Annotated in this window: 57 protein-coding genes and 1 riboswitch (2 of these 58 only partly in view); of the genes, 17 read left to right on the plus strand and 40 right to left on the minus strand. The window is 65.4% G+C overall.

What is annotated here, in order from left to right:
- From nusB to LOC59_RS08110, 14 genes are all read right to left on the minus strand, one after another.
- Nucleotides 1-133, minus strand: partial view of a transcription antitermination factor NusB gene (gene nusB, locus LOC59_RS08045; protein WP_227895730.1) — the beginning only. 278 nt of this gene lie to the left of the window's left edge; the window shows 133 of its 411 coding nt (coding positions 1-133); the start codon lies at nt 131-133; its stop codon lies off the left edge, out of view.
- Entirely contained in the window at nt 130-693 is a 564-nt protein-coding gene (efp, locus tag LOC59_RS08050; RefSeq protein ID WP_227895729.1) for an elongation factor P, read from the minus strand. The genes nusB and efp overlap by 4 nt, the downstream gene beginning before the upstream one ends.
- Nucleotides 694-763: 70 nt before the next feature.
- Nucleotides 764-1,885: a 3-dehydroquinate synthase gene (aroB, locus tag LOC59_RS08055; RefSeq protein ID WP_229971389.1), complete on the minus strand. Its 1,122-nt coding sequence runs from the start codon at nt 1,883-1,885 to the stop codon at nt 764-766.
- Entirely contained in the window at nt 1,885-2,403 is a 519-nt protein-coding gene (locus tag LOC59_RS08060; protein WP_229971391.1) for a shikimate kinase, read from the minus strand. The genes aroB and LOC59_RS08060 overlap by 1 nt, the downstream gene beginning before the upstream one ends.
- Nucleotides 2,396-3,607: a chorismate synthase gene (gene aroC / locus LOC59_RS08065; protein ID WP_227895726.1), complete on the minus strand. Its 1,212-nt coding sequence runs from the start codon at nt 3,605-3,607 to the stop codon at nt 2,396-2,398. The genes LOC59_RS08060 and aroC overlap by 8 nt, the downstream gene beginning before the upstream one ends.
- A 32-nt stretch (nt 3,608-3,639) precedes the next feature.
- Entirely contained in the window at nt 3,640-4,515 is an 876-nt protein-coding gene (locus tag LOC59_RS08070) for a shikimate dehydrogenase (RefSeq protein WP_227916689.1), read from the minus strand.
- Between the two features lies 1 nt (nt 4,516).
- Nucleotides 4,517-5,869: an endolytic transglycosylase MltG gene (gene mltG / locus LOC59_RS08075; protein WP_229971393.1), complete on the minus strand. Its 1,353-nt coding sequence runs from the start codon at nt 5,867-5,869 to the stop codon at nt 4,517-4,519.
- Nucleotides 5,866-6,435 (minus strand): Holliday junction resolvase RuvX, encoded by a 570-nt coding sequence (gene ruvX / locus LOC59_RS08080; protein WP_227895723.1) that lies wholly within the window; start codon nt 6,433-6,435, stop codon nt 5,866-5,868. Before ruvX ends, mltG begins: the two co-directional genes overlap by 4 nt.
- Before the next feature lie 9 nt (nt 6,436-6,444).
- Nucleotides 6,445-9,138, minus strand: coding sequence for an alanine--tRNA ligase (gene alaS / locus LOC59_RS08085; protein WP_229971395.1), 2,694 nt, complete (start codon nt 9,136-9,138; stop codon nt 6,445-6,447).
- 60 nt (nt 9,139-9,198) lie between these two features.
- Complete coding sequence (locus tag LOC59_RS08090) at nt 9,199-9,453, minus strand: hypothetical protein (RefSeq protein WP_227895721.1); 255 nt, start codon at nt 9,451-9,453, stop codon at nt 9,199-9,201.
- Between the two features lie 35 nt (nt 9,454-9,488).
- Nucleotides 9,489-9,863 (minus strand): DUF948 domain-containing protein, encoded by a 375-nt coding sequence (locus tag LOC59_RS08095; RefSeq protein WP_227895720.1) that lies wholly within the window; start codon nt 9,861-9,863, stop codon nt 9,489-9,491.
- Between the two features lie 197 nt (nt 9,864-10,060).
- Nucleotides 10,061-10,687, minus strand: a complete 627-nt coding sequence (rpsD, locus tag LOC59_RS08100; protein ID WP_152227785.1) for a 30S ribosomal protein S4 — start codon at nt 10,685-10,687, stop codon at nt 10,061-10,063.
- A 283-nt stretch (nt 10,688-10,970) separates the two neighbouring features.
- The gene (locus LOC59_RS08105) at nt 10,971-12,374 is read right to left on the minus strand and encodes a replication-associated recombination protein A (protein WP_229971396.1); all 1,404 of its coding nucleotides are present in this window, start codon (nt 12,372-12,374) and stop codon (nt 10,971-10,973) included.
- A gap of 81 nt (nt 12,375-12,455) precedes the next feature.
- Nucleotides 12,456-13,292 carry a PhzF family phenazine biosynthesis protein gene (locus LOC59_RS08110; RefSeq protein ID WP_227895718.1) on the minus strand — a complete coding sequence of 279 codons (837 nt, stop codon included), beginning with the start codon at nt 13,290-13,292 and terminating at the stop codon, nt 12,456-12,458.
- Between the two features lie 152 nt (nt 13,293-13,444).
- Here LOC59_RS08110 and LOC59_RS08115 point away from each other — a divergent pair, with 152 nt between their 5' ends.
- The 4 genes from LOC59_RS08115 to LOC59_RS08130 all read left to right on the plus strand — a co-directional run bounded on the left by LOC59_RS08115 (nt 13,445) and on the right by LOC59_RS08130 (nt 16,080).
- Entirely contained in the window at nt 13,445-13,753 is a 309-nt protein-coding gene (locus LOC59_RS08115) for a hypothetical protein (RefSeq protein ID WP_227916685.1), read from the plus strand.
- Nucleotides 13,750-14,097, plus strand: a complete 348-nt coding sequence (locus LOC59_RS08120) for an MFS transporter (protein WP_442860574.1) — start codon at nt 13,750-13,752, stop codon at nt 14,095-14,097. Before LOC59_RS08115 ends, LOC59_RS08120 begins: the two co-directional genes overlap by 4 nt.
- A 102-nt stretch (nt 14,098-14,199) precedes the next feature.
- Nucleotides 14,200-14,319, plus strand: a riboswitch (SAM riboswitch).
- Nucleotides 14,320-14,367: 48 nt separating this feature from the next.
- The gene (locus tag LOC59_RS08125; protein ID WP_229971400.1) at nt 14,368-14,874 is read left to right on the plus strand and encodes a flavin reductase family protein; all 507 of its coding nucleotides are present in this window, start codon (nt 14,368-14,370) and stop codon (nt 14,872-14,874) included.
- 87 nt (nt 14,875-14,961) lie between these two features.
- Entirely contained in the window at nt 14,962-16,080 is a 1,119-nt protein-coding gene (locus tag LOC59_RS08130; RefSeq protein WP_227916683.1) for an ATP-binding protein, read from the plus strand.
- Nucleotides 16,081-16,153: 73 nt separating this feature from the next.
- On the opposite strand, the gene aspS is transcribed toward LOC59_RS08130, so the two are convergent.
- Complete coding sequence (aspS, locus tag LOC59_RS08135) at nt 16,154-17,947, minus strand: aspartate--tRNA ligase (RefSeq protein WP_227916682.1); 1,794 nt, start codon at nt 17,945-17,947, stop codon at nt 16,154-16,156.
- A gap of 127 nt (nt 17,948-18,074) precedes the next feature.
- Here aspS and LOC59_RS08140 point away from each other — a divergent pair, with 127 nt between their 5' ends.
- On the plus strand, nt 18,075-19,346 hold the full coding sequence (locus tag LOC59_RS08140) for an APC family permease (protein ID WP_227916681.1): 1,272 nt from the start codon (nt 18,075-18,077) through the stop codon (nt 19,344-19,346).
- A gap of 51 nt (nt 19,347-19,397) precedes the next feature.
- Entirely contained in the window at nt 19,398-19,592 is a 195-nt protein-coding gene (locus tag LOC59_RS08145) for a hypothetical protein (RefSeq protein WP_227895711.1), read from the plus strand.
- Here the strand turns inward: LOC59_RS08145 and LOC59_RS08150 are convergent.
- From LOC59_RS08150 to LOC59_RS08165, 4 genes are all read right to left on the minus strand, one after another.
- Entirely contained in the window at nt 19,589-20,590 is a 1,002-nt protein-coding gene (locus LOC59_RS08150; RefSeq protein ID WP_227895710.1) for an adenosine deaminase, read from the minus strand. The genes LOC59_RS08145 and LOC59_RS08150 overlap by 4 nt on opposite strands.
- A 146-nt stretch (nt 20,591-20,736) precedes the next feature.
- Nucleotides 20,737-21,783 (minus strand): nitronate monooxygenase, encoded by a 1,047-nt coding sequence (locus LOC59_RS08155; protein ID WP_227916680.1) that lies wholly within the window; start codon nt 21,781-21,783, stop codon nt 20,737-20,739.
- 28 nt (nt 21,784-21,811) lie between these two features.
- On the minus strand, nt 21,812-22,018 hold the full coding sequence (locus LOC59_RS08160) for a helix-turn-helix transcriptional regulator (protein WP_227895708.1): 207 nt from the start codon (nt 22,016-22,018) through the stop codon (nt 21,812-21,814).
- Nucleotides 22,018-22,479: a hypothetical protein gene (locus tag LOC59_RS08165; RefSeq protein ID WP_227895707.1), complete on the minus strand. Its 462-nt coding sequence runs from the start codon at nt 22,477-22,479 to the stop codon at nt 22,018-22,020. Before LOC59_RS08165 ends, LOC59_RS08160 begins: the two co-directional genes overlap by 1 nt.
- Nucleotides 22,480-22,641: 162 nt before the next feature.
- Here LOC59_RS08165 and LOC59_RS08170 point away from each other — a divergent pair, with 162 nt between their 5' ends.
- The 3 genes from LOC59_RS08170 (at nt 22,642) to LOC59_RS08180 (ending at nt 24,430) form a co-directional block, all read left to right on the plus strand.
- Nucleotides 22,642-22,902: a hypothetical protein gene (locus LOC59_RS08170; protein WP_229971402.1), complete on the plus strand. Its 261-nt coding sequence runs from the start codon at nt 22,642-22,644 to the stop codon at nt 22,900-22,902.
- Between the two features lie 14 nt (nt 22,903-22,916).
- Nucleotides 22,917-23,603: a hypothetical protein gene (locus LOC59_RS08175; RefSeq protein WP_227895706.1), complete on the plus strand. Its 687-nt coding sequence runs from the start codon at nt 22,917-22,919 to the stop codon at nt 23,601-23,603.
- Nucleotides 23,604-23,683: 80 nt separating this feature from the next.
- Nucleotides 23,684-24,430 (plus strand): formylglycine-generating enzyme family protein, encoded by a 747-nt coding sequence (locus tag LOC59_RS08180; protein ID WP_227895705.1) that lies wholly within the window; start codon nt 23,684-23,686, stop codon nt 24,428-24,430.
- 144 nt (nt 24,431-24,574) lie between these two features.
- Here LOC59_RS08180 and LOC59_RS08185 read toward each other — a convergent pair whose 3' ends face one another.
- Entirely contained in the window at nt 24,575-24,805 is a 231-nt protein-coding gene (locus LOC59_RS08185; RefSeq protein WP_227895704.1) for a hypothetical protein, read from the minus strand.
- A gap of 1,490 nt (nt 24,806-26,295) precedes the next feature.
- Between LOC59_RS08185 and LOC59_RS08190 the strand changes: the two genes are divergently transcribed.
- Entirely contained in the window at nt 26,296-26,838 is a 543-nt protein-coding gene (locus LOC59_RS08190; protein WP_229971404.1) for a DinB family protein, read from the plus strand.
- Nucleotides 26,839-27,456: 618 nt separating this feature from the next.
- Here LOC59_RS08190 and LOC59_RS08195 read toward each other — a convergent pair.
- Nucleotides 27,457-27,831, minus strand: a complete 375-nt coding sequence (locus LOC59_RS08195; protein WP_227895702.1) for a hypothetical protein — start codon at nt 27,829-27,831, stop codon at nt 27,457-27,459.
- Nucleotides 27,832-28,052: 221 nt separating this feature from the next.
- On the opposite strand from LOC59_RS08195, the gene LOC59_RS08200 reads away from it, so the two are divergent.
- Nucleotides 28,053-28,913 carry an alpha/beta fold hydrolase gene (locus tag LOC59_RS08200; protein WP_227895701.1) on the plus strand — a complete coding sequence of 287 codons (861 nt, stop codon included), beginning with the start codon at nt 28,053-28,055 and terminating at the stop codon, nt 28,911-28,913.
- Between the two features lie 461 nt (nt 28,914-29,374).
- Here the strand turns inward: LOC59_RS08200 and LOC59_RS08205 are convergent, their stop codons facing one another.
- The 7 genes from LOC59_RS08205 to LOC59_RS08235 all read right to left on the minus strand — a co-directional run bounded on the left by LOC59_RS08205 (nt 29,375) and on the right by LOC59_RS08235 (nt 36,497).
- Nucleotides 29,375-30,514: an ABC transporter substrate-binding protein gene (locus LOC59_RS08205; RefSeq protein ID WP_227895700.1), complete on the minus strand. Its 1,140-nt coding sequence runs from the start codon at nt 30,512-30,514 to the stop codon at nt 29,375-29,377.
- A gap of 88 nt (nt 30,515-30,602) precedes the next feature.
- Nucleotides 30,603-31,457 carry an ABC transporter permease gene (locus LOC59_RS08210; protein ID WP_229971406.1) on the minus strand — a complete coding sequence of 285 codons (855 nt, stop codon included), beginning with the start codon at nt 31,455-31,457 and terminating at the stop codon, nt 30,603-30,605.
- Nucleotides 31,454-32,275 (minus strand): ABC transporter ATP-binding protein, encoded by an 822-nt coding sequence (locus LOC59_RS08215; RefSeq protein ID WP_229971408.1) that lies wholly within the window; start codon nt 32,273-32,275, stop codon nt 31,454-31,456. Before LOC59_RS08215 ends, LOC59_RS08210 begins: the two co-directional genes overlap by 4 nt.
- Nucleotides 32,272-33,162, minus strand: a complete 891-nt coding sequence (locus LOC59_RS08220; RefSeq protein WP_227895697.1) for an ABC transporter permease — start codon at nt 33,160-33,162, stop codon at nt 32,272-32,274. Before LOC59_RS08220 ends, LOC59_RS08215 begins: the two co-directional genes overlap by 4 nt.
- The gene (locus LOC59_RS08225) at nt 33,159-34,175 is read right to left on the minus strand and encodes a TIGR03842 family LLM class F420-dependent oxidoreductase (protein WP_227895696.1); all 1,017 of its coding nucleotides are present in this window, start codon (nt 34,173-34,175) and stop codon (nt 33,159-33,161) included. Before LOC59_RS08225 ends, LOC59_RS08220 begins: the two co-directional genes overlap by 4 nt.
- 8 nt (nt 34,176-34,183) lie before the next feature.
- Nucleotides 34,184-35,605, minus strand: a complete 1,422-nt coding sequence (gene hydA, locus LOC59_RS08230) for a dihydropyrimidinase (RefSeq protein WP_227916661.1) — start codon at nt 35,603-35,605, stop codon at nt 34,184-34,186.
- Between the two features lie 43 nt (nt 35,606-35,648).
- Complete coding sequence (locus LOC59_RS08235) at nt 35,649-36,497, minus strand: nitrilase-related carbon-nitrogen hydrolase (RefSeq protein WP_227895694.1); 849 nt, start codon at nt 36,495-36,497, stop codon at nt 35,649-35,651.
- 344 nt (nt 36,498-36,841) lie between these two features.
- On the opposite strand from LOC59_RS08235, the gene LOC59_RS08240 reads away from it, so the two are divergent.
- From LOC59_RS08240 to LOC59_RS08250, 3 genes are read left to right on the plus strand one after another with little or no spacing between them, the layout of a single operon-like run.
- A complete protein-coding gene (locus LOC59_RS08240; RefSeq protein ID WP_229971410.1) occupies nt 36,842-37,873 on the plus strand; it encodes a putative F420-0 ABC transporter substrate-binding protein in 1,032 nt (343 codons plus the stop codon).
- A complete protein-coding gene (locus LOC59_RS08245) occupies nt 37,866-38,924 on the plus strand; it encodes a putative F420-0 ABC transporter permease subunit (RefSeq protein WP_442860575.1) in 1,059 nt (352 codons plus the stop codon). Before LOC59_RS08240 ends, LOC59_RS08245 begins: the two co-directional genes overlap by 8 nt.
- Entirely contained in the window at nt 38,921-39,706 is a 786-nt protein-coding gene (locus LOC59_RS08250; RefSeq protein ID WP_229971413.1) for an ABC transporter ATP-binding protein, read from the plus strand. Before LOC59_RS08245 ends, LOC59_RS08250 begins: the two co-directional genes overlap by 4 nt.
- Here the strand turns inward: LOC59_RS08250 and LOC59_RS08255 are convergent.
- Genes LOC59_RS08255 through hisS form a run of 3 tightly spaced genes read right to left on the minus strand, consistent with a single transcriptional unit; the run spans nt 39,693 to nt 43,057 of the window.
- Nucleotides 39,693-40,649, minus strand: a complete 957-nt coding sequence (locus tag LOC59_RS08255) for a coenzyme F420-0:L-glutamate ligase (protein ID WP_227916657.1) — start codon at nt 40,647-40,649, stop codon at nt 39,693-39,695. The genes LOC59_RS08250 and LOC59_RS08255 overlap by 14 nt on opposite strands.
- Nucleotides 40,646-41,650 (minus strand): TIGR03557 family F420-dependent LLM class oxidoreductase, encoded by a 1,005-nt coding sequence (locus tag LOC59_RS08260; RefSeq protein ID WP_227916656.1) that lies wholly within the window; start codon nt 41,648-41,650, stop codon nt 40,646-40,648. The genes LOC59_RS08255 and LOC59_RS08260 overlap by 4 nt, the downstream gene beginning before the upstream one ends.
- Before the next feature lie 48 nt (nt 41,651-41,698).
- Nucleotides 41,699-43,057: a histidine--tRNA ligase gene (gene hisS, locus LOC59_RS08265; RefSeq protein ID WP_229971415.1), complete on the minus strand. Its 1,359-nt coding sequence runs from the start codon at nt 43,055-43,057 to the stop codon at nt 41,699-41,701.
- 206 nt (nt 43,058-43,263) lie between these two features.
- Here hisS and LOC59_RS08270 point away from each other — a divergent pair, with 206 nt between their 5' ends.
- From LOC59_RS08270 to LOC59_RS08280, 3 genes are all read left to right on the plus strand, one after another.
- A complete protein-coding gene (locus LOC59_RS08270) occupies nt 43,264-44,037 on the plus strand; it encodes a peptidylprolyl isomerase (RefSeq protein WP_229971417.1) in 774 nt (257 codons plus the stop codon).
- A 52-nt stretch (nt 44,038-44,089) separates the two neighbouring features.
- The gene (locus tag LOC59_RS08275) at nt 44,090-45,520 is read left to right on the plus strand and encodes a DUF349 domain-containing protein (protein WP_227895687.1); all 1,431 of its coding nucleotides are present in this window, start codon (nt 44,090-44,092) and stop codon (nt 45,518-45,520) included.
- 101 nt (nt 45,521-45,621) lie between these two features.
- Nucleotides 45,622-46,236: a hypothetical protein gene (locus tag LOC59_RS08280; protein WP_227895686.1), complete on the plus strand. Its 615-nt coding sequence runs from the start codon at nt 45,622-45,624 to the stop codon at nt 46,234-46,236.
- Here LOC59_RS08280 and LOC59_RS08285 read toward each other — a convergent pair.
- From LOC59_RS08285 to pdxT, 9 genes are all read right to left on the minus strand, one after another.
- Entirely contained in the window at nt 46,233-48,410 is a 2,178-nt protein-coding gene (locus tag LOC59_RS08285; protein ID WP_227916731.1) for a RelA/SpoT family protein, read from the minus strand. The genes LOC59_RS08280 and LOC59_RS08285 overlap by 4 nt on opposite strands.
- A 382-nt stretch (nt 48,411-48,792) precedes the next feature.
- A complete protein-coding gene (secF, locus tag LOC59_RS08290; protein WP_227895685.1) occupies nt 48,793-49,815 on the minus strand; it encodes a protein translocase subunit SecF in 1,023 nt (340 codons plus the stop codon).
- A complete protein-coding gene (secD, locus tag LOC59_RS08295) occupies nt 49,815-51,653 on the minus strand; it encodes a protein translocase subunit SecD (protein WP_227916652.1) in 1,839 nt (612 codons plus the stop codon). The genes secF and secD overlap by 1 nt, the downstream gene beginning before the upstream one ends.
- A gap of 87 nt (nt 51,654-51,740) precedes the next feature.
- Nucleotides 51,741-52,223 carry a preprotein translocase subunit YajC gene (locus LOC59_RS08300; protein ID WP_227895683.1) on the minus strand — a complete coding sequence of 161 codons (483 nt, stop codon included), beginning with the start codon at nt 52,221-52,223 and terminating at the stop codon, nt 51,741-51,743.
- A 196-nt stretch (nt 52,224-52,419) separates the two neighbouring features.
- Nucleotides 52,420-53,478, minus strand: a complete 1,059-nt coding sequence (gene ruvB / locus LOC59_RS08305) for a Holliday junction branch migration DNA helicase RuvB (RefSeq protein ID WP_331460424.1) — start codon at nt 53,476-53,478, stop codon at nt 52,420-52,422.
- A 1-nt stretch (nt 53,479) separates the two neighbouring features.
- On the minus strand, nt 53,480-54,109 hold the full coding sequence (gene ruvA, locus LOC59_RS08310; RefSeq protein ID WP_229971419.1) for a Holliday junction branch migration protein RuvA: 630 nt from the start codon (nt 54,107-54,109) through the stop codon (nt 53,480-53,482).
- Nucleotides 54,110-54,192: 83 nt separating this feature from the next.
- Nucleotides 54,193-54,801, minus strand: coding sequence for a crossover junction endodeoxyribonuclease RuvC (gene ruvC / locus LOC59_RS08315; RefSeq protein ID WP_227895681.1), 609 nt, complete (start codon nt 54,799-54,801; stop codon nt 54,193-54,195).
- 7 nt (nt 54,802-54,808) lie between these two features.
- Entirely contained in the window at nt 54,809-55,564 is a 756-nt protein-coding gene (locus tag LOC59_RS08320) for a YebC/PmpR family DNA-binding transcriptional regulator (protein WP_055240948.1), read from the minus strand.
- Nucleotides 55,565-55,567: 3 nt separating this feature from the next.
- Nucleotides 55,568-55,809, minus strand: the final stretch of a protein-coding gene (gene pdxT, locus LOC59_RS08325) for a pyridoxal 5'-phosphate synthase glutaminase subunit PdxT (RefSeq protein WP_227895680.1). 466 nt of this gene lie beyond the right edge of the window; the window shows 242 of its 708 coding nt (coding positions 467-708); its start codon lies beyond the right edge, outside the window — the gene reads right to left on this strand; it ends in the stop codon at nt 55,568-55,570.

A 55,809-nucleotide genomic window follows, 5' to 3' on the forward strand; every position in this document is an offset into this window, starting at 1 on the left:
TGGTGTAGGGATTGATGACCTGGTCCGTCTTTTCCCGGCGGGAACGGAGGGACTCAAGCGGAGACATGGATCGCTGTTCCGCTTCGAAGAGCACTTCCAGTGCCCTGGTTCTTGCTTTGGTGCGTGCACTCACTCGTTAACGCGTCCCAGGTAGTCGCCGGTGCGGGTGTCGACCTTGACCTTGGTTCCGGATTCCAGGAACAGCGGGACCTGGATCTCGTACCCGGTCTCAACGGTGGCGGGCTTGGTGCCGCCGGTCGAGCGGTCGCCCTGCAGGCCCGGCTCGGTGTACGTGATTTCGAGGACGACGGATGCCGGAAGCTCGATGTACAGCGGAGCACCGTCGTGGAGGGCGATGGTCACCATCATGGACTCGAGCATGAAGTTGGCGTAGTCGCCCACGATCGAGCCGGGGACGGTGAGCTGGTCGAAGTCGGACGTGTCCATGAACACGTAGTCTTCGCCGTCCTTGTACAGGTACTGGTAGTCGCGGCGGTCAACCGTGGCAGTCTCGATCTTGATGCCGGCGTTGAACGTCTTGTCGACGACCTTGCCAGAACGCACGTTGCGCATCTTGGTACGGACAAACGCACCACCCTTGCCCGGCTTTACGTGCTGGAACTCGATGATGCTCCACAGGTTGCCTTCAAGCTTCAGCACTGTGCCGTTCTTGATGTCGTTGGTCGTAGCCACAGTTTCTCTTTCGTCGTTTCGCGTATCTGCGTGTCTGGTCCGTCGACCATTCTACCTGTTCAGGAAATGCCTACAGGCTGAGCCGGATGCCGCTCTCCGGCTCGGAGGCGATCTCCTGGTACGCGGCGAACAGCAGCGAGGTGTCCGGCACTTCCAGGATGGACGGTTTGCCCGGCCCGTCGAGGACCACGAAACGCAGCAGGTCACCGCGGGACTTCTTGTCCCGGCGCATGCCGTCAAGCAGCGCGCTCCAGCGGTCCTTCCGGTACGTCACGGGCAGGCCCAGGGACGTGAGGATCTCCTTGTGCCGGTCGGCCGTGGCATCATCGAGCCGTCCGACCATCCGGCCAAGTTCCGCCGCGAAGACCATACCGACGGAAACAGCCGCGCCGTGGCGCCACTGGTAGCGCTCAGCCAGTTCGATCGAGTGGCCCAGGGTGTGGCCGTAGTTCAGGAACTCCCGGCGTCCGGCTTCGCGCAGGTCACCGGAGACGATGCCGGCCTTGACCCGCACCGCGCGCTCCACCAGTTCACGGACGACGTCGGAGCTTCCGTCCGCGACCGCGTCCAGGTTGGATTCGATCAGGTCCAGGATGGCCGGATCGGCAATGAAGCCGCACTTGACCACTTCGGCCATGCCGGAGAGCAGTTCGTTCTTCGGGAGGGTCCCCAGTGCATCGAGGTCCACCAGCACGCCGGCCGGAGGATGGAACGCGCCAACGAGGTTCTTGCCTTCGGCAGTGTTGATTCCGGTCTTCCCGCCAACGGCGGCATCAACCATGCCGAGCAGGCTGGTGGGGATATGCACTACCTTGATCCCGCGCAGCCAGGTGGCTGCCACGAAGCCGGCGACGTCGGTGACGGCGCCCCCGCCCACGGCCACAATCGCGTCGGAGCGGGTGAAATCGTTCTGCCCGAGCACCTGCCAGCAGAAGGAGGCAACCTGGATGTGCTTTCCCTCTTCGGCATCGGGAATTTCGGCGGTCAGGGCCGTAAGCCCTGCCTCTGCCAGTTCGTCCCGGACGGTGTCCCCCGTGGTGCGCAGGGCGCGGGGGTGAATGACCAGGACGCGGCGGACGCGCTCCCCCAGCATCCCCTGCAGCCGGCCCAGCAGGCCGTTGCCGATGACGACGTCGTAATTCTCTGCGGGCTTGTCGCCCGTCACCTGGATGACAGTGGGTTCTGCGGGCATTAGTGCTCTCCTTCGGCCAGGGCTGCGGTGATGCGTTCCACGACTTCCGCGACGGAAAGCCCCCTGCTGTCTATAACTATGTCTGCCAGCGATTCGTAGATGGGCCGGCGCACCTCTGCCAGCGCGGTCCAGCGTGCGGCCGGGTCCCCGGCCAGCAGCGGACGGTGCGCGGTACGGGAGATCCGGGGCAGGACTGTCGCCAGGTCAGTGTCCAGGAAGACAACGGTAGCCTGCGCCAGGAGTTTGGCAGTGCCGGAATCCAGCACTGCTCCCCCGCCCAGGGAAATCACGGACCAGACCGGGGAAGCCAGCGCACCGGCAACAGCGCGTGCCTCAGCCCGGCGGAAAAAGCTCTCGTCGTGCCGGGCGAAGATCTCGGGGATCGGTCCGTGTTCGGCGACGACCAGCTGGTCCGTGTCGACGTACGGCAGGCGGAGGCGGGCGGCGAGCTGGCGGCCGACCACGGATTTACCGGCCGCCATCAACCCGATCAGGACCAGATGCTGCTGCTCAGGCACCGCTGCCGGTACCGGTCGAGGCGAGCGAGGCCGGGATGTTCTCGAGGTAAGTGCGCAGGTTCCGGGCGGTTTCGGCCACGGAATCGCCGCCGAACTTTTCCGTCACGGCCTCAGCCAGGACCAGGGCAACCATGGCCTCGGCGACGACGCCGGCTGCGGGTACGGCGCAGACATCCGAACGCTGGTGGTGGGCGCGGGCCGGTTCGCCGGTGCTGACGTCCACGGTCTTCAGCGCCCGGGGCACGGTGGCAATCGGTTTCATTGCCGCACGCACGCGCAGCACCTCGCCGATGCTCATTCCGCCTTCGATGCCGCCTGCACGATTACCCGAACGAATGACCCGGCCCTCTTCATCCTGGAGGATTTCGTCATGGGCGGCAGATCCCCGGCGCGAAGCAGTCAGGAAACCGTCGCCGACTTCCACTCCCTTAATGGCCTGGATGCCCATCAGGGCACCTGCCAGGCGGGCGTCCAGCCGGCGGTCCCAGTGCACGTAGCTTCCCAGTCCCGGCGGAAGGCCGTAGGCGAGGACTTCGACGACTCCGCCCAGGGTCTCGCCTTCCTTATGCGCGGCGTCGACCTCCGCGACCATCGCTTCGGAGACGGCCGCGTCAAAGCAGCGCATCGGATCAGCGTCCAGCGCCGCGACGTCGGCAGGAAGCGGCAGGGTAGAACCCTCCGGCGAGTTCACTGCGGCAATGCCCACCGTGTGGCTCACCAGCTCAATGCCGAGTTCCTTCAGGAAAGCCGAGGCGACGGCACCCAGCGCTACCCGCGCGGCGGTTTCGCGGGCGCTGGCGCGTTCCAGCACGGGCCGGGCTTCGTCAAAACCATACTTCTGCATGCCGGTGAAATCAGCGTGCCCCGGACGCGGCCGGGTCAGCGGGGCGTTGCGCGCCTGGTCAGCGAGGACCTCGGGATCCACCGGATCGGAAGCCATGATCTGCTCCCACTTGGGCCACTCGGTGTTGCCCACCTCAATGGCGATCGGGCCGCCCTGGGTCAGTCCGTGGCGCACACCGCCCAGGATGCGCACCTGGTCCTGCTCGAACTTCATCCGGGCGCCGCGGCCATAGCCAAGACGGCGCCGTGCCAGCGCTTCCTGGATCGACGGGGTGCTTACTTCGACGCCCGCGGGGACGCCCTCAATAATTCCGACCAGTGCAGGCCCATGGGACTCACCGGCGGTCAACCAACGCAACATGGATTCAATACTGCCACGTTCGGCAGGGGGCTTCAGCGCGGAGGCAGCCCCACTGCGTCACACATCACGTTTATGACGGCGGCCTCGTCGCGAAAGGCCGGACCGGTGAACAGGCGCACCTGTTCCACCGCCTGGTAAAGCAGCATTTCCAAGCCGGGCACGATCTTCCCGCCTGCGGACTCCCAGGCGGAGGCGATCCGGCTGGGCCAGGGGTCGTACGCAGCGTCCAGCAGGACAGCTCCGCCGCACTGCGCACCGAGCGCCTGGAATTCGTCCGCCACTGCGTCCGCACCGCGGGGCGGCAGTGTGCAGATGACGACGTCGGCACCGGCACACGCCTGTGCCGCTTCGTCCCAGCCGTGCAGGTTGACGGTCACGCCAAGCCGGGATCCCACGTCCCGGACTGATGCGACGCCCGGGGCACTGCCCCGGTAGTTCCGGGCATAGACGTCCACAGCAGGGCTGTCCAGCTTGGCCAGCGCGGCGACTGCTGCACAGGCGGTTCCCCCGGCGCCCAGCACAACTGCGCGGGGCGCCTCCCGGGCACCGGCGTGCCGCAGCGCGTTAACCAGCCCGGCGACGTCGGTGTTCCACCCGGTGAGGACCGTTCCCTCTGGAGTGGCCTCGAACGTCACGGTGTTGAGGACGCCGAGCGTCTCGGCCAACGGATCGAGCCTGTCTACCGCAGCAGCCATAACAGCCTTGAGCGGCATGGTGACGGACAGGCCGTTCCAGCCCGGTTCCCGCCGGACAGCGTCAGCGAACTCTGCCGCCGCCGATTCTTCGACGTCGATAGCCTCGTACGAGCAGTCGAATCCGAGGTACTGGTATGCGGCCCGGTGAAGCTGGGGCGAGCGGGAGTGCCCGATCGGATGCCCCAGGACCGCTGCCCTTAGGCGGGTGGACAATTTACTCGCACCTTCCGGCTTTCTGGGTGCCGCACCATTCCTGGTACTCGGCAACGTACTTGGCGTGTTCGGCGAGGGTGGAGGAGAACTTCGTCTCGCCGGAGTCCAGGTTGACCGTCACCCAGTAGAAGTAGGGCACGTCCGCCGGATTGGCCGCCGCGTCAATGGCCTCGACGCTCGGTGAGCCGATGGGTCCGACCGGCAGCCCGGGGTTCGCGTAGGTGTTGTACGGATTGGAAGTGTCTGCCTTCTCATCCGGCGTGAGGTTGTAGCTCTTCCGGTTCAGGCCGTAAGTCACTGTGGCATCGGACTGGATCAGGCCGTTGGTTTCCGTGTTGTCGCCGCGCAGCCGGTTCTCGATGGCTCCGGCCACCGTGGCGTAATCCGCTTCGCCGGCTTCGGCCTGGATGATGCTGGCCTTGGTGAGCACGTCGTACTGCTCGGCAGGATCCGTGACGCCCGATTCTTCCAGCGCAGTGAATGCGTTGGCCACCATCTCCTCGATGATCTCCGCGGCGGTCATGTCGACCGGGAAGCGGTACTCCCCCGGGAAAAGGTAGCCTTCCAGGCTCACGGCCTCGGCGGGAAGTCCGAAGTCCTGCGGGGACGCGGCAAGTGCCTCGAACTCCGCCAGCGGGATGCCGGTGGATTCGGCCAGTCTGTCGAAGGTTTCGTTCAACCGCAGATCCCGGTCGATCGCCGCGTAATGGACAGCGGTGCCGCCGTCTCCAAGCAGGGCCGTGACTGCTCCGGAGGAGGACATCTGGTAGCGCATCTCGTACGTACCGGGCTGGATCTCGCGCCCGTCCGATCCCTGCTGGAAGGCCTCGACAAACTTTTCACTCGAGGCCACGATGTCCTCGCTGACCAGGTTGTTGCCAATAATCAGGGGGCCGTCGCCCGGATGGACCACGAAGGAAACCGTTCCTTCGCCTGGGCCCGGGTAGTCCTTGGTTTCGTTCATCCCCAGCAGGTCGCGCAGGAACACGGTCAGGCCGAACACCACACCGGCGAAGACAGCGAGCACAACCGCCATGACCAGTGTGCGGCGCCGCCGCCGGCGCTGTTTGTCTCGCGAAGGACGGCGGCTTCGGCGGCTGGCAGGCTCTTCGGCAAAGAAGTGCTGGACCGGCGCGGGCTCGTAGCCGGGATCGTGCTGGTCCTCCGGGTGATTCCCGTAGTCTTGTCCGCCGTCTTCCCAGCGTGCATCACTCTGGTGGGCGTCCTGGTGGTATCCGTCCGCAGTGCCGTAGTCCTGGCCGTCGGCAACATAGCCGTCGCCCTGTGTGCCGGCGCGCGGATCAGGTTCCGATTCGTGCCCGGAGGCACGGTGCCCGGGGTAGCTGTGACTCACGACGCAGAGTCGCTTTCGGGGCGGATGTCCTCGGAAATTGTTTGCTCCTCGTTCGGGGCCGGAGCATCAAGCTGCTCACTCCGGCCAGTGATGACGGGCACCCCCACATCGCGTCCTAGGGAACGCTGCATGTCAATGGCCTGCTGCAATATCCCAACAGCGGCCACTTGGTCTACCACTCTACGGTGATTCCTTGTCTCCAAGCCAGCTTCTCTCAGGGACCGGTGTGCGCTGACTGTGCTCAGCCGCTCGTCGATCAGCCGGACCGGGACGTCCAGGCCGGCACGCCCGAGTGCTTCAGCCAGGACCTTCGCATACTCCCGGGCCATCTGCGTCGATGCGGTTTCGGTCCCCCGCATGCTCTGCGGAAGTCCGACGAAAACCTGCACGGCCTCCTGCTCGGCTGCCTCACGGACAAGCACCCTGACGTCGCTGTTCTTCTTGGCATCACGTTTCAACGTGCGTACCGGAGTGGCCAGGACGCCGTCGGGATCGCACGAAGCGACCCCGACGCGCGCCAGGCCAACATCAACGCCGAGCTTTCTTCCGCGCGGATACGCTGACACGGTTTTCCGCTAGCTCCGGTTCGCCACCGCTGCGCGGATGGCAGTCAGTGCTTCGGACACCTTCGAAGCGTCGGTTCCGCCGCCCTGGGCGACGTCGTCCTTGCCGCCGCCGCCGCCGCCGAGAACGCCGGCAGCAGTCTTGACCAGGACGCCGGCCTTGACGCCGGCAGCGCGTGCTGCCTCGTTGGTGGCGACAATGACGACCGGGCGGCCGTTGGCTGCACCTGCGGCCGCGACCACTGCCGACTCGCTGCCAAGCCTGCTGCGCAGGTCCAGTGCGAGGGTGCGGAGGTCGTCCGCTCCGGAGACCGTTCCGGCGTCGTGCGCCAGCAGGCGGACTCCGTCAATATCGACGGCGGTGTTCACCAGTGCTGCGGCAGACGCAGCGAGCTGCTCGCGGCGCAGGCGCTCGAGTTCCTTCTCGACCTGCTTCAGCTTCGCCAGCGTGGCGGACACGCGTTCGGGCAGCTGGACCGAGGGGACCTTGAGCAGGTCGGAGAGCTCATTCACCAGTGCCCGCTCGGCGGCGAGGTGGCGGAAGGCGTCCATTCCCACGAAAGCTTCCACGCGGCGGTTGCCGGATCCCACGGACTGCTCACCCAGCAGGGTCAGGCTTCCAATCCGGGAGGTGGAGTCCACGTGGGTGCCGCCGCAAAGCTCACGCGACCAGTCGCCGTCGATCTCCACGACCCGGACCTCGTCGCCGTAGGCTTCACCGAAGAGCGCCATGGCGCCCAGTGCCTTGGCCTCGGCTAGGGACATGATCTTGGTCTCGACCTTGTGGTTGTTGCGGATGGCCAGGTTGGAAACCTCTTCAATTTCCGACTTGGCGGCCTCGGACAGGCCTTCGCCCCAGGAGAAGTCGAAACGCAGGTAGCCGGCCTTGTTGAAGGAGCCGCGCTGCAGTGCTTCCGGGCCGAGGATCTGGTGCAGTGCGGCGTGCACGATGTGCGTACCGGAGTGCGCCTGCTCAGCGGCGTGGCGCTGCTCGGCGTCGACAGCTGCCAGTGCCAGGGCGCCGGCGGAGACCTCACCCTCCCGGACGACTGCCTTGTGGACGGTCAGGCCCTTGACCGGACGCTGGACGTCGGACACTTCCAGGACGAAGCCGTCACCCGTGATGAGTCCGACGTCGGCGGCCTGGCCGCCGGCCTCGGCGTAGAACGGTGTTTCATTCAGGACCAGCTGGATCTCAGTTCCCGGACCGGCATGGGAAACGGACTCGCCGTTGGAGACGATTCCGCGCACGGCGGATTCGGTGGTGAGCTCGTTGTAACCGGTGAAGACCGTCTGGCCGGACTTCAGCAGCTCGTTGAAGACAGAGACGTCCGAGTGCCCGTGCTTCTTGCCGCGGGCATCAGCCTGGGCACGCTGGCGCTGTTCCTGCATGAGGGACCGGAATCCGGCCTCGTCCACCTTCAGGCCGGCTTCCTCGGCCATTTCCAGGGTGAGGTCGATCGGGAAGCCGTAGGTGTCGTGCAGGGCGAAGGCATCGGCGCCGGACAGCGGACGGCCGGCGGCCTTGGACTCCTGGACAGCGGCATCAAGGCGCTCGGTGCCCGAAGCGATGGTGCGCAGGAACGCCTTTTCCTCGGCGTAGGCAATGCGGGAGATCCGCGCGAAGTCGGTCTCGACCTCCGGGTAGGTGCCCTTCATGGCGTCGCGGGAGACAGGCAGCAGCTCCGGCAGCACGGCGGTTTCGACGCCCAGCAGGCGCATGGCCCGGACGGCACGGCGGATCAGGCGGCGGAGAACGTAGCCCCGGCCTTCGTTCGAGGGCGTGACGCCGTCGGAGATCAGCATCAGCGCCGAACGGACGTGGTCGGCGACAACGCGCATCTTCACGTCGTCGGAGTGGTGCGGATCTGCGGGGTCTTCGGCTGACGTGTAGGTCTTGCCCGAGAGCTCGGCGGCCTTGTCCAGCACGGGACGGACCTGATCGGTCTCGTACATGTTCTCGACACCCTGCAGGATCATGGCCAGGCGTTCCAGGCCGAGGCCCGTGTCGATGTTCTTCTGCGGCAGTTCCCCGGCCACATCGAAGTCGGTCTTGGACCGGACGGCGGAGAGCTGGTACTGCATGAAGACCAGGTTCCAGATCTCGATGTAGCGCGTTTCGTCGACCGCGGGGCCGCCTTCGAGGCCGTACGCCGGGCCGCGGTCATAGTAGATCTCGGAGCAGGGTCCGCCGGGGCCTGCCTGGCCGGTGTTCCAGTAGTTGTCAGCCTTGCCGGTGCCGATGATGCGCTCGTTGGGCACACCGACCTTGTCGCGCCAGATCGCACGCGCTTCATCGTCGCGCTCGTCGCCGTCTTCGTACACGGTGACCCAGAGGCGTTCGGGGTCCAGGCCGTAGCCGCCCTCTGCCACCGGGCTGGTCAGCAGCTCCCAGGCGAAGGTGATGGCGTCTTCCTTGAAGTAGTCGCCGAAGGAGAAGTTGCCGGCCATCTGGAAGAAGGTACCGTGGCGGGCAGTCTTGCCGACCTCTTCAATGTCAGCGGTCCGGATGCACTTCTGCACGCTGGTTGCGCGGTTGTACGGCGGGGTTTCCCGTGCCGTCAGGTACGGAATGAAGGGCACCATGCCCGCAACGGTGAACAGCAGCGACGGGTCGTTGGTGACGAGCGACGCGGAGGGAACGACCGTGTGGCCCTTCCTGCTGAAGAAATCCAGCCAGCGGCGTGCGATCTCGTGGGACTTCATGGTGTTTCTTACCCTTCTGGTAAATCATTCCGCGCAGGGCAGCTGCGCGGTGAGAGAAAGTCAGCGGCGGGCCGAGGACATCGTGTCGGCGACCGTGTCCGCGGTGTCCAGGCCCAGGGCGGAGCGGAGCTCGCCCTCGCGCTGGGTCATGGCGTCGCGGAAGGCATCGGTGAAATCGTGCAGGGCGTCGGCAGCAGTGCCGACGGCGCGGTTGAGTCCGGCAGGCCCAAGGGTGGCCTTCGCTTCGGAGACTCGGCGGACGGCAATAACGCCAATGGTGATGCCGATCGACATCCAAAAGACGCGCTTAATCATGGTCTGCTCCTGTTATGGACTGCATGTCTGTGGGACTAGCGGCTGCGGCGGCCGCGGCCTGCGGGCCGGCGGGAAGTCAGTGCTGTCCGCACGCCGTAGGTGAAGGCGGAGACCTTGATCAGCGGCGAGCCAACCGTGGCGGCGACAAGCGAGGTCAGTGCCGAAATGTTGGCTGAGGCGTCGGAAACGTTGGAGGAGATCCCGTCGACCTTTGCCAGCTGGAGGTTCGTGGTGGAGACCGTGGTCGTCACTTCGTCGATCAGCGGGGTGGTCTCGTCGCTCAAGGTCTTGATCGATCCGCGAAGCTCGTCGAACACCTTCCCAAGCTTGAGGATGGGGACGGCCAGCAGCGCAACCAGCACGGCAAAAACCCCGGCTGCGATCAGACCGGCTATATCTCCACCTGACATGGTTCTCCTTGGGTTGTTTTCGAAGAGTTTCCGCTATGTACCTTACCCATTGACGGGGCCGGACACTTACTTGGCGGCGGCGCGTTCCCCACCCGGCCGGTGCGCGGACACGGCCGGGAAACGAAACAGCCCGCGGCGCAAAGGCCGCGGGCTGTTCCAGTTTCGCCTTGGCTCCCGCAGGCGGGAGCGCAGTCGAATTAGCGTGCGTAGTATTCCACCACGAGCTGCTCTTCGCAGGTCACGGGGATTTCCGAGCGCTTCGGGCGGCGAACCAGGCGAGCCTGCAGCTTGTCCAGGGAGACATCCAGGTAACCCGGAACAGCGGGCAGGACGTCGCGGTGGGCGCCGGCAGCGGCAACCTGGAACGGCGTCATGGTCTCGCTGCGCTGGTGCACATGGATGAGCTGGCCTTCGGACACGCGGAACGACGGGCGGTCCACGCGGGCGCCGTCAACCATGATGTGGCGGTGCACAACAAGCTGGCGGGCCTGGGCGATCGTCCGGGCGAAGCCGGCACGCAGCACGAGGGCGTCAAGACGCATCTCGAGAAGCTCGATCAGGTTTTCACCGGTCAGACCGGCGGTGCGGCGGGCTTCCTCGAAGACACGGGTCATCTGTGCTTCGCGGATGCCGTACTGTGCGCGCAGGCGCTGCTTTTCGCGCAGGCGGACTGCGTAGTCGCTGTCCTGCTTGCGGCGGGCGCGGCCGTGCTCACCCGGGGGGTAAGGCCGGCGCTCGAAGTACTTTGCTGCCTTGGGGGTCAAAGCAATGCCGAGGGCGCGCGAAGCGCGGGCCTGACGGCGTGCACGTGTGTTGTTAGCCACGTTCACCTTTCACTGTTTGGCGGTTTTGCCGTGTGCCGCCGGGTTGCCCCGCCGTACACGGCTAATACGTAGTCACTGGCCTCCATTAGGGAGAGCTCCGGCCAACCGCTGCCTTCTGCTGCAACGCAGCTGCCGGGACACAGATCCACCATGCTCCGGAGGGTATCCGGCGTCGTGGTGGGGAGTTCCGGCGTTGCGCTTGCCAGTCAACCATCAATCCTAGCACGCAGGCGCCTGTACCCGGAGCCTGCTGCTGCGGCGGTACGCCGCGGAAACGTCCGGCCTACTTGCCGCGGATGATCCCGCGCAGCCGCTCCAGCCGGGCAGAGATGTCCCGCTCCGCACCGTTGGCTGTGGGCTGGTAGTAGTCCTTGCCCACCAGATCGTCGGGAGCGTACTGCTGGGTGGCCACGCCGTGCGGCTGGTCATGCGAATAGATGTAGCCCTTGCCATGCCCGAGCTGCTTGGCCCCGGGATAGTGGGCGTCGCGAAGGTGCGGCGGAACGCCCGTGCCATAGCCGGCCCGCACGTCCGCCGTCGCGGCGCCGATGGCTTTGTAGGACGCATTGGACTTCGGCGCCGTGGCAATGTGCACCACCGCCTCGGCAAGGATCAGCCGGCCCTCAGGCATGCCGATCATCTGCACCGCCTGGGCGGCGGCTACGGCGGTCTGCAGCGCGGTCGGGTCCGCCATGCCCACGTCTTCGGCAGCCGAGATCATGAGCCGCCGGGAGATGAACCGCGGGTCCTCCCCCGCTTCGAGCATCTTGGCCAGGTAGTGCAGGGCGGCGTCGACGTCGGAGCCCCGCAGCGACTTGATGAAGGCACTGGTGACGTCGTAGTGCTGGTCCCCCGCGCGGTCATAGCGCAGGGCCGCGACGTCCAGGGCCTGTTCGGCATGCTCAAGGAGGACGGCAGGAACCTCCACGTCCGGATCACGTTCGGAATAGGCGACGCCGGCTGCGGCTTCCAGCGCGGTCAGCCCGCGCCGGGCATCCCCGGCCGCGAGGCGGACCAGGTGCTCGAGTGCTTCGTCGCTGAGTTCCACCCGGCCGGCGAGGCCGCGTTCATCCTTGACGGCGCGGACCAGCAGCGCCGCAATGTCTTCTTCGGTGAGCGGCTTCAGCGTCAGGAGCAGTGACCGTGAGAGCAGCGGGGAAACAACGGAGAAGGACGGGTTCTCCGTGGTCGCCGCGATCAGGACCACCCAGCGGTTCTCCACCCCGGGCAGCAGCGCATCCTGCTGTGCCTTGTTGAAGCGGTGGATCTCGTCGAGGAAGAGCACGGTTGTGACGCCGTGCAGGTCCCTGGACGTCAGGGCCTCATCCATGACCCGGCGGACGTCCTTCACGCCGGAGGTGATTGCCGAGAGCTCCACGAATTTGCGGCCCGGGCCGCGGGCGACCACGTGGGCAAGTGTGGTCTTGCCGGTTCCCGGAGGGCCCCAGAGCATGACCGAGGACGGGCCCGCAGGTCCGCCCTGCGGCGCTTCGGCAAGGGTCCGCAGCGGTGATCCGGGGGTGAGCAGGTGCTGCTGGCCCACCACCTCATCCAGGCTGCGGGGGCGCATGCGTACCGCCAGGGGGCTGCGCGGGCGCTGCCGGGCCCCGTCGTCGTCCCGTTCCCCGGCCGCGTCGCCGCCGTCCCCGGGGTCCTGGTCCTCATCGCTGCTGAACAAGTCATTCACGCTTCAAGGCTACCGCCCCGCCGAGAGGCCACTTACGGCTCTTTTCAGCGCTGAAACGAGCCGTAACTGGCCTCTCGCGGGTCAGAGCGTGACGGAACCGTCGATGCAGGTGACCGACTCGCCGCCGATCCAGATCCGGCCCTCCCGGGTGAACACCCGCACCAGGCCGGAACGGTGGACGGCTGTGCCCTGGGTGACGGTGTAGCGTTCTTCGGCGATGCCCTGGCCGATCAGCCATTGGGCCAGGCCTGCGTTGAGGCTGCCCGTGACCGGGTCCTCCGAGACACCCAGGCCGGGCGCGAAGGCACGTACCTCGAAGTCCGTCTCCGCCGATTCGGGCTGCGGGCCTATGACCCCCACCCGGAGGCCGCCAATCGCTGCATGGTCCGGCGTCAGCGACAGCACCGTTTCGGCGTCAGGGAGCAGCAGTCCCAGCCAGCCCGGACCGTTGTCCACCCACTGGTGGCCCTTGACCTGGTCCGGCCGCAGGCCCAGGGCGGCTGTGACCCTGGCCAGAATGTCCTCTTCCACGGGTCCGGTGCGGATCAGGCGGGGCGCCGCGAACGCAGCGAGGCCGGCATTGACGCGCAGGGGAACCAGGCCGATTCCACATTCCTGGACCACGAGGCCCGGTTTCATCGGGGTGTTTCCCGCTTCCGTCCAGGCGTGGCAGGTGCCCAGCGTAGGGTGCCCGGCGAACGGTATCTCCCCTCCGGGCGTGAAGATCCGGACCCGGTAGTCAGCCTCGTCCTGGATGGCCGGGAGCACGAAGGTCGTCTCCGACAGATTCGTCCAGCGGGCAAACTGCTGCATCTGCTCGTCGTCGAGGCCCTCCCCGTCCAGCACTACCGCAAGCGGGTTGCCCTGGTACGGCTTGTTGCCGAAGACGTCTACCTGTTTGAACCAGCGTTGTCTCATGCGGACACTGTAATGGCTGGCCGGGGCGGTACCGTTCCTATTCCCGTGTCCGTTGCTGGCTGGGATCGGCGCATGAACAGAGCGCCCGCCGGGAGGAAAGCAGCCGGAACTGCCGCCGTGCTGCTTGGCGGGTCCGCGGATCCTCGATTTCCTTGTTCCGTTGTGGGCCGGCAGCGGGCTGGCTGGCGGATAAGCGCCCGAGGACCGTCACCGCGGCGTCCGGCGCCCTGCTCTATGCCGTGAGCTGTCTCGGCTACGCGCTGGCCGGTTCCTTGTCCGTTGCCTTCGGCGCAGCGATCCTCGGCGGTGTGGGCGGGGCCCTCTTCTGGGTGTCCATCCGCGCCCTTGCCGCAGAGTTCCCGGACCGTGACTCAGGTTCCATGGCTGGCCTGCTCTCTTCCGAAGCGTTTGGTCGTGCTGCTTTGCGCTCCGCGCAGGCGTCCGACGTCGCCGGAAGATGATCCCGGGCCGGTCCAGGACGCGCCGCCGCGCTCTGGGTACTCACCAGCGTTTCCTGGCACTGCTGCCGCCGATGTACGGGGAGGTCGCCGCGGAACTGAACCCGCGCCGCCTCGGCCGGGCGATGAGCATCCTAGGCAACGCGGGCCAGCTCGGCTCGGCCATTGGTTCGCTGCTGGCGGGCTTCCTCTACGCCGGGGGCTCCTGGCTGGCAGCCTGCCTGGTCTTCGCTGCAGTTCTGCTCGCTGGAGGTGTGCTGGGACCGTTGGCGCTGGCGAAGATAGGCGTCCGGGACCGTCCCGGTTCGGCCGCGGCGGACACATCCCTGGAGCTGCTGCCGGAATAGCGGGCGCGCCCTAAGACAGCCCGTTACGAACTGTTGCGGCGTGTGTACGCCTCACAGCGCGGGTTTGCGCGCGGGATACCGCGCCCCTAGATTGGTAGCCAGAATCAAGAGTTCCAGCCAGAGGCCCTGGCCGGCTGGACGGCAACCCTCTCGCCGTAGCGGGGTGCTCCAGGTGACGATTCGGCGGCTCCGGCGGATTTCCCGGTGCCGCAAGTACAGCGCCGCATCCGGCTCCTTGCCGCAGGCTGCGCGTCAGGCAGAGGAATCTTCATGGCACTCGAAACCGATCTCCAGCCAAATGCACTGCGCCAGGCCTTTGGGCGCTTCCCGTCCGGAATCGCAGCACTCTGCGCCGAAGTTGACGGCGCCCCGCAGGGAATCGTGGCCTCCTCCTTTACTGTCGGGGTGTCCATGGATCCGCCCCTGGTGATGTTCGCCGTGCAGAACACCTCCCGCACCTGGCCGGTACTGCGTTCGGCGGGCCGGATCGGAGTGTCCATCCTGGGCACGGGGCACGACGGCGTCTGCCGCCAGATCGCTTCCCGGGACGGCGACCGGTTTGCAGGCCTGAGCCTGCACGAAGCAGAGACCGGTGCACTGTTCCTGGACGAGGCAGCGCTCTGGCTCGAATGCTCGGTCGAAAACGAGGTTCCGGCCGGGGACCACGCCGTCGTCCTGCTTCGGGTGCACGGCTATTCCACTCACGACGGCGCCCATGAGCCGCTGGTCTTCCACGGTTCGGCGTTCCGCAATCTGGCTGTCCCTGCCTTCGCCTGACCAGCCTCAAACTCACAGAACTCATATAGACTCATCGAGCCCGCGCAAACTCACAAAGCACACAGCGACTCACAGGAGTCTGTCCGCATGGAAAACCCGTTCCGACCTTCCGCCGGGGCCACTCCCCCGCAAATCCTGGGACGGGAGGGCGTGCTGGATGAGTTCCAGTACGGACTCCGTTTGGGGTCCGGCGCCCCCGGCCTGCTGACGATCTTTACCGGTGCACGGGGCATCGGCAAGACCGTCATGCTCGGCGCCGCACATGACCTGGCCCGCGAAAGCGGCTGGGCTGTCATCTCCGAGACCGCCACGCCGGGATTCGTCGGCCGCATTGGCGAATCGATGCGCCGCCTGGCCGAGGAACTGGGGGACGGGCCCAAGACCCGCCGCATCACCGCCCTCGCAGCTGCCGGTTTCAGCATTACGACCCAGCTGCCGCCCGAACGGCAGGTCGCGTGGCGCGGTGTCGGGGAGGAACTGTTGACCCTCCTGGACGAACACCGCACCGGCCTCATCATCAGCGTGGACGAGATCCACGCCGCTGACCGAAGCGAGCTCGCGCAGCTTGCCGCCAGCGTGCAGCATTTCATCCAGGCCCGGCTGCCGATCGGACTGGTCTTCGCGGGGCTGCCAGCGGCAGTTTCGGATCTGCTGAACGAGGGCGTGGCGACGTTCCTGCGCCGGGCCGACAAGATCGACCTGCATGCCGCTGCTGTGCGGGAGGTTGAAGAGTCCTTTGCTTCAACCTTTGCCGGCGCCGGCTTCCAGATCAGCCCCGATCTGGTGAGCCGCGCCGCACAGGCGACCGGCGGCTATCCGTTCCTGATCCAGCTGGTGGGCTACTTCCTCTGGCGGGAGGCGGAGACGCAGGCCGGCCACCTCGGAACGGATGCCGTCCAGCGGGCCATAGACGCAGCCCACCGGCGCAACGCGCGCACCGTCATTGAGGCAGCCCTGGCGACGGCGTCGGCCAAGGACCGGGAATTTCTCTCAGCCATGGCGGTGGATGACGGCCCGTCCCTGGCCGGCGACATCGGCCGCCGCCTTGGCGCGAAAACCAACCTGGTGGCCAACTACCGGTCCCGGCTGCTGGCAGCCGGACTTATCGAGTCCACCGGACACGGCAAAGTGGACTTCGCCATCCCGGGCCTGCGGCAGCACCTGCGCCGTCAGGCGGGCATGAGCGCTCTACCCGCAGAACCCTAAAAAGCACAGACGCTTAAAGCACAGAGCCCGGCCGCCTAAGTGGCGGCCGGGCCCTTATGCAGGCTGGGTCGGGCTAGGAAGCGGGAGCCTCGGCCGGCTTGTCCTGCTTCTTCTCCGGCTTGAAGTCGACGCCGGCTTCCTTGCGCTGCTGGGCACTGATCGGCGCCGGAGCGGAGGTCAGCGGATCGTAGCCGCCGCCGGACTTCGGGAAGGCGATGACGTCGCGGATCGAGTCGGCGCCGGCCAGCAGGGCCACCACACGGTCCCAGCCGAAGGCGATGCCGCCGTGCGGCGGAGCGCCGTACTTGAAGCCTTCGAGCAGGAAGCCGAACTGCTCCTGGGCGGTCTCCTCGGAGATGCCCATGACCTTGAACACGCGTTCCTGCACATCGCGCTGGTGGATACGGATGGAACCGCCGCCGATCTCATTGCCGTTGCAGACAATGTCGTAGGCGTAGGCCAGGGCCGAGCCGGGATCCGCGTCGAAGGTGTCCATGAACTCGGGCTTCGGGGAGGTGAAGGCGTGGTGCACCGCAGTCCACTCGCCTTCGCCTGCGGCGACGTCACCGGCGGCAACGGCCGCGGCGGCGGGCTCGAACATCGGGGCGTCAACGATCCAGACGAAAGCCCAGTCCTTCGGATCGATGAGGCCGGTGCGGTGGCCGATTTCAACACGGGCAGCGCCAAGCAGGGCCCGCGCCGAGGACGCGTCGCCGGCGGCGAAGAAGATGCAGTCGCCGGGCTTGGCGCCGACCTTCTCTGCCAGGTTTTCGCGCTCGAAGTCGGTGAGGTTCTTGGCGACCGGTCCGGTGAGGGTTCCGTCTTCCTGAACCAGGACGTAGGCCAGGCCCTTGGCACCGCGCTGCTTGGCCCATTCCTGCCAGGCATCGAGGGTGCGGCGGGCCTGCGAGGCACCGCCGGGCATGACCACGGCGCCGACGTAGGGTGCCTGGAAGACGCGGAAGGTGGTGTCCTTGAAGAACTCGGTGAGCTCGGTCAGTTCCAGGCCGAAGCGCAGGTCCGGCTTGTCCGAACCGTAGCGGGCCATGGCATCGGCGTAGGTCATCCGGGCGATCGGGGTCTGGATCTCGACGCCGATCAGCTTCCAGAGTGCCTTCACGATCTGCTCGCCGAGGGCAATGATGTCATTCTCTTCGACGAAGCTCGCTTCGATGTCCAGCTGGGTGAACTCCGGCTGGCGGTCGGCGCGGAAGTCCTCGTCGCGGTAGCAGCGGGCAATCTGGTAGTACTTCTCGAAGCCGCCTACCTGCAGGAGCTGCTTGAACAGCTGCGGGGACTGCGGCAGCGCGTACCAGGAACCGGGTGCCAGGCGGGCAGGCACCACGAAGTCGCGGGCGCCTTCCGGGGTGGAACGTGTGAGGGTGGGGGTTTCGATTTCGACGAAGCCCTCGCCGTGCAGCAGTTCGCGGGCTACGCGGTTGGCCTCGGAGCGCAGGCGCATCGCGGCGGCCGGGGCCGGGCGGCGCAGGTCGAGGTACCGGTGGCGCAGGCGGGCCTCTTCGCCGACCTCTACGTGCTCGTCGATCTGGAACGGCAGCGGATCGGAGGTGTTCAGGATGACGACGTCGTCGGCAATGACCTCCACCTCGCCGGTGGCCAGCGCGGGGTTCTCGTTGCCTTCGGGGCGGCGCTCGACCTTGCCGGTGATCTGCAGGACGTACTCGTTGCGCAGGCCGTGGAAGACGTCCTCTTCACGGACAACAACCTGGGCGACACCGGAGGCATCACGCAGGTCGAGGAAGGCCACGCCTCCGTGGTCCCGGCGGCGGGCTACCCAGCCGGCCAGGGTGACGGTCTGTCCAATATGCTCGGCCCTCAGGGAACCAAGGGCATGTGTGCGCAGCACAGCAGTCCTTTCAACTTCGATTGGTTGCGGAAACCACCTGTTTCCGCCCATTGTGAGTAGAGATCTTCTTTGAGTTTACCGGTGATACCTTCTGTTCCCGGCCAAGGGCAGACTGATCGGAGGATGAGTGTCCGGCAACGCTGCCATGCACCGCCCGCTGGGCGGCTTCGACGCGACGACTGCCGGCATCGGATCCATCGTGGGCGCCGGAGTCTTCGTCGTCTTCCCCGCGGCCGTGGCTGCGGACGGCGGCCCGCTGGCGTTGCCGCTGGCGATCGCCGCCGTCGTCGCCTATGCGTGCGGCGTCGCGATTTTCCAGATCAGCGCGGCGCTGGATGAGGGCCAGGCCAATTACGACGACGGCGGCACCCGGGCGGCGCGGGTCATCCTTGGCCCCACTGCGGCTTTCGTCACCGGATGGATCTTCCTGTGCTCCCGGCTGGCGGCAGCTGCGGTGGCGGCGCTGATGCTGGGCACCTACCTGCTGCCGGACTATGGCGTTGCGGTGGCAATAGGCGCGGTCACAGGAACTGCCCTGCTCAACCTGGCCGGCGCCACGCGCAGCGATTGGGTGTCCCGGTTCATTGTCGCGTTCGTGATCGCCGTGCTTGCCTTCGTTGCCGTGGTGGCATTCAACTCGGATCAGCCCGGCGGGATCCCGAAACTCGCTACGCTGCCTGAACCCGGCTTTACCGGGGTGCTGGAAAGCTCGGCGCTGCTGTACTTCGCGTTCATTGGCTACGGCTATCTGGCTTCGCTGGGGCCGCACGTCCGCTCCCCCGGACGCAACATTCCGCTGGCGCTGCCGGCAGCTATCGCCGTCGTCCTGGGCTTGTACCTGGTGCTCGGTGAATCGCTTCTCAGCTATTTCGGAGCGCCGGGACTCGCGGGGCAAACCGCACCCATGGTGGTCCCGGTGGCTGACATGAGCGGCGGCGTGGGGACCGGCGTCGTCCTGATTGCCGCGGCTGCCGCTGGGCTCGGCGCGCTCTCTGCCCTGAACGCGGGCTGCGCCCGCATCGCTGCGTCCATGGCCGCCGAAGGCGAACTCCCCCGGCTGTTCGGCAGCCAGCGGTCCGTCCTCCGGGGGCGTCCGGAAACGCCCTGGGTCGGCATGGTGGCCGGAGCCGGCGTCGTCATTGTCCTCATCTTGGCCTTCCCGGCGCCCACGCTGCTGGGGGTCGCGGCATTTACCGGGCTGCTCTATGCCGGGGGCACCGCGGCGATCGCCTTCACGCTGCACTCGCGGCGCTGGTATACGCCGCGCGCACTGAATGTGCTGGGCCTTGCCGGAGCGCTGCTGCTGGCGCTGTCCCTTCCGCTGCTGGACATCGCGCTGGGGCTGATGGCGGTTGTTGCCGGTGCCGTGGTGCGGCTGACGTTCCGGCGGGGACGTTGACTGCCCCTGTATCGTGGAAGCCAGCAACACGTCTATGACATGGGGGTTTACGTGCAGAAGTTCACCAAGGTTCCGGGTCTGAAACTGCTGGTCCCCCAGCTCCTGCTGCTGGCGCTGGCTCTGGTCCTGAATCTCTCTATTCCGGAAAAGAGCGCCCTAGTCTGGACCGCTTCAGCCCTGCTGGCGATCGCGGTCCTTCTGACTCTGCTGTCGGTCCTGCTGGCCCGTAAGCACGCTGCCGCTTAGGCGGTTCCCGCCACCAGCAGCCAGGCTTCCACTTCCGCGAGCAGCTCCGCTTTGCGCTCATCCGACGCGAACGACGCCGTAATGGAGTTCTCCGCGAGCCTGGCCAGCTGCGCGGGGTTGAGGTCGAAGGTCTCCCGCAGGACGGCGAAATTGTCATCGACGTAGCCGCCGAAGTAGGCAGGATCATCGGAGTTCACCGAGACGTTCAGACCCTGTTCCAGCAGCAGCGGGAGCGGATGGGATTCCAGTGAATCGACGGCCTGGAGCCGGACGTTGGAGAGCGGGCAGATGGTCAGCGGGATCTGGTCACGTTCCAGCCGGGCGACCAGCTCCGGGTCATCCATGCAGCGGATGCCGTGGTCAATCCGGTCCACCAGCAGCAGGTCCAGGGCCTGTTCGATGTAGTGCGACGGCCCCTCCTCCCCCGCGTGCGCGACCAGCTTGAGGCCGGCGGCACGGGCCTGCTCATAGAGCGGCACAAAGTTCTCCGGCGGGTTGCCCAGCTCGGCAGAGTCCAGGCCGATGCCGATGATCGGGGCCTTCATGGCCAGCAGCTCTGCGAGGACCCCGGATGCTTCCTCCTCCGGACGGTCGCGGAGGAAGGCTGCGATCAGCGCCGTGGAGATGCCGTACTCCGCCTCGGAGATTTCCAGCACCGAGGCCACACCGCCAATACAGGTTTCCAGCGCGACGCCGCGGGCCAGGTGCGCCTGCGGGTCCACCATCAGTTCCACGTGCCGGACGCCGGCTGCCGCGGCGCGGGCCAGGTAGGCGCGGGTCATGTCCGCAAAGTCCGCTTCGGTCCGCAGCACGTCCATGTTGGCGTAGTAAAGGTCCAGGAAGGACTGCAGGTCCGTGAACTCGTAGCGGGCTCGGAGTTCGTCCAGATCCGCGTAGGGCAGCTCGATGCCGTTGCGGGCAGCCAGTTCGAAGATCAGTTCCGGTTCCAGCGTTCCTTCAATGTGGAGGTGGAGTTCGGCGCAGGGCAGCTTGCTCAAGGGGGTCCTCTCAAAAGTTCCGTCCGGCGTGGCGCGCCGCGCCGTCCTCTTAAGCCTAGGTTGCCTTCGCCGCGGAGACCATTCCGGGAATGCGGACAGGGAAGCTGCGCGTCAGCGTCCCGGGAACAACCCCGGGTGGCCGGAAACTACAGGGAGGATTGTGACGGCTCCGGCTGTTCGCCGGCCAGCCAGCCGACGACGCCGGCCGCAGGTCCGCTCGGAGCGCTGCGCCAACCGGTTCCAGCCCACAGATGGAGGGTATCGGCGTCGCCGGATTTACCGGCGGCCTGGCGCAGGGCGCGGGTGAGGTGGTGGACGGCGGGATAGGCGTTCAGCGCATCCGGCTCGTGCCGGTCGATAAAACCGTTGCGCAGCGCCCGTGCCGGACGGCCCGTGAAGGCCCGGGTAAGGACGGTTTCGGTGAAGGTATCGTCGGCCAGGGCTGTCCGGTGCGTTGGTGAGGTGCCGGCTTCGTCGGCGCGCAGCAGCAGCGTGCCCACGGCCACCGCTTCGGCACCGGCTGCCAGCAGTGTGCGGACCGCAGCGGGTCCGTCGACGCCGCCCGCGGCAATGATCGGCAGAACCGTCTCGGCGCTGACTGAGCGGACCAGGTCTTCGGTGCTAACCGGCTCAATCCTGCGCGCCGGGTCGAAGGTGGCACTGTGTCCGCCGGCGTCGGGGCCCTGCACCACCAGCCCGTCCATACCCGCTGCCTCCGCTTGGCGTGCTTCCGCGGGCAAGGTTACCGAGGCAAGGACGCGGGTCCCGGCAGCCTGCAGCGCGGCAATATCCGCCGGCTCCGGCAGGGCGAAGGTTAGCGATACAACCGGGACCGGATCGCGGAGAAGGAGCGCGATTTTTTCCTCCCAGAAGTCCACGTCGGCCACTGGCTGCTCGCTGAGGGTCAGCCCGTAGCGGTCTGCTTCGGGCTGCAGCCGCCGGGCACAGGCGCGGAAGGCAGCTTCGTCGACGGGATCCGGGGCCGGAACGAAAAGGTTCACGCCGAAGGGATGCCCACTGGCTCGGAGCATGCTGATCTCCACGGCGAGGGCTTCCGGCGTTTTGTAGCCGCCTGCCAGGAATGGAAACCCGCCAGCTTCGGCAACGGCGGAGGCCAGCGCCGTCGTCGTTGGTCCGCCGGCCATGGGTGCAGCGGCAATCGGCAGGCGGGAGGGCAGGATGGGATGGTTCATCGAGGCGCCTTTCTCAATGTAGGCCAGGTCATTCGGCGGCGGCCTGTCCGGGGGTAAACAGGTCCTCGATCCGGCAGTCGAAAACGGCGGCCAGCCGGAAGGCAAGCGGCAGTGACGGATCGTACCGGCCCTTTTCTATGGAGATGATGGTCTGCCGTGAGACTCCCAGTTCGTCAGCGAGGTACTGCTGGGACCAGCCGCGCTCTGAACGACGGCGGCTCAGCGAGTTCTCCATCAGGCAGCGGTTTTCTTTTGCCAGAGGTAGCGCACGCCGAAGTCCAGCATGGCGAAGGCCACCACGCCTCCCAGGACCAGCCCGGCAGTGCCCTCGGTTCCCAGGAACGTGAGGGCGGCGCAGCCCAGTCCCCCAACCAGGAGAATGTCCGTGAACGCGCCGCTGGCCGCTTTGTCATACCAGGCGGATTCGACGGAGTCTTCGGGTTTCTCGATGGCACCGGCGATAGTTGAGCGGTCAACGAGCACCACCCAGGCCAGCACCGCTGCGATAGGCAGCGTAAAGACGGCCATGATACCGAAGGCCAGCAGCGGGCGGTCTCCGTTCCGCAGCAGCATAAAGAGCCAGCCCAGTGCAGCTGACACAAGCACAGCAACGGCCAGCGAGGCGGCCAGCAACTGGGCGGTGCTGCCGCCAAACCGCGCACGGCCCCATTTGCTCCGGGCATTCTCCACGCTCATCAGTCAGCCTTTCTCCGGTTCGGAACCCACCTGTCAAGGAAACTGTACTGTCAAGCGGACTGTACGTAAAGGGTGTTTGACCATTGGGTCGCACTGCGAGGCGGACGACAGGCTCTTGCGTTGGAGCGCGCATGCTCTCAGGACGACGCGGCAGAAGTCGGCTTGAGCGAGATGGAAAATAAGTTCGTTCTGTTGGACGGCGATGAGCCGCCGCAACTTCCTTTGGCAGGATGCGGATACGACATTTGGAGGGCCAGCTTGGCCCACATGGGCGTCCTCACCGCGCCGGGGCTGCGGCGGCAGGGACATGCTGCCACTGCCGTTTCGGTTGCCGTGGGCGAGGCGATGGATGTGGCGGTCAAGGATCCTCAGCGGGACTTTTGGGGCCTGAACTCATTCCCATTTACAGGCATCCTCGTTTGATTCATAGTCTAGGCATGAGATGGGTTGGCACTCTCCCCGAAGACGCCCCCGACCCCCGCGCTGAATGGGTCGAGAACCTGACGCGCATGCCCATTCCGGTGCTAGGGCTTATGCCCCAGCCGTCACTGGAGGACACGGACTCCGTCAGCCTGAACTACGCCCTGGATGACCGTGGGTACAGCGAAATGACAGCGAGCATCACCTACACTCTCTGGCGAAACCCGGATGATCGCTCAGACCCGGCTAACCTCGCGGACCTCGACGAGGAGACCCGAAGGGCGCTCGAAGAAGTTCCGCCATGGCCCCGGCCCCCTTGGCTGATCGAACAAGTGGAGCGAATGCGCTACCCGCAGCTGTGGGAGGCCGTGCGAACCACTTGGCACCGCGAGCCGTCCGAGTGCTCTTCACTTCAGAGCCTCCTGGCTGACCATGTCAACCACATCCTGATGAACCAGTATCGGCAGGAGCTCTGGCCCGGCGGTAAACCCTGGGACCAGCACGCACCCGCAGTGACCGGCCGGATGGTCAACAGCCCAGCCAGAACCGTTATCAACGGAGTCGACGTACCCGGTGCAGAGGTCGATACTGACCCGTTCGTGTACGGCATCGGAGCCCGCCTCGCTGGCGGCGGCGTCGTGACCGCAGTACTTCCACGCGCTGATCTCAAACGGATCCAGGTCCGGTTCACGATCCGAAGCTAACGGCCACACTTCTGTGCCCAAAAAGGGGATCGGCTACCGCGACACGACATTTCTACTTGCTGTGGTGGGAGTATGACGGAATGGCTACTCTCGATTTGCGTATTCTGCCCGCGGGAGAGGTTGAGCTGCACGACGAGCGACGCCGACGCCGCTGGTCCGTGGAGCTCGAGCCGTTCGAGATCGGAGTCGTTCCTATCACTAAGGCCGAATACGCGCAGGGGATGGGAACTGGCGAATCGATTGCACGTTCGCCCGCGGTCGACCTGAGCTGGTTTGATGCGGTCATGTTTTGCAACGCTGCGTCGGTTCGGGACGGCCTCGCACCCGTTTACCTAGTGAACAAGGAAGGCGTGACTTGGCAGACCGAAGTCTCCGGGTACCGGCTGCCAACGGAAGCTGAGTGGGAGTATGCCTGCCGAGCAGGTACGACCGGCCCGCACTACGGGCCCCTCGCGCACATCGCGTGGACGGCCGAGGATGAGGTGGAAGAACTTCAGGCTGTCGGGTCGAAGGAGCCTAACCTTTTCGGCTTGTATGACACTCTGGGGAACGCCTGGGAATGGTGCTGGGATCTGCTCGACCCAGCACGCTATGGGGACTACCGGGTTTTCCGCGGAGGTGGATTCGCCGATAAGCGATGGAGCGTCCGGGCGTCCACACGGCGGGGCGGAGGGCCGGGGATGAAGCATCCCGACGTCGGCATGCGAGTGGCCAAAGGGGCATTTCACACGGGGCAAGCAGCACAAGGTTGGTCAGCTGAGGCAGACATTGAGCGGGGAGTATTCAGCGGACCTTTGCCGTCAGGCTGGACGCCCCTGGCCGAATAACACATACCACCCATTTTGCGGCCCCCGTTGACGCGCAGAGGGATCCTCTAGCGCTCATTCGAAGACTAGGCGTTTAGGAGCACAGTCGTTTGGGTTCCAGCATGCATGGAACCGGCACGGAGGGCCGTGCTCCATGGGCCGGCCTCATGCGCGCCGATCGGCGCTCCACCATACGTAGAGAAGCCACACCGCCAGGACCCAAAGGAGTACCGCGACGATGATGGTGGATGGCGACGGCCCAGGACTGCATTCACCGGCCACGGCAACAAAGTCAGTACAGGTTCCCGCCCGCCAGAACATCGCCACCACGCCTGCAATCGACGCCGCAATGGCAGCATATAGCCACTTGAAACGACGTTTTCCCCGCTTGATCACGATTTCCTCCTGACCAGGCCGGCAGCTTTGATATTGCTGTCTCGCACACTACGTTATGCCCACCGGCGAAGAAACTCTGCATTGGATCAGAGCCCACGCAGCCGTGCGTGCATCCGCGATCACTCGAAAGTAATGGTTCTAGATCACTGCTATATACGCCGAGGATGCCGGTCCCCTAGGTGCTGCCAGCCGGCGAAGGAACACGCGCTGCTCATCACCCGGGAAACCGTCCCGCTTGAGGGTCCTTCAGCGCGACGCACAGCGGAAGGCAGGTCAGCACTTGAGACGTCCCATTAGCCGATCCCTGACCGCGACGCTTGCCGCATCCAACAGAATGGTAATGAACGAGCGGACTCGTCCGTAACCTGACGGATTGGACGACATGGATTTCTCCATCAAGGGTGAATTCTTACGAATGCTAATCGGTACCTGGATTCGAGGGGCCTTTGGATGGAGCTTGTTCGGATCCACCAACGGTTCGTTTAGGGTGGCACAGAGCCTATCGCGACGATAATGCGGATTTCCAGAAGAAGAGTTAGGTTTCCGACGGTGCAACCAACCACAACCGATCTTTCCCGGAGCAGCACGCCCTGGTGGTCAACCAGTTGGACGCGAACGCTAATTGGTTTGGCCCTAATTCCCGCTTACGTGCTCCTCCTGCATCATTTTGCCTACCTATCCACAGATGCCATTCAGACCCGCTCCCAAGGACTTGCTGCGGCACTGGGTGACGCAGCTTTATGGGGTGCCGTTGCGATGGCAGGTTTCGGACTACTCGGGATCCTGGCCACCTCCTACTTCCCAAACAGGCGTCCCGCCGTCCCCGCATGGTCCCTCGTCGTCTTGATGCTGCTTAGCATGGTCAGCATATGGATCCTGACCGTGCTCACCATAGGTGCCTCAAGCCTGCATGATTCGCCGACCCCACCTTCGCTTGCACAGCGACTCCACGTCGGGAATTGGGCGCATTTCTTGTACATACCGGTAACACTTCTCGTCGCTGGATCAGCACTGATCCAGCGAATGAAAGGCCAACGTCAGCACAGGCAATGGTCCTGGATTGGGTTCACGCTCGGCACCGCTCCGTTCTTTGCCGCTACCCTGCTACTCGCGATCGAGATCGGCGCAGAACTCGGCTGAGTGAAGCGTAGTCCCCTACTCCGGCCGTCGATCCGCCCTCATTCACCGAGCACGCAGCGATTCAAGAAGCTGAACCGTGAGCGCCGCGGCGCGCACCCTGTCCCGTAAGCCGGTCCATCAGCGCGACGCACAGTGGGAAAGAAGGTAAGGACTAGAGGCGTCCCATTAGCCGATCCTTCACCGCAACAGCTCATGGGCACGGGCGAGCCGGAATATGCCCAGCGGAACTTGGTCCGCTTCGCCTGTGGGCATGGGGCAATGGCATCGCCCTCTGAGTGTTGCTAAACAAGTACAACTCAGTCGAGGGAACTAATACATCCGATCCCACGAGCCAGCGATAGGATCGGCGCATGACCAATCTGAATGCAATTCCCAAGGAGACAAAGGACTGGTCATTCGTGGCCGATGAAGGCTGTTCTGAATGCGGATATTCGCCCCACTTCGGTCAGGAGACCGGGAGCCGCCTTCGCCATACCGCGACCGCTTGGAGAGAATTCCTCAGCCATCCTCAAGCTTCCCAGCGACCCGTAGCCCATGTATGGTCGCCTCTCGAATACGCAGCCCATGTCCGTGACATGTGCCGGCTGGCATGTGAGCGAGTCAGGCTCATGCTGGCAGAAAGCGTGCCGACTTTTTCAAACTGGGATCAAGACGAACAAGCCGAAATCAACGACTATCTGAACTCGGACAGACTCGCCCTCTCTGCAGATCTAGAAAGCCACTTGGAACTTGCTGCTCGTGTATTTGACCAGGTTCCCTCCAGTTCCTGGGAACGCGCAGGGCTCCGTGGGGATGGCAAAGAATTCACAGTGCAGTCCTTTTCATGCTTTGTCCTCCACGAGGTCGAGCATCATCTTCAGGATGCGTCGGAAGGACTGCGCAAAGTCCTCTAGTGTGCTGCCAGATCTACCGAGGACCAGGTCGCCGGTGGCCAACCTCAGCATTTGAAAAGCGCGTCATGCGCCCCCTGAGGGATCCCTTAGCGCGACGCAGGTGAGCCGACCTGGCGAGCGATATCGCTTTGCAGTTAGCCTCGCCTCAACCTCGCCCTATAGCCAAGAGTGATTACTGTAGTTGCGATTAGTCCCTGGCCCAGTCGCAAATGCCCGGAGCTTCAAGTGATGCCCCTGCGTATCCCCGGCCACCCGGCGCGCTTTCGCATAGCTCCTCGGCCATTGCCTTACTCAAGCTATAGACGGGCGGGAAGGCTGCGATGATGAGCAGCGTCACCGTAAAAAGGCACATCGCCCATGCCTTCCAGTTTGTCTCCGCGCGTCTCATGGCCCTCCAGGTCAGAAGAGCCGCAAATGCCAATGCGACAAATGGCAGGTACATCGCTACCTGGGTCCACACTGCACCCGTTCGCTGGACAAAGGAAACAAGAGTTACTGCGAACATGACGACCGAAAGCAGGATGGGCAGAAGCGTTACGACTACCACAACTGACACGAGGAGATCAGGCCTGGTTGACCTGCCCTGCCGCTTGAAACCCGTCGCGCTGCGCTGGGTACTCAACGCAGCGCATCCACAGCTGCGTTCTCGTAAGTGGCACGGCACAACTGCTCTGCGCGCACTTCAGGGTTCAACTCTTGCCATGTGTGTGCTTGGGCGGTGACTTCTGATTCGGGTAGGCCCATAGCTCTCAGCTGCTCGGGTGAAGCCATCACGCTGTTCTCCGGCCCGATCAGGTTGCTCCGGTCCAGGGCCGCGCCGGGACCGTTGGGATAATCAGCAGAACAAGCGATGAACGGTTCGTAGACCGCTGTCGTAGGATCATCCGTCAGTCCAGAAGGCTCCATTGCCGACCCCGATAGGGCAGCCAGTTCGGCAGCCGCCGTGCCCAGGCGGGGCTGTGCAGCGGGTTCATCGAGCTCCGACGCAGGCATTGTGGCTATCCCGAGGGCAAAGCCACCCAAGATCGATAGTCCAACGATCATTCCTACTGACGCTTTTCTGTTAATGGTGGTCCCCTGGCCCGCTGCTGCACCCCCTCGGTGCAACGGCCCCAGCCTAGCGGACGGTGCAGGACTCACGCCGAAGGTAAGCACTTGAGGGGTCCTATTAGGCGATCCGCTGGCGGAACTTGTTGGTGAGGCAGGATGAAGGCATGTTTGAACAATTCGTCGAATTGACAGTTGATGTCCGAGATCGAGAGTCTCAGCTCTTCGTTCGAGTTGGAGGGGAAGGGCCACCTGTTTTGCTGCTTCATGGCCACCCGAGAACTTCGGCGACGTGGCACCGAGTAGCACCTAGGCTGGTCGAGGCCGGGTTCCAAGTTGTTTGCCCTGACCTACGCGGATACGGGCGGTCCAGCAAACCGGAGCCCACTCGTGATCATTCAGCACATTCCAAACGTGCCACCGCGCGGGACATGCTTCACCTCATGAACCAGCTGGGCCACGAACAGTTTGCTCTAGCCGGCCATGACCGGGGCAGCTACTCCGCACTCCGTCTTGCCCTTGACTACCCGTCAGCGGTGTCAAAGCTCGCACTGCTGGACTGTATCCCCATCAGCGAACATCTCTCACGCGCCAACGCGAACTTCGCAACAAGGTGGTGGCACTGGTTCTTCTACGCCCAGCCGGAGATTCCTGAACGGGTCATAACCGCCGACCCCGACAGCTGGTACCAGGGTGATCCCGTGATCATGGGGCAGGAGAACTACGACGAGTGGCGTCAGGCAGTCCGAAATCCGGCGACAATCCGGGCAATGCTGGAGGATTACCGTGCCGGCCTAACGATCGACCGGGAACACGAGGAAGCGGATCTCGCGGCTGGCAAGATTCTGCAGATGCCGTTGCTGGTGCTTTGGTCCCTGCGGGATGACTTGGAACTGCTGTACGGTAATCCGCTCGACATATGGAAGGACTGGGCGTCCGACCTTCGTGGGCACGGCGTCGAGTCCGGCCACCACATGGCAGAAGAAGCCCCCGACGAACTTGCAATGACACTCATCAACTTCTTCTGACTCTGCGCAGTTTTCCACCCCGGGGATCAAAGAGTTCCGAGTACCGCCGCTGGGCATCTGGTGAGTCGACGGTGAGTTCAGCCCATCGTTGCAAAACCCAGGCCGAGACCATGAATAAGACTGGGGCTCAGAGATTCTGTCTCCCACCTCAGGCCATCCAGAGGCGTCCTAGTGGGGGGGGTCCCTCACCGCAGCGGCACTCCCCGGAGTCCTCCGCCCCGCCGCCCCATCAGGCCTAGGAACTCCGATTCGCATATACCCCGCCCGCATTAATTCGCGGTGAGGGTAGCCCAAACGCTACAGCTTTTAGCCGGTGGACACCCCGGGCTGACCGGCGGCATTGCAACAAAAAGCCTGGCCGGCGCACCGCCGTCGTCTGGGGTCTGGTCCGCCCAGCGGGCGGATCCACAGATAAGCCTGATTAGCGGTGCGCCGGCCAGGCCAGTCCGGGTTCAAACCGGTTAGTTGCCCCCGGGCTGGAGTTCAACCTCGATGGGCTCATAGTCGGCGCCCTTGGTATCCACGCCTTCTTCTTCAAGCTCGGCCAGGGCCTTCTCCACGTATTCGTTGGTCCAGGCCGTGGCCGGCGGTTCGGAGGTGATGATGGTTGCTCCGGTCTCGTTCTTGGTGCCCATGGCAATTTCGACCGTCTTGTCCCACGCTGCTTCGTCGATCAGGCCGACGCCGTTGGTTGAGGGCCAGATCAGCTTGGACGTTTCGTTGGTCATCCACAGCTGGTGGCTCTGGCCCAGCGTGGACCCGGCCCCGGTGACGATTTCCGCTGCTTCCTCAGGGTTGTCCTTCGCATAGGCCCAGCCCTTGATGGCTGCCTTGATGAAGGCGACGGTCGTCTCCTGGTATTCCTCGTCCTCCAGCCGCTGGGTGTCAGCCCAGATGGCGTCCTGGAGCATCGCCGTGCCAACTTCGTTCCAGTCGATGACGGTGAGGTCTTCCGGCTGGAAAAGCTCGCCGGTTTCTGGATTCTCCGTTTCGAGCACCTGTGCGTACTCGTTGTAGGTCATGGCCTGCGCGGCGTCGATGTCCCCGGCGAGGAAGCCGTTCATGTCGAAGGCCTGCTGGATCAGCTCGATGTCATCGATTTCGACGCCGGCCTGCTGCATCCCGGCGAACAGTTCCCATTCGTTGCCATAGCCCCAGGAGCCGACCTTCTTGCCGGCCAGGTCTTCCGGCCCGTCGATCCCCGAATCGGCCATCGCGACCTGGAGGGTGGCACTGCGCTCGAAGATCTGGGCGACGTTGGTGATCTCGGCTCCCTGCTCAATGGAACCGAGCACCTTCGGCACCCAGGAGATGGCGTAGTCGGCGTCGCCGGAGGCCAGGACGTCCTGCGGGACAATGTCTGCGCCTCCTTCCAGGATTTCGACGTCGAGGCCCTCGTCCTCGAAGAAGCCCTGGTCCAGGGCTGCGTAGTAACCGGCAAACTGGGCCTGGGCGAACCACTGGAGCTGCAGCTTGACCGGGGTCAGCTCATCGGCTGCTTCTCCCCCGTCTCCGGAGCCGCCGCCGCACCCGGCCAGTGCCAGTGCGGAGGCAGCCAGCCCGGCGGCCAGGACGGTCAGCGGTTTCCTGCGTGTATTCATGTTCTTCCCCTCGTTGCGGACGGTGTGGTGCGGTGGTGAAGGTGTGGTGGTGCAGAAAGTGTGGTGCGGTGGACCATCCTGCGGAGCCTCAGGGGGCACCGCCGGAATGGCGGGAAAAGTACATTTCCAGCCCCGCGGTGACGGCGTAGAACACCAGTCCCAGCAGGACTGCACCCACGACGTAGGCCCAGGCCAGTGTGTAGTTGCTGCTCGATGCTGCTGAGGTCACAGACTTGCCCAGCCCGCCGACAGGTCCGCCGAAGTACTCCGCGATCAACGCGGAAACCACGGCCAGCGACGACGCGATCCGCAGCCCGGTGAACATAAAGGGCACAGCGCTGGGCAGCGTGACGGAACGGGTGATCTGCCAGGTCCCGGCGGCGTAGGAACGCATGAGGTCCCGGTGCACCGGAGCCACCTGCCGGAAGCCGCGGAGCGAGTTCACGTACACCGGGATGAAGACCGCAATGCCGGCCACAATTTGCCGCGTAGCCTGCTGGTCCGCTCCGTACATCGTGTAGAGCACCGGTGCCAGCGCCACGATCGGGATCACCGAGAGCGCAACGACGAGCGGTGCGGCCAGACGGTCCAGGACCGGTCCCGCTGCCGCAGCCACTGCGGCTGCCACGCCCAGCAGGGCTCCGGCCACCAGTCCGACGGCGGCGTTGGCTCCCGTTACGGCGGCTGCCGCTGCCACATTCCCTGCGTTGGCGATGACAGCCTCCGCGATGGCCAGCGGCCCAGGAACAATGAAAGGCTCGATCTCCAGCAGCCACACGGCCCCCTGCCAGAGGAGCAGTGCCGCTGCCCCCAGCAGCAGCGGAGCAGCGAGGTTCCGCCCCAGCCCGGACAGCTGTCCGGGATCGACCCCCGCCGCACCCCGCGGGCGCGGCGCAGGGCGTGTTCCCGGCGCCGTCGGCGGATCCTGAACGATTCCACTCACAGTGTCTCAGCTCCTCGGACCACAGCAGGTTCCGCTCCGTGAAGTGCCTCGCGGACCGCGCGGATGGCGTCGTAGAACACGGCTTCCTCACGCAGGGCCGCTCCCCGGGCGGCGGCGGTCCCAAGCGTGATGTCCACGATGTCCCGGATCTGGCCGGGCCGCGGGGACATGACCACCACCCGGTCGGAGAGGAACACAGCCTCGGGAATGGAATGGGTGACAAACACGACGGCGCAGCCCGTCTCCGCGCAGATGCGCACCAGCTCGTTCTGCATCCGTTCCCGCGTCATCTCATCCAGCGCACCGAACGGCTCGTCCATCAGCAGGAGTTTGGGAGACTCCGCCAGGGAACGGGCAATCGCGACGCGCTGCTGCATGCCTCCGGAGAGCTGGTCCGGATAGTGTTCTCCGAAATCGGAGAGCCCGACCATCTGCAGCAGCTCATCGGTCCGCTCCCGCCGCCGGGCCGGGGAAGCTCCGTGGGTCTGCAGCGGCAATTCGATGTTCCCCCGGACGGTCCGCCACGGGAGCAGGCCCGCCTGCTGGAAGGCGATGCCGTAATCCTGGTCCAGCCGTGCCTGCCGGGCTGACTTTCCAAAAACCGTGATCGCCCCGGAGCTGGGTGTGTCCAGGTCAGCGATCAGCCGCATCAGCGTGCTCTTGCCGCAGCCGGACGGCCCGATCAGGGAGACGAACTCCCCCTCGGCGACCGTGAGGCTGACATCCCGGAGTGCGTGGACTTCGCCTCGGCCCGATCCAAAGACCCGTGTCACGCCCGCTGTTTCGACTGCGGCGGGCTGTTCTGTACTGGCGCTCATACTGCCTGTTCTCCTCTGCGGTAACGGCGCAGCGAAACGCCGATCAAAGCAACGAATCCAACCGCGGCCAGGCCCAGCGCCACGGCCCCAAAAATCGGCGCCCAGGGTTTGCCGGGGTCTCCGCCGGCAGCTGCGGCGAATTCAACGATCATGCGGCCAATCCCGCCGCGCAGGCCGATGGACACCTCCGCTACGACGGTTCCCACGACGGCGTTGGCAGCGGCAAGGCGCAGGGCAGGCAGCAGATAGGGAACGCTGGCCGGCAGCCTTAGGCGCAGGAACGTCTGCCACCAGCCCAGGGCGTAGGTGTGCATCAGGTCCACGTGGGCTTTCTGCGGCGCGCTGAAGCCGCGCAGCGCCCCCACCGCCACCGGGAAGAACGCCAGATAGGAGGCGATCACGGCAACGGACATCCAGTTTTCCCAGGTGAATGGGCCAAACTCGAGCTGGGATCCCCAGCGCCGTACCAGCGGTGCAATGGCAATCAGCGGCACTGTCTGGCTCAGGATGATCCAGGGCAGCATGGCCGAGTTCGCACTGCGGAACCGCTGCATCAGCATCGCCAGCCCCAGCCCCACGACCACGCCCAGCAGCCACCCCACACCGGCAATCCCGAGGGTGAATCCCGCTGCCTGAAGCACGGATACCCACATAGCGTCCGCGGAGGCGGCTGAGGATTCCGGAGCGAAGAGCCGGGTGAGCATGGTCCAGACGTGCGGCATGGCCAGGTCCGTAGTCCGGGGCAGCACCGGTGTGCCTCCGATGCTTACCCCTTCTGCCGGACCAAGTGCCTTGTACAGCTCCCAGAGAAGGACCGGCAGCAGCACCCCTCCCAGCCCCCACGCGATTACGGACGGGCGCCACCGCCGTCGTACTTCCGTTTTCATGCCTTCGCAGCCACGTGGTCCCGCAGGGCAGGAATCACCGTCTCCCCGTAGACGCGCAGGGTTTCTTCCTTGTTGTCATGCTGGAGATAACCGGCGAACTGCGTGACGCCCAGGGCCTTAAGCTTTTCGAGTTTCTCCATGTGCTCCTCGGCAGTGCCCAGGATGCAAAACCTGTCCACGATTTCATCCGGCACGAAGTCCGCATGGGTGTTCCCGGCCCGTCCGTGCTCGTTGTAGTCGTAGCCCTGACGCCCGGCAATGTAGTCGGTCAGGGCCTGCGGAACGGAGGAATCCGAACCGTACTTGGACACGATGTCCGCCACATGGTTGCCCACCATGCCACCGAACCAGCGGCACTGGTTCCGCATATGCTCCCGGTCAGTGCCGATGTACATGGGCGCTGCTACGCAGAAGGAAATGCTGTCCGGATCCCGGCCGGCGTCGGCGGCTGCCTGCCGGACGGTGCGGATCATCCACTCTGCAACATCGACGTCGGCCAGTTGAAGGATGAACCCGTCGCCCACCTCTCCGGTGAGCTTCAGTGCCAGCGGACCGTACGCCGCCACCCAGACCTCCAGCTCGGAACCCTTGCTCCACGGGAACTGCAGGGTGGCGCCGTTGTATTCAACCGGGCGGGAATTGGCCAGCTCCCGGATCACATGGATCGACTCGCGGAGGGTCTTCAGCGTGGTCGGCGCGCCGTTGGTCACCCGCACCGCCGAGTCTCCGCGGCCGATCCCGCACACGGTCCGGTTCCCGTACATCTGATTGAGCGTGGCGTAGGTTGACGCCGTCACGGTCCAGTCCCGGGTCGCAGGGTTAGTGACCATCGGGCCGACCTTGATGGACCGGGTCTCAGCCAGGATCTGGCTGTAGATCACGTAGGGCTCCTGCCAGAGCAGGTGCGAATCGAAGGTCCAGACGTAGTCGAACCCGTGCTCTTCGGCTTTCTTGGCCAGTGCCACCGTCCGCTGGGCGGGAGGATTGCACTGCAGTACCGCTCCGAATTCCATGTTCCCCCCTAGACCAGGTACTGGCTGGTTGCGCGGCGGACGTACTGCCCATGTCCCTTGCTGCCCAGGTACTCGTTGTTGTTGATGACCACCCTGCCGCGGGACATCACCGTGTCCACATGGCCCTCGATCTCGTAGCCCTCCCAGGCCGAGTAGTCCATGTTCATGTGGTGGGTCTTTTCCAGCCCGATCGAGGTATGTCCGTTCGGATCGTAAATAACGACGTCGGCGTCGGCGCCCGGGGCGATCACGCCCTTGGTGCCGTACATGCCAAACATGCGTGCCGGCGTCGTGCTGGTGATTTCGACCCAGCGTTCGAGGCTGATCTTTCCGTCCACGACACCCTGGTACATCAGGTCCATCCGGTGCTCCACCGAGCCGATCCCGTTGGGAATCTTGGAGAAGTCCCCCACGCCCATGTCCTTCTGGCCCTTCATGCAGAACGGGCAGTGGTCGGTGGCGACCATCTGGATGTCATTGGTGCGCAGCGACTGCCACATGTGGTCCTGGTGGTGTTCGTGCTTGGACCGCAGCGGCGTGGAACAGACCCACTTGGCACCTTCAAACCCGTCCGCACCGAGCTGGTCCTCCAGGGAGAGGTAAAGGTACTGCGGGCAGGTCTCCCCAAAGACGTTCTGCCCGTTGTCCCGGGCCGCGGCCAGCTGCTCCACGGCCTGCTTCGCCGAAACGTGGACCACGTAGAGCGGCGCCCCGGTGAGGTTGGCGAGCATAATCGCCCGGTGGGTGGCTTCCTCCTCCATCTGCCAGGCACGCGCGACGCCGTGGTAGTAGGGATCGGTTTTGCCCTGGGCCAGAAGCTCCGCGACCATGGCGTCGATCGCCGGGCCGTTCTCGGCGTGCATCATGGTCATCAGCCCGGTCTCGGCTCCCACGCGCATTGCCTTGTAGATCTGCGCGTCATCGCTGTAGAAGACACCCGGGTAGGCCATGAACAGCTTGTAGCTGGAGACGCCCTCGTCCGGCAGGGCTTCCATGGCCTTGAGTGAGTCGTCATTGACGTCGCCGATGATCTGGTGGAATCCGTAGTCGATGGCGCATTCTCCGGCGGCCTTTTCGTGCCACGCCGCGAGGCCGTCCATGACCCGCTCGCCGTAGCGCTGGATCGCGAAGTCCACGATGGTGGTGGTGCCGCCCCAGGCAGCCGCCCGGGTGCCGGTCTCGAAAGTGTCGGAGGCTTCGGTGCCGCCGAAGGGCATCTGCATGTGGGTGTGGGCGTCGATGCCGCCGGGAATCACGTACTTGCCGGTGGCGTCCAGGACCGTATCCACCGACCCGGCGAGGTCGTGGCCCAGCAGGGTGGAGCCCGGTGCCAGCACCGCGGCGATTTTCTCTCCGTCCACCAGGACATCCGCAGCGCTGCGGCCGGTCGCGGTGACGACGGTGCCGCCGGAGATCAGTATTGTTGCCATGTAACTGTTCCTTGCCTCTCTCTGTGCCAGTCCGGGGGTGCAGCTACGGGGCGGTGATCGGGTCGTAGGCGTCGGGGCGGCGGTCCCGGTAGAACTGCCAGTTGTTCCGGGCTGTGCGGACCAGCTCCATGTCCAGGTCCCTGATCATCAGTTCCTCGCCGTCCCGGGCCCCGACCTCACCCACGTAGTTGCCCTGCGGATCGGCGATGTAGGAGGTCCCGTAAAAGTCCACGGCTTCTTCGCCGAATTCATTGGTCTCTTCGCCCACCCGGTTCGGCACCACCACGAAGTAACCGTTGGCTGCCGCTGCAGTAGGCTGCTCGAGTTCCCACAGCCGGTTCGAAAGTCCCGGCTTCGAAGCATTGGGATTGAAGACGAGCTGGGCGCCGTTGAGTCCCAGGACCCGCCACCCTTCGGGGAAATGACGGTCATAACAAATAGTGACGCCGACTTTGCCGACAGCGGTGTCGAAAACGGGCCAGCCGAGGTTTCCGGGCCGGAAATAGAACTTCTCCCAGAACTTCTCCACGTGGGGAATGTGGTTCTTGCGGTACTTGCCCAAATACGTTCCGTCGGAGTCGATGACTGCCGCGGTGTTGTAGTAGACGCCGGGCTGGTCCTCCTCATAGACCGGGAGGATGATGACCATGTTGTGTTCAGCCGCGAGCTTCGAGAAGCGCTCGGTCAGCGGACCGGGTACAGCCTGTGCATATTCGTAGTACTTGCTGTCCTGGACAATTCCGAAGTACGGCCCGTGGAACAGTTCCTGGAAACAAATAACCTGCGCACCCTCAGCGGCCGCCCGGCGGACGAACTCCTCATGCTTGGCGACCATTGATTCTTCGTCGCCGGTCCAAGTGGTCTGGGTCAGTGCAGTTCGAACGATTGTCAAAGCAGACTCCCTATTCCGGCCGGCATAGTGCTGCCGCCTGTTTCGAAAAGACCGGTGAAGGTCTTTGTCCATAATTTGCCTCCAACATTTCTCCTGCGTTTCGGAGGCATTAAAGCTGTGGAGCAACTGTGTTCTCCGTGCCCGACATCCTTGGCTAACCGGACGAGTTCTGCAAGAGTGTAGAAATCGCCGCCGGTCCGCTTTCATTCCGGCGGCTGGCATCTGATGCCCGGCTGGTCTGCTGGGATCTGCCGGCCTTGATTTGGGCCCTGGCCGCTTTTTCTTTCCCGCGTGCGCAGCAGCTCCCGCGGGACCGCCCGCCCAGAGAAGCCCAGCGAGGTCCCATGACTTCCTTGTTTCGTTCCGCCCTGCACCATCGAGCTGCCAGACGCATTTTCTTCCCCGCCACTGCAGCGGCCGGCGTCCTGCTCCTGGCAGGCTGCTCCGTTCCGGCAGACACCGCCCGGGCCGCCGAAGGAAGCACCCTCGAGACCACCAGCACCGGCGTGCACTACCCGCTGGAGCTGGACAACTGCGGAACCGCTGTCTCCCTGCAGGCGCCGCCTGAAAGGGTGGTCACGATCAAATCCACCTCCACCGAACTGCTCCTGGCACTTGGCCTTGGGGACAGGATCGTGGGCACGGCGTTCTCCGACGGCCCGGTGCCGCAGGCCTGGGACGGCGACGCCCCTCCGGTCCTCGCCGGGAAAGTTCCGTCCCTCGAGGCGGTGCTGTCGCTGGCACCTGACCTGATCTTCGCCGGATGGGAATCCAACTTCTCCGCCGACGGGGCGGGGCAACGCAGCCAGCTGACGGACTTGGGGGTGCAGAGCTACGTCTCGCCTGCCGCGTGCCAGGGGAACGGCTACCGGCCCAGTCCGCTCACGTTCGACGATGTCTTCGCCTCGATTGAGGAGGCCGGGGACGTTTTTGGGGCGCCGGAAGCTGCTGCCGAACTGGTTCGGGAACAGCGGACGGAGCTGGATGCGGTTGTTCCCTCCGGCAAGGGCTACAGCGCCCTCTGGTACAGCTCGGGATCCGACACGCCCTTTGTGGGCGCCGGAAGCGGAGCGCCGGCTCTGCTGATGGAAGCGGCCGGACTGGAGAACATTGCCGATGGAATCGATGCCGGATGGAGTCCTTATTCCTGGGAGGCCGTTGCCGAAGCGGATCCCGACGTGATTGTGCTCGTTGACTCGGCGTGGGGCAGCACAGACAAGAAGAAATCGGTCCTGGAAGCCCATCCGGTCATCTCGCAGCTCGCCGCCGTTCGCGAAGGACGCTACCTGGTGGTGCCCTTCGCGGCGTCGGAGGCCGGGGTACGCAACGTTGAGACGGTCCGGTCCCTTAGCGAGCAGCTGGCTGCCCTTGACTGAGACCCTCCCCCGGACCTTCGTCCCAGGGCGCCGGGAGCCCGCACCCCGCACCGCTTCCCGGCGCAGCTGGCTGGTGGCCGCCGGTCTCTCCGCGGCTCTGGCGGCAGCAGTCCTCTGGGCGCTGACCGTCGGGCCGGCAGGATTGGGCGTGCGCGAGGCGTGGCTGGCCCTGACCGCACCGGGCAGCGGCTCGCTGACTCCGCTGCAGGAAGCCATTGTGCGGGACCTAAGGCTTCCCCGCATCCTCACAGCCGCCGCCGTCGGCGCCGGCCTGGCGCTGTGCGGGGCGGTCATCCAGGCCCTGACCCGCAATCCCCTGGCCGACCCCTACCTGCTGGGACTGAGTTCCGGCGCGAGCTTCGGCGCCGTCACCGTGCTGCTCCTGGGTGCCGCCGTCGTCCTTCCGGCCGCAGCCTTCACCGGGGCCATGCTGGCCATGGTGCTCACGCTGAGCCTCGCCGGTGCGCTGGGCACCATCACGCCCACCAGGACCGTACTGGCCGGACTGGCGGTCTCCTCGCTGGCAGCTGCTGCCACCTCCTTCGTGGTGTTCTGGACGGCGCAGGGGGATTCCTACCGCGAGGTCCTGGGCTGGCTGATGGGATCGCTCGCCGGAACCGGATGGAACACGGTGGCCATTGCACTGCCGGTACTGGCCGTCGTAGGTCTTCCCCTGATGCTCTGCGGCCGGATCCTCGACGCCTTCGCTTTCGGTGATACCGCCGCCGCTGCCCTGGGCATCCATGTTCCGGCGGTGCGGTGGGTGCTGTTGGGCGCCACGGCGGTACTGACCGGTGCCATGGTGTCGGTCAGCGGGTCAATCGGCTTCGTCGGATTGGTGCTGCCGCACGCCGTCCGCCTGCTGACCGGGTCCCGGCACCGCGTGCTGCTCCCCCTCAGCGCCCTCGCCGGCGCGCTCTTCCTGGTGCTGGCCGATACGGCGGCCCGGTCCGTGTTTGACCCGCGGGAGATTCCGGTGGGGATCGTCACGGCGCTGATTGGAGCACCGGTGTTCATTATGCTGCTGCTGCGGCGCAGGAGGATTGGATGAAGCACACGCAGAGCCTCGACACGAGCCGGGTGACGCTGGCCCGCGGCGGCAGGATGCTCATTGACGGAGTGGACTGCAGCATCCGGTCCGGAACGCTGACCGGGATCCTGGGACCCAACGGTGCCGGGAAGTCGACGCTGCTCCACCTGCTGGCCGGAATCCTGATTCCCGATTCAGGGACGGTACTGCTCGGCGGTGTTCCCCTGGCCGGCGTCGGCCGGCGCGCCCGGGCCCGGCGCATCGCCCTGGTCGAACAGGCCCTGCCCACCGACGTCGCCCAGCCGGTGCGGGACCTGGTGCTGCTGGGCCGCACCCCGCACCGGAGCCTGTTCGCCGCCGACGGGCCAGGGGACCACGACGCCGCAGACCGGGCCCTGCAGGCGGCGGGAGCCGCGGCGCTGGCAGACCGGATGTATGAGACGCTCTCCGGCGGGGAACGCCAGCGGGTACAACTGGCGCGCGCCCTGGCGCAGGACCCGTCACTGCTGCTGCTCGACGAGCCGACCAACCACCTGGACATCGGGGCGCAGCTGGAAACACTGGACCTGCTGGAGAAACTTGCCGCGGACGGCATGGGTATCGCCGCGGCGCTGCATGACATCAACCATGCCTCAGCCAGCTGCTCCCACGTGATCGTGCTGCACCGCGGCCGGGTCGCGGCGGCAGGGGCTACGGCGGCCGTCCTCACCCCGGACCTGATCCGGACCGTCTACGGCGTGGACGCGGCGATGGTTCCCCATCCGCAGACAGGACGTCCGTTCATCGCTTTTAGTCAGCGCTGATGCGTGCCCGGCGGCGTGCCTCGGAGGCAGCCGCTGCATACCCTGCTGCGTAGCCGTCCTCATATCCAGCCGCATGGCCGTCGTCGTACCCTGCGTTGTATCCGGTTTTGGTGCCGGACCGCCGGCCGTCCTCGTAGGCTTCCGTGCTGCCCTGCCGGAACATGTCCTCAGCGGCAGGACGGAGCAGCGCCCGCGCTCCGGGGTCCTTGTCCATACCGCCCACGGTGACCAGCGTGTCCAGTCCGCGGACCAGCGCCACGGGAAGGCCAGCTGCCTTGCCCTTGACCAGGTCTGCGGCCGCAGCGATCTCGTCTGCCACCGCGGACACCGTGGCGGACATCGGCCGGCCCGAGCCGTCCGGCTGCCCGCGCAGGTCCAGCAGCACGCTGATGCCTGCGGCACCGATCGCGGCGTCCGTCTGGCCCTGGCGCCACGGCCGGCCCAGCGTGTCGGTAATGATGACGCCGACGTCGACGCCGAAGTCCCGTTTCAGGCCGCGGCACAGGGCGCGGGCCGAAGCGTCCGGATCCAGCGGAAGCAGCAGCACCGTGCCTTCGGCGGTGTTGCTGGCGTCTACTCCGGCGGCCGCCGCCACGATGCCGAGCCGGTTCTCCACGATGCGCGTGGTGCCGTTCCCGGTCTCCCGGCTGGCCACCACGCGAACCGTTTCCTGCTCAACGGCTTCTTCGCGCCGGTCCGCCGGAACCGTGCGGCCCTCGGCCTTGGACACGATCTTGGAAGTGACGGCGAGGATGTCCCCGCTCCGCAGCTCCCGGCCGCAGGCACGGCCAATCAGCTCGACCAGGTCATCTCCGGCCCGTACTTCGCCGATGCCGCGCACCGGCGTGATGACCAGCCGCCGTGCCGGGGAGGAATCGCCGGCGGGGATGGACGCCTGCTCTGGCTTCGCGGGTGCGCTGGGAAAAGACGGCGCAGTGTTCATCGGTGCAGCTCCGGGAGGACGTCGCGGGAAAAGGTGTCGATCCATTCACGCTGGTTGCGGCCCACGTTGTGCAGGTAGACGCGGTCGAAGCCAAGGTCAAGGAACTTCTGGATGTAGGCGCGGTGGACGTCCGGGTCCTCTGAGATCAGCAGGCGTCCCTCGAAGTCCTCCGGCCGGACGAGCCGGGCCATCTGCTCCAGCTCGAAGGGCGAGCGGATGTCAGCCTTGGGGAACTTCATGCCGCCGTTGGGCCACTCGGTCATGGCGTTGGCCAGCGCTTGCTCATACGTGGGCGCCCAGCTCATGTGCAGCTGAAGAACCTTGGGCATGTTTTCGGGGTCCTTGCCTGCCTCGCGGGCACCGGCGTCGAAGCGTGCGAACAGCCCCTCAATCTTCTCCAGCGGTGCTCCCACCGTGATCAGGCCGTCGGCGTGCTTCCCGGCACGCTTGGCCGTGACCGGACCGGCGGTGGCGACCAGGATCTCGGGTGCAACCTCCGGCATGGTCCAAAGCCGGGTGGATTCCATCTTGTAGAACGTTCCGCTGTGGCGGACATCCTTGCCGGCCAGCGAGGCAGCGAAAAGCTTGGAGATGATCTCAATCGCCTCGAACATCCGGTTGATGCGTTCGGGTGCCTCGGGCCAGTACTGGGCCGTGACGTGTTCGTTCAGCGCTTCGCCGGAACCGAGGCCCAGCCAGTGCCGGCCCGGGTACATGGCCGCCAGGGTCGCGGAGGCCTGGGCCACCATGGCCGGATGCCAGCGGAAGGTCGGAGCTGTCACGCCGGGCCCGATATCTCCCTTGGTACGTTCCCCCAGGGCTGCCAGCACGTTCCAGACAAACGCGGATTGTCCTTGTGCCGGGACCCACGGCTGGAAGTGGTCTGCGGCCATGACGCCCGAAAAACCTCGCTCCTCGGCATACGCGGAAAGTGCCACGGCCTCGGTCGGATGGAACTGCTCGAGCATGGCCGCATAGCCGATCCGCAAGGGGGTTTTCATGCAGCCACTATAGGCCAGCCCCGTAGCTCAATCCGTGACCGGCATGTTTCAGCTGTGCAACATTGCACCCCGCGAAGCGATCTGCGGAAGCAGGTCCTCCGCGGGAGGTGTCCATACGGCAGGATCGGCGGCGCTCTGGTCTCCGGAGCGGATGTCCTTGACCTCATGGCTTCCGTCTTCTGCCGTGAACCAGACGAACGGGATGCCGCGGCGGTCCGCGTACTTGATCTGCTTGCCGAACTTCTCTGCCTTGGCGGCAACCTCGACGGCGATGCCCCGCCCGCGCAGGGCAGCGGCAACATCCTGGGCTGCCGACCACGAATCGTCGTCGGCCAGCGTCACCAGTACCGCGGTGGGCACTGAACGGGAGGCTTCCGCGAAGTCCTGGCTGAGGATGCGCATCACCAGGCGGGTGACACCGATGGAGAGTCCGACGCCGGGGAACGTGCGGCTGCCCTTGGAAGCGAGGGAATCGTAGCGGCCGCCGGAGCAGATGGAGCCAAGCTGCTCGTGGCCCACCAGGACCGTCTCGTAGACAGTGCCGGTGTAGTAATCCAGGCCGCGGGCAATGGACAGGTCCGCAATGACCTTGCCCGGTGCCCGGCGTGATGCCTCGGCGATCACCTGTTCCAGTTCATCCAGGCCGGTCTCAAAAAGTTCGTTTGTTACGCCCAGCGCCCGCACCTCATCCGCGAAGGAGACGTCCTCGGACCGGATGGAGGCGAGCTTGAGGGCCAGTTCAGCCTGCCCGGGTGTGGCACCCAGTTCTTCCTGCAGCAGTTCCGCTACCCGTGCCGGACCCACCTTTTCCAGCTTGTCGATGCTCCGCAGCACGCCGGCGGTGTCCTCAAGACCGATACCGCGGTAGAAACCCTCGGCCAGCTTGCGGTTGTTCACGCGGATCCGGAAATCCGGGATGGGCAGCGCGCCGAGGGCCTCGGCGATCACCAGTGCCAGCTCGACGTCGTACCGGAACGGCAGGTCGCCGTCGCCCACGACGTCGATGTCCGCCTGGGTGAACTCCCGGGCACGCCCTTCCTGGGGGCGCTCACCGCGCCAGACCTTCTGGATCTGGTAGCGGCGGAACGGGAAGGCAAGGTGGCCGGCGTTCTCCACCACATAGCGGGCGAACGGCACAGTGAGGTCAAAGTGCAGGGCCAGCTGGTTCGGGTCCTGCTTACCGGCGGGCTCGCCCTCTTCGGCCTGCAGCCGGCTGAGTGCGTAGACTTCCTTGTCGATTTCGCCCTTGCGGAGCAGCTGGCCCACCGTTTCCACGGCACGGGTTTCGATGTTCGCGAAGCCGTGGAGCTCGAAGGTCCGCCGCAGGACGTCCAGCACATGGAGTTCCACGAGACGCTCCTGCGGTAGCCATTCGGGGAAACCGGACAGTGAGGCCTTGCGTGCCATGCGGGCTGACTCCTTGAGAGTGGATCGGCTCCGGCGGCGGACGCACTGCTGCGCTGCGGCCGGATGACTGGGAATGCACACCTGCGGCGTGCCTAAACTGTGTGCGGCACTCATTTTAGCCTCTCCGGCTGCGCGGGTGCCGCAGCGCATCAGCAAGGCGCCGCCCGGCGGTGCCCCCAGGACCTGTCCCTTCGAAGGAGGCAGCGGTGAAGGTCAACAACCGCACCGACCGTGAAACCCGGCGTCGCGTGGCCCGGATGGAAGCCCGCCGTGCCCTGGCGGCGCAGCAGGGCCGGCGTCGGAAAATGGACAACGTCTATGCCCTGACGGCCGGGGCCCTCGTTTTGGCACTGGCCATCGCATTGCAGGTTTTCTGGTTCTCCTCGAATCCGACGGCCGAGGATCTGGAACTGCTCCAGCGGGACGCGGAGGCCGCCCCGGCAACGTCTGCGCCCTCCGCTATCCCGGATCCTTCCCTTGCCGCAGGGCAGGTATTCGACGGCACCCTGGAACTGAACGGCGAAGAAGTGGAGGTTGAACTCGACGGCAACGCGGCGCCTCAGGCCGTAGCCGTCTTCAAGTCCCTCTCCGACTCGGGGTTCTTCAACGGCAAGGACTGCCACCGGCTCGTGACAGCCGAGACGATGGGAGTGCTGCAGTGCGGCTCCGCCGACGGCACGGGCGCCTCCGACCCGGGGTACCAGTGGGGTCCGGTGGAGAATACTCCGGCGGACGGTGTCTACCCGGCAGGAAGCATCGCCGTGGCCCGGGGTGCCACCGGCGACTCCCACGGCACGCAGTTCTTCATCGCCTACAAGGACTCCGTCATAACGCAGGAAACCGGCGGATACACGATAATGGGTAAGGTAACGTCAGGGCTTGAGGTTTTGGAGACGATCGCCGCATCCGGGGTCGCCGGCGAAACCCAGGACGGCACGCCTCTGGCACCGGTGACGATAGATTCGTTTACCCTGAAGTAATGGCTCAGCGGGATTCGCTCAGCGGCCACCATCGAGTGAAAGACTTTTAGCGGTGACAGACAGTCAGAAATCCGACGAAACCACCGGAGCTGCTCCGGTTGAACAGCGCCCTTCGGCACCGAGTCCTGCCGCTTTTGCGGCACGGCACCCGGCACCGGCACCGGCAGCGCCCCGCCCGGGCGCCGGAACAGCGGCACCGGTGGTGGCCGCTCCGGCGACCCACACCACTGCGCTTGATGAAGCCGCCAAGTTCGCCCGCATCGAAGACGACGGACACGTTTTCCTGCTCGTCAACGGCGAGGAATTCCCGGTTGGGCAGTACCCCGATGCGACACGCGAAGAGGCACTCGCCTACTTCGTACGCAAGTACGACGACGCCATGAGCCAGGTCATCCTGCTGGAGCAGCGGCTGGCTGCGAAGGCGCCGGCCGGTGACATGCACAAGACCCTCAAACACCTCGCCGAGCAGGTTGCCGAACGCAAGATGGTCGGCGACGTCCTGGCGCTCGATGCCCGCATCGCTTCCCTGGAGAACGGCATCAAGGAAGCCGAGGCCGCTGAGCGTGCCGAAGCCGAGGCCGTCCGCGCCCGCGAGCTTGCAGCCCGTGAAGCAATCGTGGCCGAGGCCGAGGAGATCGCTGCCAAGGATCCCGCCACGATCCAGTGGAAGACCAGCAGCAACCGGATGAACGAACTGTTCGAAGCGTGGAAGGCCGCGCAGAAGAACGGTCCGCGCCTGGGACGCAGCAACGAGGACTCCCTGTGGAAGCGGTTCCGTTCCGCCCGCACCGTCTTCGACCGGCACCGCCGCGCGTACTTCTCTCAGCTGGACAGCGAGAATGCCGAAGCCAAGAAGGCCAAGGAAGCACTCATCGCCCGCGCCGAAGCCCTCTCCACCTCGACGGACTGGGGCAACACCGCCGCCGAGTACCGGCTGTTGATGGATGAGTGGAAAGCCTCCAAGCGTGCCAGCCGCAAGGACGACGACGTACTGTGGGCCCGCTTCCGTGCCGCGCAGGACAAGTTCTTTGCAGCACGCCAGGCTGCCAACGAGGTCATCGACGAGGAATTCGCTGCGAACCTGGTCGTCAAGGAGGCACTGCTGAAGGAAGCGCAGGAGATCCTTCCCGTCACGGACCTCAACGCCGCCCGCAAGGCCCTGCAGTCGATCCGTGACCGCTGGGAAGAAGCAGGGAAGGTTCCCCGTGCCGACATGGGCCGGATGGAAGCCGGTATCCGCAAGGTTGAGGAAGCCGTCAAGGCTGCCGAAGACGAGCACTGGCAGCGCAGCAACCCGGAGACGAAGGCACGCACCAACAGCGCGCTGAGCCAGCTGGAAGCCGCTATTGCCTCCCTGAAGGACGAGCTCGCAGCCGCCGAAAAGAACGGCAACGCCAAGAAGATCGCTGATGCCCGCGAAGCGCTGGCCGCACGTGAGCAGTGGCTTGAGACTCTGCGCCGTTCCGCCCAGGACTTTTCCTAGGCACAGCCTGTACTGACACGGCACGAAGGTCCGGTCCCCGCTTATCCACAGGCGGGGACCGGACCTTTCGCTTTAACGGACGGCCGGTACAGTCTGGAGGGATGTCCCAGCCATGGCCGCTAGCCGGCACTATCCCAGAGATCACGTCCACCGGCGGGGCGCTCTTCCACGCGGGGGAACTCTTCTCCGGGCCGGAACTGCACGGGATGTGCCGCGACGGGCTGCTCACCCGCGTGTACGGCTCCACGTACGTGCGGTGGGACGTCCGCCCCGGCCCGCTGGCAAGGGCCCTGGCGGCGCAGCACGCGCTGCCTGCACCTGTCCGCGGGCGCTACGTGTTCGGACGCCTCACAGCAGCATGGATCTTCGGCTGCGCTCCCCCGCCCGCGCGGCTGGCCCTGCTGGCTGATAACCGCCACCGCGGGACAGCGCTGCCGCCGTTCAGCGGCGCCGTCCTGCACGAGGTGGCACTGGGTCCGGCTGACCGTCTGGATCTCGGCGGCGCAGCCGTGACGCAGCCGCTGCGGACCGCCGTCGACGTCGCCCTGCACTGTCCGCTTCCGGACGCCGTCGATGCCCTGGCGCGGATGGCACGTGAGCCCGGCTTGAACGCTTCGCTGGTCTATGTCCGGTCCCTGCTGCTCAGCATGCGCCGCGTGCCGGGGACCAAGCGGGCCCTCGAAGCCGTAGAAGCCGCCGCTGGGCCCCCGGGCTAGACGCGGCGCTGGCTGCCCGTGGTGCGGTAGACGTCGTAAACGCCGTCGATCCGCCGGACGGCGCTGAGGATATGGGTCAGGTACTTCGGATCACCCATCTCGAAGACGAACTTCGACATAGCCACCCGGTCGCTGGAGGTGTTGACGCTCGCGGACAGGATGTTCACGTGATTCTCGGAGAGCACCCGTGTGACGTCCGAAAGCAGGCTCTTGCGGTCCAGCGCTTCAACCTGGATTTCCACCAGGAACACCGAGGACTGCGTAGGTGCCCAGTCCACCGAAACGATCCGGTCCGGCTGGTCCCTCAGTTCCTGGACGTTACGGCAGTCGTTGCGGTGTACTGAGACGCCGGAACCGCGCGTCACGAACCCGACGATCGGATCAGGGGGAACGGGCGTGCAACACCGGGCCAGCTTCACCCAGACATCGCCCACTCCGCGGACGGTGACGCCGGAGTCGGAGAATTTGGGCCGCCGGGCGTTGGCGGAGGAGACCGGAGTCTCGGCCAGGTCCTCTTCGGCTCCCTGGTGCCCGCCCATGAGACCGACCAGGTGTTCGATCACGTTCTGCGCTGAGGTGTGGCCGTCTCCGACAGCGGCGTACAGTGCCGAAATGTCCTGGTGATGGAGTTCCTGGGCCACCGCTACCAGGGCGTCGTGCGTCATCAGGCGCTGCAGCGGGAGGTTCTGCTTCCGCATCCCGCGGGTGAGCAGGTCCTTGCCCTTCTCGATCGCCTCTTCGCGGCGCTCCTTGGTGAACCACTGGCGGATCTTGTTACGGGCCCGCGGACTCTTGACGAAGCCCTGCCAATCCTGGCTGGGACCGGCGCCTTCTGCCTTGGAGGTGAAGATTTCCACCCAGTCACCGTGCTGGAGCTCGCTGTTGAGCGGTACCAGCTTGCCGTTGACCCGGGCACCGATGGTGCGGTGGCCCACCTCCGTGTGCACCGCGTAGGCGAAGTCCACCGGCGTGGAGCCTGCCGGAAGTGCCATGACCTCGCCCTTGGGCGTGAACACGAAGACTTCCCGGGCATTGATTTCAAAACGCAGCGAATCCAGGAATTCATCCGGATCGGAGGTTTCCTGCTGCCAGTCCACCAGGGAGCGCAACCAGCCCATGTCTGAGTTGTCCGGAGCCGGAGCACCGTTCTTGGCACTGTCCTTATACTTCCAGTGCGCGGCAACGCCGTACTCGGCCCGCCGGTGCATGTCATGGGTGCGGATCTGGATTTCCACCGGCTTGCCGCCGGGGCCGATCACCGTGGTGTGCAGCGACTGGTACATGTTGAACTTCGGCATCGCGATGTAGTCCTTGAAACGCCCGGGCAGGGGGTTCCAGCGGGCATGCAGCGCGCCGAGGGTGGCGTAGCAGTCACGGACGGAATCCACGAGGACGCGGACGCCCATCAGGTCATGGATGTCGTCGAAGTCCTTGCCCCGCACAATCATCTTTTGGTAGATCGAGTAATAGTGCTTGGGGCGGCCCGTGATGGTGGCCTTGATCTTCACGTCGTGCAGGTCGTCGGCGATTTGGCTGCGGACGGTGGCGAGGTATTTCTCGCGCTCCGGAGTGCGGTCCCCGACCATCCGGACAATCTCTTCGTAGACCTTGGGATACAAGGCGGCAAACGAAAGGTCCTCAAGCTCCCACTTGATCGTGTTCATGCCCAGCCGGTGGGCAAGCGGAGCGAAGATCTCCAGGGTTTCGCGGGCCTTGCGGGCGGAAGATTCGGGCGAGACAAAGCGCCAGGTCCGTGCGTTATGCAGGCGGTCCGCCAGTTTGATGACCAGCACACGGATGTCCTTGGCCATGGCCACGACCATCTTGCGCACGGTCTCGGACTGGGCTGCGTCGCCGAAGGTGACCTTGTCCAGCTTGGTGACTCCGTCGACCAGCATGGCGACTTCGGGACCGAAGTCGCTGCGGAGTTCATCCAGGGTGTAGGACGTGTCTTCGACCGTGTCATGCAGCAGGGCCGCAGCCAGGGTCGTGCCCGTCATGCCGAGCTCGGCGAGGATCGTCGCCACAGCTACCGGGTGGGTGATGTATGGATCGCCGCTCTTGCGCTTCTGGCCCTCGTGGCTGCGTTCCGCCACCAGGTAGGCACGCTGGATGAGGTCCAGGTCCTCCCGCGGGTTATTGGCCCGGACAGTGCGCAGCAGCGGCTCCAGCATGGGCGAATAGGCAGTTCCGCCGCGGCCGGCCAGGCGGGCAAGGCGCGCCCGGGTGCCGTGACGGCGGACGGGCACCGGGGGTTTCGGGGCCGTTTTTTGGGCAGCCTTGGATGCCGGTTCCGCGGATCCGGAAACCGGCTGGAGGCCGGACGAACCGTTCTTCGAGGATTCTGGCTCCGGCGGATTCACCGTGCCCGGGGCTGCGGATGCACCCCGGTTTTTTCCTGCCTCATCGGCAGGCGTCGCGCTGTCGGCCAACTGCTGCCCTCTCTTCCCGGTATCTGCCCAGTCTATGCCTCCAAACTGTTGTGCTTACACCGCCGGTTCCGTTCTTCCCCCGGGGAGAAGGAACGGAACCGGCGGTTGAGCCCAGCTGGAAGCCCTACGTTGCTGCGGTGGGAACTGCAGCCGAACGGGCGCTGTGTGCGCGCTGGTCATTGACGCGCTTGGCCTGCTTGACGATCTCCGGTTCCTTCCGGCGCAGCCAAGCATAAAGGGGTGCCGCCACGAACAAAGTTCCCAGGGTGCCCAGGATGATGCCGATGAACAGGGCCAGCGACAGGTCCTTCAGGGTGCCGGCGCCCAGGAGGTAGGCACCGATGAACAACACGGACGCCACGGGAAGCACTGCCACCACGGACGTGTTGATGGACCGCACCAGGGTCTGGTTGACCGCCAGGTTCACCTGTTCCGCGAACGTCCGCTTGGTCTGTTTCTCCAGGTTCGCCGTGTTCTCCCGAATCTTGTCGAAGACCACCACGGTGTCATACAGCGAGTAGCTCAACACGGTCAGGAAGCCGATGATCGCCGACGGCGTCACCTCGAATCCGCTGAGTGAGTAGAGCCCCGCCGTCGTGATCATGACGGCGAGCAGTCCGGTGACCGCCGCGAGGGACATTTTCCAGGTGCGGAAGTACAGTGCCATCAAGATGGCGGCAAGGGCCACGAAGACGACGAGGCCTACCAATGCCTGGCGGCTGACGTCATTGCCCCAGGTAGGACCTATGAACGTAGAGGTCACGTTGTCTTCGGTGACGCCGTAGTCCTCGGCCAGTGCGGCCTTGACCTCCAGCGTCTCGTCGTCGCTGAGTTCCTCTGTCTGGATCCGCATGGTGCCCGGGGAAATGTTGGTGACCCGGGGATCGGAGCCGGAGACGACGCCGGCTACCGCTTCTTCGCCCACGGAGACCTCGGTGTTTTCCACACCCGAGACGGTGAATTCGGAACCGCCCCTGAAGTCGATGCCGAGATTGAACCCGCCCTTGACGACGGGAATCAGGATCGAGAGCAGAATGGCGGCAGCTGCGACGATAAACCACAGCTTGTAACGGCCCACGAAGTTGTAGGAGCGCTTGCCGGTGTAAAGCTCATTGCCGAACCTGGCGAATCTGGGGAGCTCGCTCATCAGTTGCCCTCCTTTTCCGCATCGCGGCCGGGACCGGCCATGGAATCCTGCTTGTTCTGCTCGTCCGGCGCTGCGGCCGTGGAGCTCTTGCCGCCATCGGCCTCACGCTGGGCGGCAGCCTCGGCTGCGCGGCGCTCGGCGATGGTCATGCGGCGTTCAGCCTCGCGTGCTGCGCCCTTGTTCTTGCCCTTGGCCGCGGCCGGTGCTGCCGCGGACCCGGAGGCATTCGCAGCTGCATCACCTGCAGGCGCCGGCTCGCGCAGGCGTCCTGCGCCCCGGTACACCGGGACTGCACCAAGACGTGTTGCGTCCAGTCCGGACCACTTGTGGCCCTTGCCGAAGAACTTGGTCTTGGCCAGGAGGACCATCACCGGGTGCGTAAACATAAAGACGACGATGAGGTCGGCGATAGCCGTAAGGCCGAGCGTAAATGCGAAGCCGCGGACGTTGCCGACAGCCACGAAGTAGAGCACGACGGCGGCCAGCAGGTTCACTGCCTTGGAGGCCAGGACGGTGCGCTTGGCACGCTTCCAGCCGTTGTCCACGGCGGACACCAGTCCCCTGCCGTCACGCAGCTCATCGCGGATTCGTTCGAAGTAGACGATGAACGAGTCGGCTGTGAGGCCGATGGCCACAATCAGGCCTGCGACGCCGGCCAGTGACAGCCGGTAGTTGTGGGACCAGCCGAGGATCGCGATGGCCAGGTAAGTCAGGACGCCGGCGACAACCAGGGACGCGATCGTCACGAAGCCCAGCGCCCGGTACTGGAACAGTGAGTACACCGCCACGAGGATCAGGCCGATGATGCCGGCGACCAGGCCCATGCGGAGCTGGTCGGCACCGAGGGTCGCGGAAACCTGCTGTTCGCTCTGGATGTCGAAGCTGATGGGCAGGGCGCCGTACTTCAGCTGCTCGGAAAGCGCCTTTGCGCTCTCCTGGGTGAACTGGCCGGTGATCTGTGCGTTGCCGTCCGTGATCAGCACGTTCATCGACGGTGCGGAGATGACCTGGCCGTCGAGCACAATGGCGAACTGGTTCTGCGGGCTTCCGTCACCGAAGGTCAGCAGACGCTCCGAGACGGCCCGGAACTTCTCCGTACCTTCGCCGTTGAAGTCCAGGTTGACTGCCCACTCGTTCAGGGACTGGCCCTGGCCGGTCTGGGCCATCCCGAAGCTGGCGTCTTCCAGCATGGATCCGGGGACCTCCACCGGACCGAGGATGTACTTGCCGGCGGTGCCCGGCTCGCAGGCAACCATGGCCTGGTCCGCGGGGGCGGGCTCAACGGAGGCTTCAAGCGCTGCCGGGTCCAGGCAGTTGGTGCTCTCGAATTCCTTGTACAGCTCAGGCGTAACCCAGTTCATGTCCGAACCGTTTTCCGGCTCGGCCGTGGGTGCCGGCAGCTGGTCATCCGGCGTCGGCGTCTCCGCGGCAGGAGCCTGTCCGGGCCCGCCCAGGATCACCGAGCGGAACTCCATGGCAGCCGAGGCCTGGATCAACGCACGGGTTTCAGCGGAAGGCGTACCCGGGAGCGAGACGACGACGTTGCGGCCGGACTGCGTGGTGATCTCCGCTTCGGAGACACCGCTTCCGTCCACCCGCTGGCGGATGATCTCCACAGCCTGGTCGAGCTGCTCCTGGCTGATCTGCGTATCACCGCCGGTAACCTTCGGGGCGAGGATCATCTGGGTGCCGCCCTCAAGGTCCAGGGCAAGCTTCGGAGTCCAGGTGGCGTTGCTCCACATGGAGCCGCCGCCGAGCAAAAGGGCCAGGGCAGCAAAAAGGACGCCCAACCAAATGAGCGTCTTTTTCGCGGCCGGGCCGGAGCCGTTTCGAGGCATAAGGGTTTTCCTTTAGGGCGTAAGCGCCGGAGACAGTGTGGTCCGGCGGGCCCGCGGCATCAGTGAAGCCGCAGGCCCTCGGAGAGTCTAGTTGTCTTTCTTGTTCTCGCGGTTCAGGCGCTCGAGAGTTTCCTCGGCAGTCTCCTCCTGCGCGGCAGCGTCGTCGCGTGCGGCGTCAGCAGTTTCCGTGCGCGGAGTTTCACCGGTCAGGGACGAAGCATCATCCGGTACGACAGTTTCCGTCTCTTCTTCCACCGGAGTCGTCGTGACCACCTTGGTGAGGGCCTGCAGGTGGATGGTTGCGGTGTTGCCGGGCGAGAGTTCCAGGACAGCCTTGTTCTCTTCCTGGTCGACGGAGACGATGGTGCCGAACAGGCCGAACTGCGTCATGACCTCGGTGCCCGGAACCATCTGGGTCCGCTGCTCCTGGACGGTCTTCTGGGTCTTCTTCTGCTTTCGGAACATCATGATGATGAACAGGCCAAGAAGAACGGGCAGAAGAAGGCTCGTCAGGTCAAAACCACCCTGGTTGGTGTTTTCGCTGGTCTGGGCCAAGACATTCAAGAACACGAAGGGTTCCGTTTCTGTTGCGGTGTAAAGGTCGGTTAGTCGATCTTGCGCGGCTGCCTGCCGCTCCGGGCTGCCCACCCTGCGCAGGCAGGAGGGCACGCCGGAGGGCGCGAGCGTTTGATCAGTCTAAGGGACAACGCAGCGCCAGCCGCTTAAGTTTCATTCTGCATCTCTTCGGCGGCGTTTGCATCCCGGCTTAGTTCTCCCCGGAAGTACCCGAAACCGGCAGATCCGGCAGGAGCTGCGCGGCGGCGTCGGGCATCTGCAGCCCGAGGTGTTCCCAGGCCGCGCGTGTCGCAATCCGGCCCCGCGGTGTCCTGCCCAGCAGTCCTTCGCGGACCAGGTACGGCTCGGCGACCGTCTCGACAGTCTCCGGTTCTTCCCCGACGGCGATGGCCAGGGTGGAAAGTCCCACCGGTCCCCCGCCGAACTTGGTGACCAGCGCATGGAGCACGGAGCGGTCCAGCCGGTCCAGGCCGCGGGCGTCCACCTCATACATGTCCAGTGCGGCCCCGGCAGAGCGCGCGTCGATCTGGTCGATGCCGTGCACGAGCGCCCAGTCACGCACACGGCGCAGCAGGCGGTTGGCAATTCGCGGCGTACCGCGGGACCGGCCGGCGACCTCCGCAAAGCCCGCCGAGTTCACCTTCATGTCCATGAGCATGGCGGAGCGGCGCAGGACCAGTTCCAGCTCGGGCGTGGAGTAGAACTCCAGGTGGCCGGTGAAGCCGAAACGGTCGCGCAGGGGGCCGGGAAGCAGGCCGGCGCGGGTGGTGGCGCCGACCAGGGTGAACGGCGGGAGGTCGAGCGGGATCGCCGTCGCGCCTGCGCCCTTGCCCACCACGATGTCCACGCGGAAGTCTTCCATCGCCATGTACAGCATTTCCTCGGCGGGACGGGACATGCGGTGGATCTCGTCCAGGAAGAGCACCTCGCCCTCCGTGAGGGAGGAGAGGATGGCGGCGAGATCGCCTGCGTGCTGGATCGCTGGGCCGGAGCTGATCCGCAGCGGTGCATTCATCTCGGCGGCAATGATCATGGACAGGGTGGTCTTGCCCAGACCCGGCGGCCCGGAAAGCAGGACGTGGTCTGCGCTCCGTCCGCGCAGCCGGGATGCTTCCAGCACCAGTGAGAGCTGTTCGCGGACGCGCTTCTGGCCCACGAAGTCGTCAAGGTTCTTGGGGCGCAGCGCGGCTTCGACGGCCTTGTCGTCGGGGTCCGGCGTCGGTGTGGTGAGCGTTTCGGCGGAAGACACTCTAGCCGGCCTGCTTCTGCGGTGCCCGGCGGGTGCCGTCCTGGCCAAGACGCCTGAGCGTCAGGCGGAGGATCTCCGCTACGTTGCCGGAGGCTGCGGCGTCGGGATGCTCCGCAGCGGTGGCGTCTACTGCTGCTGCGGCGTCCTTCTCCGACCAGCCCAGGCCGGTCATGGCGGAGAGCACCTGGTCACTCCAGGCCGGGACGCCGGCGGGAGCTTCCTCGGTGCCGTGCGGCACCAGCTTGTCCGCCAGTTCCAGCACAATCCGGCGCGCCCCTTTGGGACCGATGCCGGACACCTTGCTGAATGCCTTGTCGTCCCCGGTGGACGCGGCCACCCGGATAGCCTCCGGGCTGTGCACCGCCAGGACTGCCAGGGCCAGCCGGGGGCCCACCCCGCTGACGCTGAGCAGCGCCTCGAATACTTCCCGCTCCCCCGGATCCGCGAACCCGAAGAGCGTCATGGAGTCCTCACGCACGATCAGCGCCGTGTGCACCTGTGCTTCCGCCCCGGGCCGGAGCCCTGAGAGGGTTTGCGGCGTCGCCTGGACGAGCATGCCGATGCCGTTGACGTCGAGGACGGCGGAAGAAGGGCCGACGTGCGATACAACACCGCGCAGCGAGGCGATCATGGGGAGACTCCGTGCATTGATCCGATTGCAGAATAGAACATATCTACGAACAGCCTACTGGTCCGGCAGGGATTTCCGGCACTTTAGAAGCGGGCGCGTTTTGCCTTGGCCTCGGCCTCGGCCCAAAGCCGCTGCGCCGCAGTCAGCCCGCCCTGCACCGGACCGCCGCCGGAGGAGGCCGATCCCTGCGTGGCTGCCTGCCCCGGTCCAAGCGCGCCGCGCCGCCACGCATGGGTGATGGCCAGCGCCAGCGCATCGGCGGCGTCGGCCGGCCGCGGCATTTCGGTGAGCCGCAGAATCTTGGTCACCATGCGTCCCACGGCTTCCTTGTTGGCAGAGCCGGAGCCGGTCACCGCGGCTTTCACCTCGGTCGGGGTATGGAGCGCCACCGGAATTCCACGGCGGGCAGCGGCAGCAATAACGACGCCGGAGGCCTGGGCCGTGCCCATCACCGTGGAAACATTGAGCTGGCTGAACACCCGTTCCACGGCAAGAACGTCCGGGGAGTGCGTATCCAGCCACAGCTCAATGGCTTCGGAGATCGCCAGCAGCCGCGCGTCCAGCGCTGTACCGGCTTCGGTCCCCGCGACACCGACGGCCACCAGGGTGGCACGCCGGTTGCCTTCGACGTCCACGACGCCCAATCCGCAGCGGGTCAGTCCCGGGTCAACTCCCAGGACCCGGAGAGGCACGCGGTGCTCAGTCTTCTTCGAGCTGTGCGAGGACGTCTGCTGAAATGTCCGCGTTGGAGTAGACGTTCTGGACGTCGTCCAGGTCCTCCACCGCGTCGACCAGCTTCATGAACTTCCGGGCGTTGTCTGCATCGAGTTCCACGTGCATGGAGGGCAGGAACTCTGCTTCGTCGGTGTCGTACTCGATTCCGGCTTCCTCGAGGGCAGCAACGACGGCCCGCAGGTCCGCGGCTTCGGAGATGATCTCGAAGTTCTCGCCCGCTTCCTTGACCTCGTCAGCCCCGGCGTCGAGCACCGCCATCAGCAGGTCGTCTTCGGTGAGGTCCTTCTTCGGAAGGGTGACCACGCCCTTGCGGGTGAACATATAGGCGACCGAACCCGGGTCGCCCATGTTGCCGCCGTTGCGCGTAACAGCCAGGCGCACCTCGGAAGCGGCGCGGTTCTTGTTATCGGTGAGGCACTCGATCAGCAGAGCAGTGCCCTGGGGTCCGTAGCCTTCGTACATGATGGTCTGGTAGTCGACGGCTTCGCCCAGGAGCCCGGCGCCGCGCTTGACGGCACGGTTGATGTTGTCGATGGGGACCGAGGTCTTCTTGGCCTTCTGCACGGCCAGTTCCAGGCCGGGGTTGCCGGCCATGTCAGCGCCGCCGGCACGCGCGGCTACTTCGATGTTCTTGATCAGCTTGGCAAAGGACTTGGCACGCTTGGCATCAATTACGGCCTTTTTGTGCTTGGTGGTTGCCCATTTCGAGTGGCCCGACATGCTTTACGCGTCTCCTCTGATCATCTGGATAAATAGTTCGTGGATGCGGCGCTCCCCCGTTACCTCCGGATGGAACGAGGTGGCCAGCAGTTTCCCCGAACGCACTGCGACAATTCTAGCGACTGAATCCCTCCCCTTAGCGATGGCTTCCGTGGAGGCCGCCTGCGGGAGGACCTTCGCCAGGACCTGCACCGAGGAGCCTACCTTCTCAACCCACGGTGCGCGGATGAAAACTGCGTGCACAG

It is taken from the genome of Arthrobacter sp. zg-Y916 (genome assembly GCF_020907385.1).
Taxonomy (GTDB): domain Bacteria; phylum Actinomycetota; class Actinomycetes; order Actinomycetales; family Micrococcaceae; genus Arthrobacter_B; species Arthrobacter_B caoxuetaonis.

Bases quoted from the DNA above. Each gene is read 5' to 3' on its own strand.
- aroB (WP_229971389.1), bottom strand. From the start codon at position 1,885: ATGCCCGCAGAACCCACTGTCATCCAGGTGACGGGCGACAAGCCCGCA.
- aroC (WP_227895726.1), bottom strand. From the start codon at position 3,607: ATGTTGCGTTGGTTGACCGCCGGTGAGTCCCATGGGCCTGCACTGGTC.
- alaS (WP_229971395.1), bottom strand. From the start codon at position 9,138: ATGAAGTCCCACGAGATCGCACGCCGCTGGCTGGATTTCTTCAGCAGG.
- LOC59_RS08090 (WP_227895721.1), bottom strand. From the start codon at position 9,453: ATGATTAAGCGCGTCTTTTGGATGTCGATCGGCATCACCATTGGCGTT.
- LOC59_RS08095 (WP_227895720.1), bottom strand. From the start codon at position 9,863: ATGTCAGGTGGAGATATAGCCGGTCTGATCGCAGCCGGGGTTTTTGCC.
- LOC59_RS08110 (WP_227895718.1), bottom strand. From the start codon at position 13,292: ATGAGACAACGCTGGTTCAAACAGGTAGACGTCTTCGGCAACAAGCCG.
- LOC59_RS08120 (WP_442860574.1), top strand. From the start codon at position 13,750: ATGATCCCGGGCCGGTCCAGGACGCGCCGCCGCGCTCTGGGTACTCAC.
- LOC59_RS08125 (WP_229971400.1), top strand. From the start codon at position 14,368: ATGGCACTCGAAACCGATCTCCAGCCAAATGCACTGCGCCAGGCCTTT.
- LOC59_RS08130 (WP_227916683.1), top strand. From the start codon at position 14,962: ATGGAAAACCCGTTCCGACCTTCCGCCGGGGCCACTCCCCCGCAAATC.
- LOC59_RS08155 (WP_227916680.1), bottom strand. From the start codon at position 21,783: ATGAACCATCCCATCCTGCCCTCCCGCCTGCCGATTGCCGCTGCACCC.
- LOC59_RS08160 (WP_227895708.1), bottom strand. From the start codon at position 22,018: ATGGAGAACTCGCTGAGCCGCCGTCGTTCAGAGCGCGGCTGGTCCCAG.
- LOC59_RS08165 (WP_227895707.1), bottom strand. From the start codon at position 22,479: ATGAGCGTGGAGAATGCCCGGAGCAAATGGGGCCGTGCGCGGTTTGGC.
- LOC59_RS08175 (WP_227895706.1), top strand. From the start codon at position 22,917: ATGAGATGGGTTGGCACTCTCCCCGAAGACGCCCCCGACCCCCGCGCT.
- LOC59_RS08180 (WP_227895705.1), top strand. From the start codon at position 23,684: ATGGCTACTCTCGATTTGCGTATTCTGCCCGCGGGAGAGGTTGAGCTG.
- LOC59_RS08190 (WP_229971404.1), top strand. From the start codon at position 26,296: ATGACCAATCTGAATGCAATTCCCAAGGAGACAAAGGACTGGTCATTC.
- LOC59_RS08195 (WP_227895702.1), bottom strand. From the start codon at position 27,831: ATGCCTGCGTCGGAGCTCGATGAACCCGCTGCACAGCCCCGCCTGGGC.
- LOC59_RS08200 (WP_227895701.1), top strand. From the start codon at position 28,053: ATGTTTGAACAATTCGTCGAATTGACAGTTGATGTCCGAGATCGAGAG.
- LOC59_RS08205 (WP_227895700.1), bottom strand. From the start codon at position 30,514: ATGAATACACGCAGGAAACCGCTGACCGTCCTGGCCGCCGGGCTGGCT.
- LOC59_RS08215 (WP_229971408.1), bottom strand. From the start codon at position 32,275: ATGAGCGCCAGTACAGAACAGCCCGCCGCAGTCGAAACAGCGGGCGTG.
- LOC59_RS08220 (WP_227895697.1), bottom strand. From the start codon at position 33,162: ATGAAAACGGAAGTACGACGGCGGTGGCGCCCGTCCGTAATCGCGTGG.
- LOC59_RS08225 (WP_227895696.1), bottom strand. From the start codon at position 34,175: ATGGAATTCGGAGCGGTACTGCAGTGCAATCCTCCCGCCCAGCGGACG.
- hydA (WP_227916661.1), bottom strand. From the start codon at position 35,605: ATGGCAACAATACTGATCTCCGGCGGCACCGTCGTCACCGCGACCGGC.
- LOC59_RS08240 (WP_229971410.1), top strand. From the start codon at position 36,842: ATGACTTCCTTGTTTCGTTCCGCCCTGCACCATCGAGCTGCCAGACGC.
- LOC59_RS08250 (WP_229971413.1), top strand. From the start codon at position 38,921: ATGAAGCACACGCAGAGCCTCGACACGAGCCGGGTGACGCTGGCCCGC.
- LOC59_RS08255 (WP_227916657.1), bottom strand. From the start codon at position 40,649: ATGAACACTGCGCCGTCTTTTCCCAGCGCACCCGCGAAGCCAGAGCAG.
- LOC59_RS08260 (WP_227916656.1), bottom strand. From the start codon at position 41,650: ATGAAAACCCCCTTGCGGATCGGCTATGCGGCCATGCTCGAGCAGTTC.
- hisS (WP_229971415.1), bottom strand. From the start codon at position 43,057: ATGGCACGCAAGGCCTCACTGTCCGGTTTCCCCGAATGGCTACCGCAG.
- LOC59_RS08280 (WP_227895686.1), top strand. From the start codon at position 45,622: ATGTCCCAGCCATGGCCGCTAGCCGGCACTATCCCAGAGATCACGTCC.
- LOC59_RS08285 (WP_227916731.1), bottom strand. From the start codon at position 48,410: ATGCTGGAGCCGCTGCTGCGCACTGTCCGGGCCAATAACCCGCGGGAG.
- secF (WP_227895685.1), bottom strand. From the start codon at position 49,815: ATGAGCGAGCTCCCCAGATTCGCCAGGTTCGGCAATGAGCTTTACACC.
- secD (WP_227916652.1), bottom strand. From the start codon at position 51,653: ATGCCTCGAAACGGCTCCGGCCCGGCCGCGAAAAAGACGCTCATTTGG.
- ruvA (WP_229971419.1), bottom strand. From the start codon at position 54,109: ATGATCGCCTCGCTGCGCGGTGTTGTATCGCACGTCGGCCCTTCTTCC.
- LOC59_RS08320 (WP_055240948.1), bottom strand. From the start codon at position 55,564: ATGTCGGGCCACTCGAAATGGGCAACCACCAAGCACAAAAAGGCCGTA.